Raw genomic sequence first — 55,680 nt, 5'->3', positions numbered from 1 at the left:
CGCAGGGCAGGCAGCCCCAGCTCGGTCTTGGCGGAGATGCGGTAGACGGCGTGGCCTTGCTCCTGGCTCGGTGCCAGATCCTCGCCGGTCAGGTCGGCCTTGTTGCGAATGACGGTGAGGCCGATGTTTTTTGGCAACCGATCAACAAATTCCGGCCAAATTTCCCGCGGGTCAACCGCGTCTGTGGTGGTGCCATCCACCATAAACAGCACCCGATCGGCCTGTTCGATCTCTGCCCAGGCGCGTTCGATACCGATTTGTTCCACCTTATCCTGGGTGTCGCGCAGACCGGCGGTATCGATGATGTGTAGCGGCATGCCATCGAGATGGATATGCTCGCGCAGCACATCGCGGGTGGTGCCAGCGATCTCGGTGACGATGGCCGACTCACGGCCCGCCAGGGCATTTAGCAGGCTCGATTTGCCGGCGTTGGGACGACCGGCGATCACCACCTTCATCCCTTCCCGTAGCAGGGCGCCCTGTTTGGCTTCCCCGCGCACGTCGTCCAGCTCGGACATGATGGCGTAGAGGTCGCCCGCCACCTTGCCGTCGGAGAGGAAGTCGATCTCCTCGTCCGGGAAGTCGATGGCCGCTTCCACATAGATGCGCAGCCGGATCAGGCTTTCCACCAGTTGCTGGATTTTGCTGGAGAACTGCCCCTGCAGGGAGTGCATGGCGCTGCGGGCGGCCTGTTCGCTGGAGGCTTCAATAAGGTCAGCGATAGCTTCGGCCTGGGCCAGATCCAGCTTGTCGTTGATGAAGGCGCGCTCGCTGAACTCGCCGGGGCGGGCAGGGCGGATGCCATCGATTTTCAGAATGCGGCGGATCAGCATGTCCATGATGACGGGGCCGCCGTGGCCCTGCAGCTCCAGCACATCCTCGCCGGTGAAGCTGTTGGGGGCTTTGAACAGCAGGGCGATGCCCTGATCCAGTACCTGGCCTTGCTCATCCTTGAACGGCAGATATTCGGCGTAGCGCACCCGCGGGAGCTTGCCGAGCACTATCCCGGCGACCTGTTCGGCGGCGGGGCCTGAGACCCGGACTATGCCGACGCCACCACGGCCTGGCGCGGTGGCCTGGGCCACGATCGTATCTGTTGTCATCTTGCTTGGCTCGTTTGTTCGCTGATAGGAAAACGTAGTGGGAGACATTGTAATAAAAAAGGCGGCCCGAAGGCCGCCTCTTTTGTCATCACGGGAAGATTAGCTGCGTGAATGCAGTCCTTTCTTCTCCAGCTGACGATAGATGATGGTCTGCTGGATGATGGAGATGACGTTGCTCACCAGCCAGTAGAGAGTCAGACCAGCCGGGAACCAGAGGAACATGAAAGTGAAGATGATCGGCATGAACTGCATCACTTTCTGCTGCATCGGATCGGTTACGGTGGTCGGGCTCATCTTCTGCAGATACCACATGGAAGCACCCATGAGGATTGGCAGCACGAAGAAGGGGTCCTTCACTGACAGGTCAGAGATCCACAAGGCAAACGGCGCGTGACGCAGTTCGACGGACTCCATCAATGCCCAGTACAGGGCGATGAAGATCGGCATCTGCACCAGGATCGGCAGACAGCCACCCAGCGGGTTGACCTTCTCCTTCTTGTACAGCTCCATCATGCCCTGAGACATCTTCTGGCGGTCATCGCCAAAGCGCTCACGCAGGGCCGCAATCTTGGGTTGCAGCATGCGCATCTTGGCCATGGAGGTGTACTGGGCCTTGGTCAGCGGGAACATGATGCCGCGAACCAGCAGGGTCAGCATGATGATGGCCATACCCCAGTTCTGGACGAAACCGTGGAACACGGTCAGCAGCCAGTGCAGCGGTTGGGCGATGAACCACAGCCAGCCGTAGTCGACGGTCAGGTCGAGGTGGTTTGCCACCTTGGCCATCTTGTCTTGCAGCTTGGGACCGACCCACAGCTTGCTGGTCATTTCGACCTGCTGGCCAGCGGCGACGTCTACCAGCGGCGCTTTGTAACCGATGATGGCCTGGCCTTTACCAGGGATCACGCGGCTGTAGAAGCTGTTGGTATCGTCGGCATTCGGTGCCCAGGCAGAGACGAAGTAGTGTTGCAGCATGGCGACCCAACCACCCTTGGTGGTTTTATTTAGGTCGGCATCCTTCATCTCGTCGAAGGTGTACTTCTTGTAGCGAGTCTCTTCGCTGGAGAAAGCACCACCACGGTAAGCACTGGCTACCATGGCATGACCTTCCTGATCCTTCGGCGTTGCTACGGTCTGTTTCAGCTGACCATAGAACTGCACCTGAACCGGCTCGGCAGACTTGTTGTCGATCTTGTAATCAACGCCAACGGCATAGTCGCCACGCTTGAGGATGAACTCCTTGGTGAAGACCACACCCTTGCTGTCGGTCCAGGTCATCGGAACGACGACTTGATCCTGACCATCGGCCAGCTGATAGCTGGTCTGGGCGGCGTCATAGGTAGGACGACCCTGAGGCTGGCTGTCCGGACCGTTGCGACCCACCAGACCGCTCTGGGCGATATAGAGGTGCTCAGGCTGGCTGGTCAGCAGCACGAACGGTTGGTCCTTGCCCTCTTCCAGCTTGTGAGACAGCAGTTCGGCAGACACGACGTCACCACCCTGGGTATCCAGGGTCAGCTTGAGCACGTCGGAAGAGACGGTGATCAGCTTGCGTGCGGCAGTCGCGTTGGCTTGCTCGGAAACCTGAGGAATATCACCGGTCTGACCGGCTTCAGGTACGAAATGTTCGGTTTGGGCCACGGTAGTCGGGGCCGGCTTCGGAGCCTTGTCGGACTCCCACTGTTGCCAGAGCAGAAAGCTCACGAACAGCAAACCGATCAGGAGTAGATTGCGTTGTGATTCCATAGTCTTCAGTTTCTTCGCTTTGGTTGCGGAACCGGGTCATAACCACCCTCGGATAAGGGATGGCATTTTAATAGACGTTTGCTAGCTAACCAAACGCCTTTTATGAAACCGTGAAGTCGGATGGCTTCTATCGCAAATTGGGAACAAGTTGGAGTAAAACGGCAGCGCGGCCCGAGCAGAGGGCTAATGATTAGCTGATACAGGCGTATCAGTTTGATAGCTACCCATTGCAACGGCGTGACAGAGTGCGCCATAGCTTTTCCAGTAACTTGAACAGTTCCTCGTTATCCATCTCTTTCACACCGGCCTTGGCGATCACCACGATGTCGATAGCGGGCAGCTGATGTTGTTTGAGGCGGAAACTTTCCCGAACTACCCGTTTGACACGGTTACGCCAGACGGCACGCTTGAGTGCTTTTTTCGGCACAGCGAGACCAAGACGAGAGTGTTCGAGTGAATTGGGACAGGCGAGAAGCGTAATTTGCGGGGAAGCAGCCCGGACAGGCTCGGCGAAAACGCGTTTGAAGTGTTCGGGAGTTAACAGACGTAACTCCCGAGAGAAGGTGTGCTGGGTAGGCATTAGACTACCAGGCGGGCACGACCCTTGGCACGACGAGCGGCCAGAACTTTACGACCGTTGGCAGTTGCCATGCGGGCGCGGAAACCGTGAGAGCGCTTGCGCTTCAGGTTGGACGGTTGAAAAGTACGTTTCATGATTCGATTCCGTATTTCTGTACAGTTTTGATTGTCACACTTAGCCGACGCGCCAGCTATAGCGTGTGACGACTAGCAAAAGAGGCCGAATTCTAAACAGAGTTCGGCTTTTAGTCAATCCGCCGTTCCCTCTCATCCTGCCTTGGTCTTGAAAAGGCCGCGGCCGAGCGTGAGGATCCGAAGGATCAAGGGCTCCGGATTATACTGGCTACCCGGGGTTAAACAAGGGATCCCTCAATAAAAAAGGCGGCCAGGCCGCCAAAGAGAGAGCTATTTAAGCACTTTGCGCAGGAACTCCCGGGTACGGGGATCCTTGGGATCGACCAATATCTGATCCGGTGGGCCCTGTTCGACGATCCGGCCACCCTCCATAAAGATCACCCGATCGGCAACATCACGAGCAAATTCAATCTCATGGGTCACCACCACCATGGTTTGGTGCCGGCGGGCCAATGCTTTCATCAGCCCCAGCACCTCGTCGACCCACTCGGGATCGAGGGCAGAGGTGGGCTCGTCAAACAGGATCACCTTGGAGTGCGCTGCCATGGCGCGGCCAATGCCGACCCGTTGTTGCTGGCCTCCGGAGAGCGACGCCGGATAGGCATCCTGCTTGTCGGCGAGACCAATATCCTTGAGGATGCCGAGCGCGGTGGCTCGGGCCTCCGCTTTTGGTTGCTTCCAGACGGTGATCAGCCCTTCGGCGATGTTGTCGAGCGCCGTCTTGTTGGCAAACAGGGCGTAGTTCTGGAACACGAAGGAGGCCCGTTTGCGCAGCTCGATCGCCTGCTGTTCGCTGGCCTTGGCCAGATTCAGCTCAAGATCGTCGATGGCAAGGGTGCCCGCATCCGGGGTCTCCAGCAGGTTCAGGCAGCGCAACAGGGTCGACTTGCCGGTGCCGGAGGGGCCGATGATGACGACAATTTCCCCCTTTTTGACCTCCAGATCGATGCCGTTGAGCACCTGATTGCCGTGATATGCCTTGGAGAGGCCGGTTAGCTTGATCATGAGAGCCCTCCTTTAATAGGCACGGTTAAGACGGACTTCCAGCAGATGCTGCAAGCGGGTAAAGAAGATCACCACCACCCAATAGACCAGCGCTACCGCCATGAAGCTCTCGAAGAACTTGAAGGAGGAGGAGGCTTCCATCTGCGCCTTGCCCATGATCTCGGCTACCCCCAGGGTGAATGCCAGCGAGGTGCTCTTGATCATGTCGATGAAGTAGTTCATCAGCGATGGGGTAGCGATGCGCGCCGCCTGCGGCAGGATGATCCGCTGCATCGCCTGATAACGGCTCATGCCGATACTGAGCGCGGCTTCCATCTGGCTTTTGTGAATCCCGATGATGGCAGCCCGGATCGACTCGGCCATGTAGGCGGCGAAGTGCAGGGTCAGGCCGACGATGGCTGCGGTAAAAGCGTCCATCCCCACGAAGATTGGGAATAGCTGCGGCAGCCCGTAGTAGAGCAGGAACAGCTGGACAAGCAGGGGTGTACCTCGGAAGAACGAGATATAGAGCATCGCCAGCCAGTGGATCGCGGGGATGCGAAACACCCGTACTATCGCCAGGGCAAGCGACAGTACGAGTGCCAGCACGAATCCCCACAGGGCCATTTCCATCGTGGTGCCCAGATATTTGAGCAGGATGGGAAACAGCCCCAGCGTGTATTCGAGGTCAAATTCCATCATTTATTTGTCGGTGATGTCGGCAGCGAACCATTTCTCGGAGATCTGACGCAGGGAGCCATCCTTGCGCATGGCGGTCAGGGTCTCGTCAACTTTCTTCAGCACGGCCTGTTTTTCCGGGGTCTTCAGGAAGGGCAGGGCGTTCTCGATGGTCTCGAACGGTGCGCCAGCTTGTTGCAGCGGCAGCTTGGACTCCTTGATCAGCTGGGCGGTGGAGACGCGGTCCATCACGAAGGCATCGATGCGACCCAGGGCGACATCCTGCTCGAAGGCGGAGTCATAGGTGCGGATATCGATCTTCTTGGCCGGATCGTTCTTGCGCAGCAGCTCTTCGAAGTTGGATCCCAGGTTCACCGCGACCGTCTTGCCTTCCAGATCCTTGAGGCCGTGGATGGTGCTGTTGCCCTTGCGTACCACGATCTGGGCGCCGTCATAGACATAAGGCTGGGAGAAATCGTACTTCGCCTTGCGCTCGTCGGTGATGGTGATCTGGTTGGAGATGGTGTCGATGCGGCCGGTCTCCAGCATGCCGAACAGGCCGGAGAAGCTGGCCGTCACGAACTCGACCTTGTAGCCGGTGCGCTCGCCGATCTGGTTCCACATATCCACCTCAAAGCCCTGTAGCTTGTCCTGCTTGACGAAGGTGAACGGGAAGTACTTGCCGGACATGCCGACCTTGATGGTCTCCTGGGCGATCGCCTGACTAGACAGGGTGGCAAGCAGGATGGCAGCGCCGGAAATCAGTTTGATGGATGCTTTCATGGTGTTTCTCTCTCTCAATGTCTTGTATTTGTAGTTGTAATAACTGGTTTGGCCTTGATGTTATTGGAATAAAATTTAAAAAATAAATTACATTTAGTTATATGAAATAACAGGAGATAAGCACGGGATCAACCAATCCGGACGGGGGATCAGGCTGTGGGTAACTTTGGGGATGAAATCCGATCCAAAGGCGCTGGATCCTTGAAAGTCAAGGATCTTATTTGCTGGATCCACCGGGCGATGGCTGGAGATCCGGCGGCTAAAAACGTAGAATAGCCGGTCTTTAGTTAATCAATCGACAGGAGTTTAGAGTGACTGCTTCGCTATGGCAGCAGTGCCTTAACCGGCTGCAAGATGAGTTGCCCTCGGCAGAATTCAGCATGTGGATCCGGCCGCTTCAAGCGGAGTTGAGTGACAATACTCTGACCCTGTATGCACCGAATCGCTTTGTTCTGGACTGGGTACGAGACAAGTATCTCATCCGGGTTAACGGCATCATCAACGAACTCTGCGGGGTCGACGGCCCCGCCCTGCGTTTTGATATAGGCAATCGTCCCCATCCTGTTGCTGTCGCCAGAGCGCCGGTACAGGGTGCCGCGCCTGTGAATAACTTGCAGAAGAGCTGGGAAAGCAAGGCTGAAGCCAAGCCCGAGCCGAACCACAAGAGCAACACCAACGTGAACTATACCTTCGAGAATTTCGTCGAGGGTAAGTCCAACCAGTTGGCGCGTGCGGCTGCCCGTCAGGTAGCGGACAATCCGGGTGGTGCTTACAACCCTCTGTTCCTCTATGGCGGCACCGGCCTTGGTAAAACCCACCTGTTGCACGCCGTTGGCAATGCCATCAAGGAGAGTAAAAAAGATGCCAAAGTCATCTATATGCACTCCGAGCGGTTTGTTCAGGACATGGTGAAAGCGCTGCAAAACAACGCCATAGAAGAGTTCAAGCGTTACTACCGCAGCGTCGATGCTCTGCTCATCGATGACATCCAGTTTTTCGCCAACAAGGAGCGCTCCCAGGAGGAGTTCTTCCATACCTTCAATGCCTTGCTGGAAGGTAACCAGCAGATCATCCTGACCTCGGATCGCTATCCGAAGGAGATCAACGGTGTCGAGGATCGCCTCAAGTCCCGCTTCGGCTGGGGCCTGACCGTGGCGATCGAACCGCCGGAGCTGGAGACCCGCGTCGCGATCCTGATGCGCAAGGCAGACGAGAACCAGATCCATCTGCCGGACGAAGTGGCCTTCTTCATTGCCAAACGTCTGCGATCCAACGTCCGTGAACTGGAAGGCGCCCTCAACCGGGTGATCGCCAACGCCAATTTCACCGGTCGTGCCATCAACATCGATTTCGTGCGCGAAGCGCTGCGCGACCTGTTGGCACTGCAGGAGAAGCTGGTCACCATCGACAATATCCAGAAGACAGTGGCGGAGTACTACAAGATCAAGCTGGCGGATCTGCTCTCCAAGCGGCGTTCCCGCTCAGTGGCCCGTCCGCGCCAGCTGGCGATGGCACTGGCCAAGGAGCTGACCAACCACAGTTTGCCGGAGATAGGTGATGCCTTTGGTGGCCGTGACCACACAACCGTTCTTCATGCTTGCCGCAAGATCGAGCAGTTGAAGGAGGAGAGTCACGACATCAAGGAGGACTATTCCAACCTGATCCGTACCCTTTCTTCCTGATAACGGAACCGAGTGGACAGATGCAGCGCGAATATTCCAACCTGATCCGAATCGTTTCCTCCTAATCACAACGGAGAGCACAGATGCAGCTCGAAATTAGCCGTGAGGCCCTGTTACGTCCTCTGCAACTGGTGTCCGGCGCCCTCGGTGGCCGACCGACCCTGCCGATCCTCGGCAATGTGCTGCTTGTTGTCAGCAACGGTCTGCTGTCACTGACCGGTACCGATCTCGAAGTCGAGATGATCGGTCAGGTCTATCTGAACGGGGCCAGTGAAGATGGCCGCACCACAGTACCGGCGCGCAAGCTGCTGGATATCTGCCGTGGTCTGCCGGAAGGCGCCGAGATCCGGCTCAATACCGAAGGAGAGCGCCTGATCATCCGGTCCGGTCGCTCCCGTTTCAACCTCTCGACCCTGCCGGCGACCGAATACCCGAACATTGAGGATTGGGAATCCGTCCTCGAGTTCGATATCAGCCAGCTGGAGCTGAAAAAGCTGATCGATGCGACCCAGTTCTCCATGGCCAGCCAGGATGTGCGTTACTACCTGAACGGCATGCTATTCGAGAGCGAAGGTCACGGTCTGCGCACCGTGGCGACCGACGGTCACCGTCTGGCTACCTGCCGCCGCGAGGTAGTAGGGGAATCGCTGCCCGATCATCAGGTCATCCTGCCGCGCAAAGGGGTGCTGGAGCTGGTGCGTTTGCTGGAAGCGGAAGACAAGCCGGTGCGGCTGCAGATTGGCCGCAGCAACCTGCGCGCCGCCCTCGACGGTTTCATCTTCACCTCCAAGCTGGTGGATGGCCGCTTCCCGGACTGGCGTCGGGTCATTCCGCGCAACAGTGACAAGGCCCTGATCGCCGGTCGTGAGGATCTGCGTCAGGCGTTTGCCCGCGCCGCCATCCTCTCCAACGAGAAATTCCGTGGGGTGCGTCTCAATCTGCAGGAAAACCTGCTGCGCATCACCGCCAACAACCCGGAACAGGAAGAAGCCGAAGAGCTGCTTGACGTACAATATGCCGCTGGCGAGATGGAGATCGGCTTTAACGTCTCTTATGTGCTCGACGTGCTGAATACGTTAAAATGTGACCAAATTCGGATTAGCCTTAGCGATTCCATCAGCAGTGCCATTATTGAGGATTTTGACCATCAGGATGCTCAGTACGTGGTGATGCCGATGCGGATCTAGTCGTGTCCCTGGTCAAGCTTCAGCTCAGCGACTTTCGCAATATCCAGCAAGCCAGTCTCAAGCTGTCGCCCGGCCTCAACATTTTGGTCGGGTGCAATGGCAGCGGCAAGACCAGCGTGCTGGAAGCCATTCACTACCTTGGTCTGGGGCGCTCCTTTCGCACTCATTTGACCGGGCGGGTCATCCGCCAGGGAGAGAAGGCGTTTACCCTGTTTGCCCAGTGTGAACTGGAGGGGCGTCAGGTCCCGATCGGTCTTGCCAAAGAGAAGAGCGGTGAGACCCAGCTCAAGATTGCCGGGGCGCAGGCCCAGCGGCTGGCCGATTTGGCGGAGCTGTTGCCGGTGCAGTTGATCCATCCCGATGGCTTCAACCTGCTGACGGGCGGGCCTCAGGCTCGCCGTGCCTGGCTCGATTGGGGCGTCTTCCATCAGGAGCCGACCTTCTTTGCCCTGTGGGGACGAGTGCGGCGGCTGCTGAAACAGCGCAACGCGCTGCTGCGCCAGAGCACCCAGTATCGCCAGCTGGCGTTCTGGGATCAGGAGTTGGTGCGGCTTGGCGGTGAACTGGCAGAGTTTCGCGCCAGTTATTGTCAGGCCATTACGCCCCTGATCAAGGAGATGACGGCGGATTTTCTGCCGGAATTCGATATCAGTCTCGGCTTTTACCGGGGCTGGGAGAAAGATACTCCCCTCGGCGATCTGCTTGAGGTGGGGTTTGAGCGGGATCGAGCGCTGGGCTATACCGGTGTCGGTCCACAGAAAGCCGATGTGCGCCTCAAGGCGAACGGGGTACCCGCTCAGGATATTTTGTCCCGGGGTCAATTGAAGTTGCTGGTCTGCGCCATGCGACTGGCCCAAGGGCTCTATTTGAATCAACATAGCAGCCGTGGCTGTATTTTTTTAATTGACGATTTTGCCTCTGAACTGGATGTCGACAAGCGCCGCTTGCTGGCCGCAAGGCTGAAGCAGTGTGCGTCCCAGGTGTTTATCACCGCCATCGACACCGGTCAGCTCGCAGACATGATGGATGCGAATGACTGCAAGTTGTTCCACGTGGAACAAGGTAAAATCTCCGAAACGTTAGAGAAGGCAGAGAGTAAGCTATGAGTGAAAATACTTACGACTCCTCGAATATCAAGGTGCTGAAGGGCCTGGATGCGGTCCGCAAGCGCCCGGGGATGTATATCGGCGATACGGATGATGGCTCGGGTCTGCACCACATGGTGTTCGAGGTCGTCGATAACTCCATTGATGAGGCGCTCGCTGGCTACTGCTCCGATATTCTGGTCAAGATCCATTCCGACGGTTCTGTCTCTGTGCGTGACAATGGCCGGGGTATCCCGGTAGACATGCACGAGGAGGAGGGCCGCTCCGCCGCAGAGGTCATCATGACCGTGCTGCACGCAGGCGGTAAGTTTGATGACAACTCCTACAAGGTATCCGGCGGCCTGCACGGCGTGGGTGTCTCTGTCGTTAACGCCCTCTCTGACAAGCTGTTGCTGACCATTCGTCGTCATGGCCACGTCTACGAGCAGACCTATCACCTGGGCGAGCCGCAGGCACCGCTCAAGCAGATCGGTGATGCCACCACGACCGGAACCGAAGTTCGCTTCTGGCCGAGCTCGACCATTTTCAGCGATACCCTGTTCCACTACGAGATCCTGGCCAAGCGCCTGCGCGAGCTCTCCTTCCTCAACTCCGGTGTCTCCATTCGTCTGCTGGACGAGCGGGATGGCCGCGAGGCGCATTTCTGCTACGAGGGTGGTATCAAGGCGTTCGTTGAATACCTGAACCAGAACAAGACCCCGATCCACCCGAAGGTGTTCCATTTCACCACCGAGCACGATGGCATCGGCGTTGAAGTGGCGATGCAGTGGAATGACGCCTATCAGGAAGGGGTCTACTGCTTCACCAACAACATCCCGCAGCGGGATGGGGGTACTCACCTCGTTGGCTTCCGTACCGCGCTGACCCGTACTCTGAACACCTATATGGACAAAGAGGACTACAGCAAGAAGGCCAAGTCTGCCGCCAGTGGCGACGACGTGCGTGAAGGTCTGATTGCCGTTATCTCCGTCAAGGTGCCGGATCCCAAGTTCTCCTCCCAGACCAAGGACAAGCTGGTCTCTTCCGAAGTGAAGACCGCAGTTGAACAGGCGATGGGTGAGAAGTTGGCCGACTTCCTGCTGGAAAACCCGGGCGATGCCAAGATCGTGGTCAACAAGATCATCGATGCGGCCCGCGCCCGTGAAGCGGCCCGCAAGGCCCGCGAACTGACTCGCCGCAAAGGTGCGCTGGATATCGCCGGTCTGCCCGGCAAGCTGGCAGACTGTCAGGAAAAAGACCCGGCTCTTTCTGAACTCTACATAGTGGAAGGGGACTCTGCTGGCGGTTCCGCCAAGCAGGGTCGCAACCGTAAAAACCAAGCCATCCTGCCGCTCAAGGGCAAGATCCTGAACGTGGAAAGGGCCCGTTTTGACAAGATGATCTCCTCGCAAGAGGTGGGCACTCTGATCACCGCGCTGGGCTGTGGTATCGGTCGCGACGAGTACAATCCGGACAAGCTGCGTTACCACAACATCATCATCATGACCGATGCGGACGTCGATGGTGCCCACATCCGTACCCTGTTGCTGACCTTCTTCTATCGTCAGATGCCGGAAATCATTGAGCGGGGCTACGTCTTCATCGCCCAGCCGCCCTTGTTCAAGGTCAAGAAGGGCAAGCAGGAGCAGTATCTGAAAGACGAAGATGCGCTGCTGCAGTACCAGACCGCCATGGCGCTGGATGGTGCAACCCTGCACGTCAACGAGTCTGCCCCGGCTATCGGTGGTGAGGCGCTGGAGCGTCTGGTCAACCAGCACCGCTCGGTGACTCACCTGATCACCCGCATGTCTCGTCGTGCGCCGGAAGCCGTGCTGACCCAGCTGATCTATCAGCCGGAGTTGAACGAAGCGCTGCTGAACAGCGAGAGCGATCTGCTGGCCTGGTGTCAGGGTATGGAAGCCGTGCTCAACGAGAGCAACCACGGTATCCAGTACCAGATCCAGGTTCGTCGTGACGAAGAGCGTAGCCTGTTCGTGCCGCACGCCGTGGTACGTCAGCACGGTGTCGACCGCGAATACCCGCTCAGCTACGACTTCCTGCAGTCTGGTGAATATCGTCAGCTGGTTTCGCTGGGCAAGGAGATCGCCAACCTGATCGAGGAAGGTGGTTACATCAAGCGTGGCGAGAAGGTCAAACCGGTTGCCAACTTCGTGGAGGCCGTCGACTGGCTGATGGGCGAAGGCAAGCGTGGTATCTACATCCAGCGCTATAAAGGGCTGGGTGAGATGAACCCGGACCAGTTGTGGGAAACCACCATGGATCCGGAAGCCCGTCGCATGCTGCGCGTCACCATTGACGACGCCGTCGGTGCTGACCAGCTCTTCTCCACCCTGATGGGTGATGCCGTTGAGCCCCGTCGTGACTTTATCGAGACCAATGCCCTGCGCGTAGCCAACCTCGACGTCTAATCGACGCAGTCAGCTCGATATAAAATGCCGCTCCCTGTGAGCGGCTTTTTTCGTTTTCAGGGGCGGGGAAATGGCACGTTCCACGTGAAACATCGAATATGGGCATCAGAAGTTCTGGTCACGAAAAGATCGTCGCCACTCGCTGGGGGAGATGGCAAAGCGGGCACGGAAGTGATTGCGCAGGGAGGTGGCACTCTTGAAGCCAACCAGCTCGGCGATGCGGTCGATGGAATGACCGCTCACTTCCAGCAACTCCTGACTGCGCCTGAGCCGTTCTGCCAGCAGCCATTCACCCACCGAGAGGCCGGTTGCCTGATGAAAGCGGCGGGTAAAGGTGCGTCGGCTCATCAGGGTGTGGGCCGCCAGAGAATCCAAAGTATGGGGTTCGGCCAGATGGGCACGCAGTTGATCGAGCAACTGGTTCATCCGGACATCGCGGGTGGAGGCGGGCACCGGCTGCTCGATAAACTGGGCCTGACCCCCTTCCCGGTGGGGCGGGATCACCAGCCGCCGCGCCACCTTGTTGGCGATGGCCGAGCCGTGGTACTGGCGCACCAGATAGAGGCAGCAGTCCAACCCGGCGGCGGTGCCTGCCGAGGTGACCAGCCCTTCGTCATCCACATAGAGGGCGTTGGTATCGAGCTGCACGCAGGGAAAGCGGCGGCAGAAATCCTGTTCGTACTCCCAGTGGGTCGATGCCTTGCGACCATTGAGCAGGCCGGCGTAGGCGAGCACATAGGTACCGAGACAGAGCCCGACCAGTCGGGCACCTCTGGCACTGGCGGCAATCAGGGCATCGAGCAGCTGTGCTGGTGGTCGTGCAGCCGGATCGTGCCAGAAGGGAATAACGATGATCTCCACCTCGGCCAGCACCTCCAGCCCATGGGGAGCCTGAATGGTGAAGCCTTGCGCCGAGTGTGAATGATGGTTGCCATCACCGCAGCAGATCTTGAGCTCGAACAGCGGCTGGCCCGGCAGGATGTCGCCGAAGATGAGGCAGGGGACGGCGCAGTGAAAAGGGCTGAAGTGATCGAAGGTCACCACGGCAACGATCGGGGTGGGCATTATGTTGGCTCCTCTCTGCGCGCAGACCACTCATCATAAACGTCAGGCTGTGAAAGCCGAAGGGCCATGTCTGGCTTGGCCCTCCTGCGGATCACAGCGATATCACCTCGCCATCTTGCGGCACCCGTACCCGATCCGTCATGCCCCGTTCCGCCAGATAGTCGCGCAGCTCCTGGCGCGACAGCACGGCGTGGTTGACCGCCTCCATATGGCTAGCGATCAGCGTGGCCTGCGGTGCGGCCTGATAAACGGCAGCGACATCTCCCTTGCCCATGATGATGGAACCTAGCCCGGGCACCTGTGCATCGCCGCAGTTGAGGATGATGACCTCGGGCTGATGCTGTTGCAGGGCTTGCTCGACCCGGGGATGCCAGATGGTATCACCGGCCAGATAGAGGCACTGCTCATCGGGGTGGGAGAAGACCACACCGCATACCTCTCCCATTCGCTCGCCCAGTACCGCCATCAGTTGATCGCTGCCGTGCTGGCCACCGGTCTGCTGCAGGCGAATGCCGGCAAACTCGGGCTGGTCGCTCAGCAGGCACACATCCTCAAAGCCACTGGCACGAATGGCATCGGCATCTTTCTGATGTTGTACCAAGAGCGGCAGATGTTTGGGGATTAGCGCTCTGGCGGCGTCATCCCAGTGGTCGGGATGGTCGTGGGTGACGATAACGGCATCCACATCGACCAGCTCATCGATCGGCAGCGGCAGCTCGACCAGCGGATTGCGCAGATGGCTGTTGGCGGTGCCCTCAAAGCCGGGGAAGGCCCCCTTGGCAGAGAGCATGGGGTCGATCAGAAAGCGGGTGCCGGCATAGTCGAGCAGCAGGGTGGCGTTGCGAACCTGGGTAATTTTCATGGGGTGGCTCCATGTTGGCTGGTGGATATGCAACCAATTATGGGGTGCGGAGCGAATTGCCATCAGTGGCCCACGGGTCGATTATCATCACTATCGGGCCAACAGGTTGATGTTCACAGACCGGCGCGGCCATTTAAAAAATTTGAAAAAATCCCCTTGAAAGGAAAACGTGAGCCCCTATATAGGTAACAAGGCCGGAACGCTCGACAGAGGTTTCGACCAGGCGCCTGTCCATCAGGAGGGCAAACAATCCGTTATCGCTCACATGAGGGTAATACTATGCGTTCTATCGACTTTTCTCCGCTCTATCGTTCTGCCATCGGTTTCGATCGTCTGGCCAATCTCATCGAATCTGCGGCCAGCAATGGCAATGCCGGTTATCCCCCCTACAACATCGAGCAGTTGGGTGACAACGACTACCGCATCAGCATGGCGGTGGCGGGCTTTACCCAGGAAGAGCTGGAGCTGAGCTTCCAGGAAAATCTGTTGACGGTGAAGGGCAACAAGCAGGCCGACACCGGGCGCAACTATCTCTATCAGGGGATCGCCGAACGTGGTTTCGAGCGCCGCTTCCAGCTGGCCGACTATGTGCGGGTTAAAGGGGCCGACCTGAAAAACGGCTTGCTGCACATCGAGCTGGTGCGTGAAGTGCCCGAGGCGATGAAGCCGCGCAAGATTGAGATTAACGGCTGATAGCCGAACTCACTGAAATTTTAAAATTTCCCGGGTGCCGATGACGGGCCTGTGGAGAGTTGAACCTGTTGCTTATTAGAAGGATAGGATTATGCGTAACCTCGATTTTTCTCATCTCTATTCCAACGCCGTCGGCTTCGAGCGGATGGCCCGTGAGCTGGAAGGTCTGTTCGAGCAGAAGACCGCCGCTTACCCCCCGTACAACATTGAAAAGCGCGATCAGGATGGCTATCGCATCACGGTCGCCGTGGCTGGCTTCGAGCGCGAAGAGCTGGAGCTGGAGACCGAAAACGGCACCCTCAAGGTGAAGGGGCGCAAAGGGGCTGCGGCCGGTGAGCGTCAGTTCCTCCATCAGGGGATTGCCGAGCGTGACTTCGAGCTCGCCTTCAAGCTGAGCCAGCATGTGGAAGTGCAGGGCGCCAAGCTGGAGCATGGTCTGTTGACCATCGATCTGGCTCGCGAGTTGCCGGAGGTGCTCAAGCCCCGCGCCATCCCCATCGGTAAACCCGAGCAGCTGGCGCTGCCCGGCTAAGCAAACCGGATCGCGATAAACAACAAAGGCCTGCATCTGCAGGCCTTTCTGTTTTTGTATTGCTGGATTGAATTAACCAGCGTAGAGGGTGTTGATCTCGTCGGCCAGAATGGCGATGCCACGGCGTACCAGCTCCTCGCTCTGGGAGTAGTTGAGGCGGATGCACTCCTGACTGTGGCGCCACTCCGGGTCATCGATACCGGGGAAGAAGTAATGCCCCGGTACGATCAGCAGGTTCTTCGCCTTCAGTCGCTCGTACAGCTCCTGACAGTGGATCGGCAAGCCTTCAAACCAGAGCCAGAGGAAGAGGGCGCCTTCTGGCTTGTGAATGTGGAAGCGTGGGTCGGGGATCGCTTCGCGCAGCAGCTGCACCGCCAGCTCCGCCTTTTGCTGATAGAAGGGTTTCACCACCTGTTCGCTGAGGGTGATGATCTCGCCGCTCTCAATCATCGGGATGGTGATGGCGGGACCCAGACTGCCCGGTGCCAGATTGATGATGCCGCTCAGGTTGGTGATGGCCTGGATGATCTTCTCGTCGGCGATGACGATGCCGCAGCGGGTGCCTGGCAGGCCCAGCTTGGAGAGGCTCATGCAGAGGATGGTGTTGGCATTCCAGAACGGTTTGGCCTCGCTGAAGATAATGCCCGGGAAGGGGACGCCGTAGGCATTGTCGATCAGCAGCGGGATTCCCTTGTCGCGGGCGATCTGGTCGAGGTGTTCGATCTCTTCGTCGGTCAGCACGTTGCCGGTGGGGTTGGTCGGGCGGGAGACGCAGATCACTCCGATATCGTCACCTACCTGCAGGCTCTCGAAATCCACATGGTATTTAAACTGGCCATCGGGCAGCTTCTCGATGGTGGGCTTGTAGGCCACGAAGTAGTCGTCGGCGAGCGCCGAGTCGGCATAGCCGATGTATTCGGGGGCGAGCGGGAACAGTACCTTCTTCTTGCGGCCATCGGCAAATTCACCGGCCAGCAGGTTGAACAGATAGAAAAAGGCATTCTGGCTGCCGTTGGTCAGGGCGATATTGCGGGCCGAGATATCCCATCCCAGCTCCTTGCTGAGCAGGGCGGCCAGCGCCTTGGTGAATCTGTCTTTGCCCTGCGGGCCATCGTAGTTGACCATCGCTTTGACCAGCTCGCCGTTGTCGAGCAGGCTCTTGGCCTCGGCCTGAAAGCGTTCCAGCATGGCAGGTATCGGGGCCGGATTGCCGCCACCCAGCATGATGGCGTCCGGATTGGTCAGCCCCTGATTGAGGTCATCCATGAGTTGGGTAATACCGGCATGGCGAGTGAACTTCTCGCCGAAAGAGGAAAATTCCATTCGGTGACAGATCCAGAGTCAGTTACGAAGAGGTAGCACCATAGCTCAGTTTAAAAGCGGGTGTCGATCAAAAAGATGAGACGTTTCACGTGGAACATGGTGCAAAAATCAAGTGTGGTTAAAAGCACCAACAGTGCCCTGAGCCTGAACGTGATGGCCAACGAAAACCCGCGGCCCGAGCTGGAGAGTGCCCAGCTGGAGCAGGCTGTGCAGAGCGAGTTGCAACAGGCATCCCACGCCGTGGTGCAGGATGCGCTGCACAATCTCAAGCCGCTGGCGCTGGATACCCTGGTGGTGGAGGCTGTGGCGACTCATCCCGAGAGCTAAGGTAGCGCAGGGGTGTCTGTCCCGTATGTTGTTTGAAGAAGCTGATGAAGGCACTGTCGCTGGCGAACTCCAGTGCAGCGGCAATCCGGCTGATGGACTCGCTTTCTGCCAGCAGCTCCATGGCGCGTAACAGCCGCCACTGCTGACGCCACGACTGATAGCTCATGCCGGTCTCCCGCATGAAGATGCGGCCAATGGTCTTGTCACTGGCACCCACCCGTTCGGCCAGCCGGTTGAGCCGATCGGGCAGGGTATCCCCCCGTTTCAACTGCTGTAGCCAGTCGCCCAGTCTGGTATCGCTCGGTAGCGGCAACTGCCACGACTCCCGCGGCGCTTGCGCCAGCTCCTCCTGCAACAGCGCCAGCGTGCAATGTTGTTCCACCTCCGGCTTGTCCCACGGCCAGAGCACCATCCGCTCGATGATCTCCCGCAGCAGCGGGTTGACCGCCAGCACTGCCATCTCGACCGGCAATCCGGGGGCGGGTTTGAAATAGAGGGAGCGATAAGCCACTACCCCGCGCATCAGCACCCGATGGGGCAGATCTGCCGGCAGCCAGGCGGCCCGCGTCGGCGGAAGCAGGCATACTTGATTGTCCAGCTCAATGGTCATACAGCCGGCCTGGGCGAATAGCAGCTGATGGCGCCTGTGTTGATGGCGGCCAGAGTCGTGCCAGCCGAGGGCGGCGGCGATCCCGATGGCGTTGCCATCGTGCTGGTCCGGGTCAAAAGGGTGATCGGGAAGAATAAAGGCCATATGTCCGATTGTTGATGTTTATAGTCCTGTTTATTGTAATCGGACAATTGGCGACGCTCTAGAATGGCTACCTCTTGTGAAGGAGGTTTGTCATGAATAACAAGTTGCCACCGCTCTGGCTGGTGGTCGGATTGATGATGTTTCCACAGATCGTGGAGACCATCTACAGCCCGGCACTGACCCACATCGCCAGCCAGTTTCAGGTGAGCGAGGGGCAGGCATCCCAGACCCTGTCGGTCTATTTTCTGGCGTTTGCGGTGGGCGTGGTCTGCTGGGGACGGCTCTGCGATCTTATTGGGCGGCGTCCCGCCATGCTGGCGGGCTTGTTTACCTATGGCGTTGGTACCCTGCTAGCGCTGTTGGCCAACCAGTTTGAAATCTTGCTGCTGGCCAGGGTCATATCGGCCTTTGGCGCCGCCGTGGGATCCGTGGTGACCCAGACTATGCTGCGCGACAGTTATCAGGGTAGCGATCTGGCGCGGGTCTTCTCGGTAATGGGGATAGCGCTCTCACTCAGTCCGGTGCTGGGGCTGCTCAGTGGCGGCCAGCTGGCGAACGGGTTCGGCTATCTCGGAGTATTCGGCGGTCTGCTGGTACTGGCGGTAGGTTTGCTGCTGGTGACCTGCTGGCAACTGCCGGAAACCCGTCCGGCCACTACTCAGCGAGCCGCACTCTGGCCGCTGGCATGCCGGATGGTACGTGATACCGATTTGTGGCGCAGTGCCGCTTTAGTGGCGCTGTTCAACACCATGTTGTTTGGTTACTACAGTCTGGCCCCCTTCCTGTTTGCCGGATTAGGATTGAGCACTGGCGAGTTTGGTTACTCGGGGATCTTGCTGGCGCTGGCGACCTTTTTTGGTAGCCTGCTCAACAAACGGCTGCTGGGGTTTGGCTGGTCGCCTGCCTCCCTGATCCGGCTCGCCGCCATGCTGGCGCTGGTTGCCGGATTGTTAGTCTGGGTGAGTCAGGTCAGCCTCTGGTTCCTGCTACCGATGGCGGGGATCGTGGTGGCCTTCGGGCTGGCGATCCCCAACGTGCTGAGTCAGGCGCTGCTGGCCTATCGCGAGGTGGCAGGCAGTGCTGGCGCCCTGTTCGGGCTTGGCTACTACCTGCTGCTCAGTTTGGGATTGGCGGTGGCGGCCGGGTTGCAGGATCTCGGCCTGTTGCTCAGTGGCTGCAGTCTGCTGGCACTGCTTTGCTGCGGGCGCCGTTCCACGTGAAACATCAGTTGCCGTTAAAGCGGTAGCCGATACTTGATTCGGTCTCGATGAGCGCCGGTTGCTGGGGGTTATCCCCCTGCTTCTTGCGCAAGCTGGCGATGACGATGTGCAGATAGTGGGTCTCCTCCTTGTGGCTCGGCCCCAGATGTCGTTGAGCCGCTGGGTCTGCAGCACCAGCAGGCTTTGCTTTGAGGTTGCCTCTGGGTAAAAAGCGGGGGAGGGGTTGGGGGATGAAAAAACCAGCATTGGCCGAATGTCATTCAGATGAGCACTTTTTGATTCATCATTCATACATGTAACTTGAGATGAGTGAGCAAGGCAGTGGTCAGTCAAGCTGACTCCAGCCTTTATCAAGCGCGGCTTGCAGTAGCAAGAGGGAGGCATCATGCCTCCCTCGCTATCACTTATAAATCAGCCATTTTGCCAGAGCTTATCGCATGGTAACGAACTCTTCCGCACTGGTCGGATGGATGGCGACGCAGTTGTCGAAGTCTGCCTTGGTCGCTCCCATCTTCATGGCGACGCCGAAGCCTTGCAGGATCTCGTCCATGGCGAAGCCGATACCGTGCAGGCCGACCACTTTCTCTTCCGGCCCGACGCAGACCAGTTTCATCCGGGTAGGCTGGCGATGCTGGGTCAGCGCCGAGTACATGGCGGTGAACTGGCTGCGGTAGACCTTGACCTGATCTTCACCGTATTCGGCGACGGCTTCCGGCTCGGTCAACCCTATGGTGCCGATGGGCGGGTGGCTGAACACCACGGTCGGCACCAGGTCGTAGTTGAGGTGCTCGCCCGGCTTGTTGTTGAACAGCCGCTCAGAGAGGCGGCGGCCCGCCGCGACAGCCACCGGGGTGAGCTGGATGCGGCCGGTATTGTCACCGACGGCATAGACGTTGGCGACGGCGGTGTTCTGGAACTTGTCGGTCGGGATAAAGCCCTTCTCGTCCAGCTCGATGCCGGCGGCGGCCAGATTGAGGTTGTTGGTGGCCGGGACGCGGCCAATGGCCCAGATCAGGCAGTCGACGGTGAGGTGGCGACCATCTTCCAGCTGCAGGGTCAGGCTCTCATCGGCGTTCTTGACCACAGCTTTCGGAATGGCGTGGGTGTGCAGCTTGGGCCCTTCCTGCGCCATGATCTCCACCAGGGTCTCGTGGATCATGGGATCGAAGTTGCGCAGCGGCGCATGCTTGCGCACCACCAGATGGGTCTCGGAGCCAAGCGCCTGCATCACGCCGGCAATCTCCACCGCGATATAGCCGGCACCCACCACGGCGACCCGCTTGGGCTGCTCTTGCAATTCGAAGAAGCCGTCGGAGTCGATGCCCAGTTTGGCACCCGGAATGGCCGGCACTTCGGGGCGGCCACCAGTGGCGATCAGGATGTGATCGGCCGTGTAGTGCTCGCCATTTACCTCGATGGTGTTGCTGCTGACGAAACGGGCGAAGCCTTTGATCACCGTAATCTGGTTTTTGCCCAGCACGTTCTGATAGGACTGGTGGATGCGGCCGATGTAGGCCTGGCGCGATTCAACCAGCTTGGCCCAGTTGAAGTGGTTGAGGGTTGTGTCAAAGCCGTAGTCGGCGCCATATTTCAGGGCATCGGCGATCTGACCGGCATACCACATAGCCTTCTTCGGCACGCAGCCCACGTTGACGCAGGTTCCACCCAACTCTTTGGCTTCAATTAGGGCAACTTTCTTACCGTACATGGCAGCCCGGTTGGCCGAGGCGATGCCGCCGCTGCCGCCGCCGATGGCGATATAGTCAAAATGCTGTGCCATTGCGAGGTTCTCCGCTCATTAAGAATGCAATCACAGCATGATGGGGATAAAGCGGCTGGCTCACAAGAGCCAGCGCTCAGTTATGTTGGATCGGCAGGCGAATATGGAATTGGGCGCCCTGGCCCGGTTCGCTGGCACAGTTGATGCGACCACGGAGCAGCTGCACCACCAGGTTGTAGATGATGTGGGTGCCCAGACCGCTGCCACCCTGACCCCGTTTGGAGGTGACGAACGGGTCGAAGATGCGCGGCAAGATTTCGGGCGGGATGCCGCGGCCGTTGTCGCTGTAGTCGATCAACAGCTCCTCTCCCTGCTGCTCCACCCTGATGGTGATCTTCTTCGGTTTGTCCCAGTTGTCGAACCCGTGGTTGATGGAGTTGAGGATCAGGTTTGAGTAGATCTGGGTAAAACTGCCCGGGAAGGAGAAGATCGACAGCTTGGAATCGCACTGGATGTCCACTTCACACTGGCTCTTTTTCAGCTTGTGGCCAAGGGAGACCACCACCTGATGGAGGTTGTCGGCGAGGCTGAAGTTGTAACGGGCCTCTGATGATTGGTCGACCGCCACCTGCTTGAAACTGGCGATCAGCTCCGAGGCGCGGCGCAGGTTGCTCTGCAGCAGCTGCATCGACTCATCCAGATTGACGGTGAATTCGTTGAGATAGGATCGCGACAACTGTTTTGAGTCGATATGCAGCTTGAAGTCGGCCACCCGCTCTTGCAGGTAGGAGGAGGCGGTCACGCTGATGCCGATGGGGGTGTTGATCTCGTGTGCCACGCCAGCCACCAGCGAACCGAGGGAGGCCATTTTCTCCGACTCCACCAGGGTCTGCTGGGTCTGTTTCAGATCGTCGTAGGCCTTGCCCAGCTGATCGTTGGCGTCGCTCAGGCTGCGGGTGCGCGCCACCACCTTGCCTTCCAGCTGTTCGTTGAGCTGGATGATCTCCCGCTCGACTTTTTTCAGCTGGGTAATGTCATAACCGAATCCAATCTGGTACTTGAGGTTGAGGCCATCATAGAAGGGGACGAAGGTCCACTGCAGCACCAGCTCATGGTCCTGCTGGTCATGCATGATGACCTCTTTGTCGGCCAGCGAGCCTTCCGCCGCCAGGATATTATTCAGCTCGTCCCGCTGGGCCGGGCTGACAAAGAGATCGAGCCAATTGTGCTGCAGTAGCTCCTGCTGGTGGTAACCGGTCAGCAGGATGGCTGCCGGGTTGATGCTGGCGATGGTGAGATCTGGCTCCATGCAGCAGATGACCATGTTGGCCGAGTTGATCAGGGTGGCAGAGAAGTCTCGTTCCTGTTGCAGCTGTTCGACAGCATGATGGCGGGCAACCAGCTCGTCACGTAGTCGGGTACGCATCTGGTTGAGGGTGGAGACCAACGTATCCAGTTCGTCTTGATGCTTGCGCGGTTGCGAGCGCCCCTCCAGCACCAGCTTCATGTCGAGCCGGTCCAGATTGAATTTCTGGGCGTAGTGGGCGATGCGGTTGATGTGTCTGACCACCAGATAGTAAATGATGATCAGGATACAAAATGAGACCACCAGGGTCTTGATAGTCTGAGTGACCATGATCAGCACCGATTTTTCGATGAGGCGCTGGTAGATTTGGTCGAGGGAGGCGGCAACGAACAGCTTGCCGACGATTTCGCCCTGATAGGTGAGATTGAATTCGCGGGAGATATCGTAGTTCTCCCGCTCCACACCTTGGGCAAGCAGCGGGACTTCCGAGTTGCCGAGCATCTCCTTGACCATCACGAACTGCATATTGGGCAGGTTCATGATCCCTTCTATCTGTACTTTGACCTGCTCTTCATCCAGGTTCCACAGACTGGCGGCGATGGGGTGCAGGAAGGAGGCTTCAATCTGGCCGATGCTGTCTTCGATGACGGCGACATCCTTGCGGTAATCCCAGGCGAGCTGCAGCGCCGTAATGATCATCGCCAATACGGTACTGCACACCAAAATATAGGAGAGCAGGCGATATGATAGCCCGTTTTGGCCCACGGCCTCGGCGGTCTTGGAGAAGAGTCCTGACATGGCGTCCTTGCGGTCTGGATGAGATGTTTTTTTAGTTTAACTGCTTCATGCACTTATGTCGTCTTTCCTGATCCGCATAAAAAGGCCCCGTATCGGGGCCTTCGCGTGTCGTTGATGATCAGTGTCCGCCACTCGCCTTGGGCGGAATAGTTTCGTCGAACACCGGCAACGGTTTGTGCTCGGAAGCCAGATAGGTGTAGATCACCGGCAGCACGAACAGGGTGAACAGGGTACCGATGGCAAGACCCGCCACGATGACGATACCGATACTGAAGCGCTGGGCCGCACCGGCGCCAGCGGCGTAGAGCAGCGGGATCAAACCGGCAATCATGGCGGCAGTGGTCATCAGGATCGGACGCAGACGCACCTTGGCTGCTTGCATCACGGCGTCCATCCGGTTCATGCCGCGCAGCAGCTGCTCTTCCTTCGCCACTTCACAGATCAGGATGCCGTGCTTGGTAATCAGACCCACCAGGGTGATGAGGCCCACCTGGGAGTAGATGTTCATGGTCGCCAGTCCCCATGCCAGGGCAATCAAGGCCCCGCTGATGGCGAGCGGTACAGAGACCATGATAACCAGTGGGTCACGCACCGATTCGAACTGGATCGCCAGCACCAGGAAGATGATGGCCAGTGCCAGCGCGAAGGTGGCATAGAGTGCATTGCCTTCGGTCACGAACTGACGGGCTTCACCCATGAAGTCGTAACGATAGCCTTGCGGCAGCTTCTCGTTGGCGGTGGTCTGGAACCAGTTGATCGCATCACCCATGGCCACGCCCGGCGCCGGTACGGCGCCTATGGTGGCGGAGTTCAGCTGGTTGAAGTGGGGCAGGGCACGGGGCTCGCCAACCACTTCAATGCTGATCAGGCTGCCGAGCGGGATCGACTTGCCGTCTGCGGCCCGCACGTAGTAGCCCTTGATGGACTCCGGATTGAGACGGTACTTGCGCTCGACCTGCGGGATCACCTCGTAGGAGCGGCCATCCAGGTCGATACGGTTGACGTAACCGTCCGCCATCATGGTGCCCATGGTGATGCCGATGTCCTGCATGGTGATGCCGTAGGCCCCCGCCTTGTCCTTGTCGATCCGGATCTTCATGGTGGCCGAATCGTAGTTCAGATCGAGATCCGAATAGACGAACTGACCGTTGCCCTGTGCGGCAGCCAGAATTTCACCGGCCACCAGGAACAGACTTTCGAAGCTGTTCGGGGTGGTGATGACAAACTGGATCGGCAGGCCACTGGACGCTCCCGGCAGCTCAGGGAACTGGAAGGTGGTGATGGCCATGCCCGGGATGTCCTTCACCAGATTGGCGACCCGATCCAGCACCTCTTTCTGGCTCGCTTCACGCTGGCTCCAGGGCACCATGGAGGCGATACCGAACGCCTGGTTGGCGTTGAACACCCCGGAGAAGACCTGGGAGAAGGCGATCTCGGGCTGGTCGTCCAGGATCTTGTTCACATCCGCCATGGTGTTTTCGATGTAGTCCAGGTTGGCGTTGGACGGCGCGGTACCCAGCACCGCCATGACCCCCTTGTCCTCTGACGGTGCCAGCTCGCTCGGGATGAACTTGAACAGCAGCGGCAGGCTGCCGAACACGATGACGGCGAACACCACGATGACGATGCGCTTTTGCATCACCGCATGCAGCATGCTGTCATAGCGATCCGTCATCCGTTCCAGCAGATGGTGGACTGTGCTCTCGAACTTGCCCGGCTGCTCGTTGGCCTTGAGCATCTTGGAGCACATCATCGGCGACAGGGTCAGGGCGATGATGCCCGAGACGAACACGGCGCCGGCCAGCGTCAGGGCAAACTCCTTGAACAGGGAGCCGGTGATACCCCCCATCAGGGCGATAGGGGCGTACACCGCCGCCAGAGTCACCGTCATGGCGATGACGGGCACCGCGATCTCGCGGGTTCCGATAATGGCGGCCCGGAACGGTTCTTCACCCTCCTTGATGTGGCGGTCGACGTTCTCCAGCACCACGATGGCGTCATCCACCACCAGACCGATGGCGAGCACCATGGCCAGCAGGGTCATCAGGTTGATGGAGAAACCGAATATATCCATCATCATCACCACACCGATAAGGCTGAGCGGGATGGTGATGATGGGGATGATGACCGCCCGGAACGAACCGAGGAACAGGGTAATCACCACCAGTACGATGGCGGCGGCCTCCAGGATGGTCTTGATCACCTCCTGGATGGACTCGTTGATGGCGATGGTGGAGTCATACAGGACGTTGGCCTGCATGGTGCTCGGCATGTTGCGCTTGAGATCCGGCAGTAGAGCCAGTACGTCGTGGGCGATGTTGATGGGGTTGGCGGTCGGGGCGGCGTTGATCGCCATGACCACCGCTTCGCGGCCGTTGGCGCTGGCACGATAGATATCGTGGCTCTTCTCGAGGCTGACCTTGGCAATGTCGGAGAGGCGGATCACCTTGCCGTCACGGGTCGCCACCACCAGACGCTTGAGCTCGTCGACATCCTTGACCTGGGTCTCGGCGTTGCCGTTGAACAGGGTGAAGTAACCGGTCGCCTGACCTGTCGCGGACTGATAGTTGTTGCTGTTTAGCACTGTCATCACGTCGCTGGCAGTCAGGTTGAAGGCGGCCATCTTCGCCGGATCCAGCCATACCCGCAGGGCAAACTCGACACCGCCGTACAGATCCACCTTGGAGACCCCGCCGACAGTAAAGAGCTGTGGCTTGATGACCCGCTCCAGATAGTCAGAGATCTGGCTGGAGTTGAGCTCCGGGCTGGTGAAGCCGAGGTAGAGCACTGCCGTGGTAGAGCCGGTGGAGGAGGTGACCGAGGGGTCTTCTGCCTCCTTCGGCAACTGGGAGCGCACCGAGTTGACCTTGGCCAGGATGTCGGACAGCGCAGCGTTAGGGTCGGTGTTGAGTTTCATGAAGGCGGTGATGGTGGAGCTGCCCAGCTGGCTGGAGGAGGTCATGAAGTCGATGTTGTCGGCTTGCGCGACCGCCTGTTCCAGCGGTTGGGTGATGAACCCCTGGATCAGATCGGCACTGGCGCCATAGTAGCTGGTGCTAACGGTGATCACCGTATTGGTCACTTCGGGGTATTCCCGTACCTGCATCTTGAAGATGGCCTGAAAGCCGAGCAAAGCGATCAGGAAGCTGAGCGAGATCGCCAGCACAGGCCGTTTTATAAATATGTCAGTAAATCGCATCGCAGATCTCCGCGCTTACAGCATCGGGGTTTGTGCAGGAACGGCCAACGCATCGTTCTTGACCACGTGCACTTTGGTGTCGTTGCTCAGGCGAACCTGACCCGACAGGACGATCTGGTCACCGGCCTGGATGCCGGAGAGCACATGCACATCGTTACCGCGGCGCTCACCTGCCTTGACCACTACCTGCTTGGCCCGCAGTACTTTCACCTTGTTGCCCTCTTTGTCACTCTCTTCGCTCTCTTTGAGCATGTAGACGTTCTGACCGTAAAGAGTGAAGGAGATGGCGCTTTGCGGGATCACTATCTGATCTTTCACCGTCGGCAGAATGATGCTGGCGCGGGCGAACATACCGGAACGGAGCTGACCGTCGTTGTTCGGAATATCTGCCTGCACCTGGATCAGGCCGCTCTGGTAGTTGACCGCAGGCTCGATGGCGGTGATGTGGCCGTCAAACCGGGTGTGCGGATAGGCATCCACGTTGATCTTGATGGTCTGACCCAGGGTGATATTGGAGATATCGGTCTGAGGCACGGTGAAGCGCAGGCGCATCACACTGGTATCTTCCAGGCGCACGATATCAGTGCCCGGCTGCAGATACTGACCAAGGAAGACGTTGCGCAAGCCGACCACGCCGCTGAACGGGGCGCGTACCTCACGACGGGTAATGGTCGCCTTCAGACTCTCGATATCCGCTTCCAGCGAGCGATAGGCCGCTTCAGCCTCATCCAGCTGCTCTTTGGAGATGGAGTTAGTCTTATAGAGGTTCTGGAAACGATCGAACTTGGCTTTCGCCGCTGGCAGCTTGGCCTGGGAGGCGCGCAGATTGGCCCGCTCCACGGTGGAGTCCAGGCTCAGGAGCAACTGGCCAGCCTTGACCGGTTTGCCCGACTCGAAGGTGATGGAATCAATGGTGCCAGCCAGTTCAGTGGATAGGGTAACCCCTTGATTCGGCTCGATAAAGCCGATTGCTTCGATGGTCGGTACCCAATCCTGCGCCTTGGTCACCATCGCGGTGACAGGGAATTCGGGTTCCGGTCGGTTGGCCATGTACTGGGCAATCATCTTCTGTTTGAATAAATTGAAGCCGATGACGCTGCCAAACAGGGCGATCGCTATCAGCAACATAATGGCCATCCACTTTTTCATGAACAGGCTCCTGAGGTGGAAAGATTGGGGGATAAAATGGCATTCCAGCTGGCCTGGATTGCGGTTTCCAATTGAAGTTCTGTCAGCCTGATGTTGTGTACCCTGCACTGCAGGGCCAGATGCATGACACTGTCCAGGCTCAAAACCTGGAGTGCCCGTATCGGTAAATCAATAAACAGCCCTTGTTCAACGCCAATTTCAAAAAATCGATCCAGAGGGCTCCACGCAGCCAGGATGACTGGGTTGGTCTCCAGTTCGGCCCCTAATGGCGAGCTCTCATACTGTAATTTGCACTTTATTGCGTTGGGTTCATTGACAAAAATGGCATGAATATTGAGCCATAGTTGGCGAAATTGTTGAAATGAAACCTTATCGATCGCTACATCGGCCATGACCATGGGCACACACTGCAAGATAGTGTGCTGATGCAACTGCCGGATCAGATCATCCTTGTCGCCGAAGTAGCGATAGATGGTGCCGGTAGCAACATTGGCCTTCTTGGCAACTTCTGCAATCGACAGACCATGAAAACCCCGTTCACCCAATACATCATGGGCTGCGTTGAAGATACTCTCTTTTTTATCCAGAAGCATCAGCGTACCCCGTGTTTGAATGAACGTTCATTCATTTTAGGTGGGCATGGCATCAAGTCAAGACGACCAGATGGTTTAACGTGGGGATGTGTGCCTTTTTGCCAGGCGACAGGCAGGGAAGTGGAAGATAAACACACAAATTGCATGAAAAACAAACGAACGGCACCTCGGTGACAGAAAAGTGTAGACAAACCAGCAACCATCATTAATAATGCGCCCCGTTCGACAGCGTAGCGCCCGTAGCTCAGCTGGATAGAGCGCTGCCCTCCGGAGGCAGAGGTCACAGGTTCGAATCCTGTCGGGCGCACCATCAAAAGTGCGTCGGTTAAACGGGCGTGTTGTAGAACGAAAACAGCTGTGGTGGCTGTAGCTCAGTTGGTAGAGTCCCGGATTGTGATTCCGGTTGTCGTGGGTTCGAGCCCCATCAGCCACCCCATTTTACAGCTTGTCAGGTACGCGAAGGTGGCGGAATTGGTAGACGCGCTAGCTTCAGGTGTTAGTGCCCCCCGGGTGTGAGGGTTCGAGTCCCTCTCTTCGCACCATACTTGCTGTATGACGAGGATGGCCTGACCGGTCGTCTTTGTTTATTGAAATAAACTATTTTGAAAAAAATAGCCTCGGTGATTAGCGCAGCCCGGTAGCGCATCTGGTTTGGGACCAGAGGGTCAAAGGTTCGAATCCTTTATCACCGACCACATTTAGAAAAACCTCGCTTCGGCGGGGTTTTTTGCTTTATGGCCTCTGTGGTGCCTGTACTCTCTCCCTGTTACGTCTGTTTACACTCTATCCGGGCAGAGCGCCCCGCCTTTCGGTTATGCTTCAGCCTCGAGTCACTGACAACCGGATGTCATCGGCCCATTTCAGGCATTTTCCATGAATAACACCACTTCCTTTGCTTGCGCGCCCATCCTGCTGATCGCCTTGCTGCTGGGAGGTTGTACCATCAAGCCGCCATCAACCGATGAAGTGGTGGACTCAATTGTTTTGCATTCAGCGGAGGAGCGGGTGTTCTCTCCCTTGCTGACCAGCGGCGCTTTTTGTGTCGGAGTGTCCCAACAGCGGTGCTGGCACAGCCCTGCAGCGGAAAAGAGGATCAACTGTTCGAGTGGGATCTGGGGGAGTTGCACCTGCAGGATCTCTGTCTGCAAGCCAAGAGCGACGGCGAGTTGATGCTGGCCCCCCCCCTGTGACGGGCAGCCACAGTGGCAGAAGGATCGATTGTTCAACAGCAAGGTCTCCCGCTGCCTCGATGTGGCCGGGCGCCGCCATACCCCCGGCACGCCACTGCGGCTGGCCGAATGTTACGGCGGGGCGAACCAGAGCTTCAGTTGGAAGCAGCCCACCCCTTGGCTGGAGACCCTGAAAAAACAAAGCCTCACATGGTGAGGCTTTGTTGAATCGGATATCGGGATGAGGAGGCTCAGGCTGCGCTGACGCTCTCCAGCTCGAACAGCTTCTCCAGATAGAGAGCAACGCCATCTTCGTCGGAGGTGAGAGTTTGTTCATACTCCGGCAGCGCCATTTTCAGGCGATCGTGGGCGTTACCCATGACGATGCCGCGACCCACCATGGTCAGCATTTCGAAGTCGTTCATGCCGTCACCGAAGGCGATGGCCTGAGACATCTCCAGCCCGTGTTGCTCCAGCACGGCGCGCACGGCATTGCCCTTGTGAACCCCAGCATGCATCACTTCGAGGCAATCCGGCAGGGAGAAGGTGACGTTGAGCTGGTCACCGTAGCGCTGGTTGAGGTGCGCCTCGATCTTCAGCAGCTTCTCGTGGTCGCCGATGTAGAACACCTTGTTGATCTGCTCTTTCGGTTCCTGCTTCAGGTCATCGACCAGACGGTAGGTGAATCCTGACTCGTCATGGAACTGCAGCAACCAGGGCAGCTCCTCTTCTACTACCCAATCATCACCCTGATAGACGTTGAGATGGATGGATGGGTCACGTTCGAGAGCGATCAGTTCGGCGGCGATGTCAGCTGGCAGCGGCTGGTTGAACACCAGTTTACCCTGTTTGTCATGCACCACGGCACCGTTGGAGGTGATGAGGTAGATATCCAGACCGAGCGCGTCGCGGAAGCTGCGCACATCGACGTGGTGTCGGCCGGTGGCCACCACAAATTTCACGCCCTGCTCCACCAGGCGGCGGACAGTTTCCCGGGTGCGGGAGGATATCTGGTGCTGCTTGTTGAGCAGAGTGCCATCGAGATCGGATACAACAACCTTGAACATCTTTACCTCGGCATCGATTGAAAACAGGGGCAGTTTACCTTAGCCCGCACTGTCACCCCATTTATTTAGGGTTACAAAAAATAGCCAGCTCAGAAGCGGGCGAAAAAGTCGACCATCGCGGTCAGGGCGGGCTGGCGCTTGTCATCGGATTCGATAAACAGCTCGTGCCAGGCCCCCTCGATGCGCAGTGGTTTGCCCCCTTCGCACTTGGCAATCGTGCAGAAGCGATCCTGCGCGGCATTGTCCACCACGCTGTCGTTGCCAGCTTGCAGCACCAGCAGCGGGGTTTTGATGGCGCCCGCATCGGCGATGGCGGCATCGGCACCTGTGATCCCCTGATAAATCCAGTGGGCGGTCGCGCCACCCAGCTTGATCTGCGGCTGCTGTTCGTAGAGCTGGCGGAAGGCCTGATAGCGGGACTGACTGTGAGTCAGCTCGTTGTCGGCAAAGCCGTGATCCTGATAGGCGCCCTGACCGGGGCCGTAGGGAGGTTCGCCAATCCAGCCGCCGACCGTGCCTATCGTGTTCGCCAATCCCTTGGCCAGCCACTTGGGCAGACCGCCGAGATTGATGCCCAGCATGGGGGAGGAGAGCACGGCCGCCTTGATATCATCTGGCCAGCGCTCCAGATAGCGCGCCGAGATGGCACCACCCATGGAGTGGGCCAGCAGGAACAGCTTGGCAGGCTGGTCCACCATGATTATCTGGTCATGAAACTGCTTGAGATCGACCACATAATCGTCGAACTGGTCGACATATCCCTTCTGCGGGTCATCCAGCATCCTGTCGGACATCCCCTGACCGCGATGGTCGATGAGATAGAGGCTGTAGCCCTGACGCCAGAGATCCCACGCCAGCTCCTGATACTTGAGATAGCTCTCTACCCGGCCGTTGACGATGAGGATGGCGCGATCGACCTTGGCTTGCCGTAGGGCAGCATAACGGATGGTCACCCCACCCTTGCCCTTGAACTCTCCTTCAACCGCATGCTGGCGCCAGAAGTCGGGCAGGGTCTGCTGGTAGAGGCTCGGTACATCGGCTTCGCTGGTGAGCGGATAGGTATTGGTCACGGCAAGGGTTCCGGCAGAAAACAGGGTCAGGGCCAACAGGGAAAGAGAGAGAGGTTTCATCAGGCACACTCCTGTAGCCAATGGTGATAAAGGACAGCGATATCCCCCGAGCAGAGCAGCGCCATGCTGGCTTGCAAGCGGGGCAGGGGCCAGTCCCACCACTGCATCTCTTGCAGCATGGTGATCTGCTCATCACTGAAGCGGTGGCGGATCGGCTGGGCCGGGTTGCCGCCGACTATGGTGTAAGGGGCCACATCCTTGGTCACCACGGCGCGGCTGGCGATGACGGCGCCATCACCTATGGTGATGCCGGGCATGATCATCGCTTCCGAGCCGATCCAGACATCGTTGCCAATCCGGGTGTCCCCCTTGCGCAGAAAGCCGCTGCGAGCCCCTTCACCAAAGGTGTCGGGGTTGAACGGGAAAGTGGAGACCCAATCCAGCCGGTGGCCCTGATTGCCCGCCAACATGAAGGTGGCGCCCGAGCCGATGGAGCAGAACTTGCCGATGATCAGCCGATCTACCTCGCCCGAGAGGCCGCTCTCCCAGGTGTCGCGGGTCGAGCCATCGCCGAGCAGGTAGCGGACGCAGTGCTCCTCGAACGGCTTGCCGTGGTAGTAGCCGGAGTAGTAGCTGTAGTCGCCGGCCTCTATGTTCGGATTGGTCAGGTGATCCTTGATGATTTGCGATTCCAGCCAGCTGCCAAAAGGGTTCTCCATCACTCCTCCTGCGGATCGTCCTGCTCGCTCTGCTGCACCCACCCTTTGCGGGTCAGCTGCATCCGCTGCCACCACTCTTCGTCCGCCAAAATTTCACCGGCCGGGCCTAGCTGGGGGTAGGGCATATCTTTCTCTTTGCAGAGCTGGGCATAGATAGGATAACCCCCCTCGAACAGTATGCTGTTCTGCTCTTCCAGCGCGAGCGGGCAGCCACGCTGATAGCAACCGGCCAGCTCGCGCTGGCGCTGGGCCTCGTAGAGAATGGCTGCGGTGGCCACCGAGACGTTGAGAGACTGCACCATGCCTACCATAGGGATGACGATATGGTGATCGGCCAACGCCAGCGCCTCTTCACCGATACCGTGTTTCTCCTGGCCCACCAGAATGGCGGTCGGTTTGGTGTAGTCGATGGTGCGAAAGTCCACCGAGCTCTCCGACAGGTGGGTCGCCACGATTTGCATGCCGGAGGCTTTCAGTTCGGCTACTGCGCTGCCGATGTCCGGGTGCAGCTTTACATCTACCCAGTTCTGGCTGCCGCGGGCGGTGCCCTTGCGCTTGTGGATCCAGGTTTTGGGCCAGACGGCGTGAACCCGGTGGATGCCGATGGCATCGGCGGTGCGCACGATGGCGGCCAGATTGTGAGGTTTATGCACCTCTTCCATACAGACGGTCAGATCGAGCTGACGCTGGGCCAGCATGTCGGTGATGCGCTTGAAGCGTTCGGGAGTCATATCAGTTTCTATGCAGTGAGGTTTGTGCACGCATATCTTGCATACAGACGGTCAAATCGAGCTGGTACTGTACTAACGTGTCGGTGATTCGCTTGAAGCGTTCGGGGGTCATTGCTTGTCTCTATCAAAGCAGCAGGCGGCTTGCGCCGCCTGTGTTCAGTTCTTCTGTCGGCTCACCTTGAGCACGTTGGGCATCACGCGGATCTTGCGCATGATGTTGGCCAGGTGGATGCGGCTCTTGGTGGTGATGAGCAGGCTGACCTGATAGACCCGGCCATCCTTCTCTTCGGTGCTGATGGCGTGAATGTTGGCGCCAGTGGCGGCAATCACGTTGGCCAGCTCGGCCAGCGCACCCTGATGATTGATGATCTCGATGCTGATGCCGGTGCGGAACTCTTGTTCCTGCTCCTTGTCCACTTCCCACTGCACCGGCAGGTACTTGTCCGGCTCCTTGCTGTAGCCCTTGATGTTGCGGCAGGCTTCCTGGTGGATCACCAAACCCTTGCCCGGGCTAATGTGGGCGATGATGGCATCCCCCGGGATCGGGCGGCAGCAGTTGGCGAAGGTGACCAGCATGCCGTCGGCACCCTTGATCGGCATCTTCTTGCTGCTGGATTTGGGTTGTTCTTCCGGCGGCAGTTCATCCCCCAGCATGCGGCGCGCCACCATGACGCTCATGGCGTTGCCGAGGCCCACATCGGCCAGCAGCCCCTGCAGGTTCTCATGCTTGGTGTCGGCCAGCACCTGCTTGATCCGTGGCTCGGGGATATCTTCGATGTTCTTGGCGCCCAGCGCGTGGTTGAGCAGGCGGCGACCCAGCACCACCGACTCTTCGGTGCGCAGGTTCTTGAGGAACTGGCGGATCTTGGAGCGAGCCTTGGTGGTCACTACGAAGTTGAGCCAGGCCGCGTTGGGACGCGCCCCCGGTGCCGTGATGATCTCCACCGTCTGACCCGAGTGCAGCGGGCTGCTGAGCGGGTAGGGATGGCGGTCGACCCGGGAGCCGACGCAGGCGTGACCGATGTCGGTGTGCACCGTATAGGCGAAGTCCACCGGCGTGGCACCTGCGGGCAGCTCCATGATGCGCCCTTCGGGGGTAAAAACGTAGATTTCGTCGGGGAAGAGGTCGGTCTTGACCCCTTCGATAAATTCAAAGGAGCTGCCGGCGCTCTGCTGCAGCTCAAGCAGGCTCTGCATCCAGCGCTGGGCGCGGATCTGGGCGGTAGTGCCCGAGCTGTCGCCATCCTGCTTGTAGGCCCAGTGGGCGGCAACCCCTTTATCGGCCATCTGGTCCATGAATTCGGTGCGGATCTGCACCTCCACCGGTACCCCGTGCGGTCCCACCAGCGAGGTGTGCAGCGACTGGTAGCCGTTGGTCTTGGGGATGGCGATGTAATCCTTGAAGCGGCCGGGGCGGGGTTTGTAGAGGCTGTGCATCTGCCCCAGCACCCGGTAACAGGTATCTATGTCTTTCACCTTGACCCGAAAGGCGTAGACATCCATTACCTCATGAAATTGCAGCTCTTTTTTCTCCATCTTGTTGTAGATAGAGAAGAGATTCTTCTCGCGGCCACTGACCTGGTGCTCGATCCCCGCCTCTTTCAGGCGGCCGCTGATTTCGCTCTGGATAGAGTCGATGATCTCCCGGCGATTGCCACGGGCGCGCCGTACCGATTCGCGCAACACGCGGGATCGCATCGGATAGAGCGCCTCGAAGCCCAGCTCTTCCAGCTCGTTCTTCATGGTGTGAATACCGAGGCGGTTGGCGATGGGGGCGAAGATCTCGAGGGTTTCCCTGGCGATGCGGCGGCGCTTGTCTGGTCGCAGAGAGCCCAGGGTGCGCATATTGTGGGTGCGGTCGGCCAGTTTGATCAGAATGACCCGGATATCCTGGGTCATGGCCATCATCATCTTGCGAAAGTTTTCCGCCTGGGCCTCTTTGCGATCGCGAAACTTGAGCTTGTCGAGCTTGGATACGCCGGAGACCAGTTCGGCGACGGCATCGCCAAACTGTTCGGCCAGGTCGGCCTTGGTGATGGGAGTATCTTCGATGACATCGTGCAGCACGGCGGCCATCAGAGTTTCATGATCGAGGCGCATGTCACCCAGGATTCGGGCCACGGCAACCGGATGGGTGATATAGGGCTCGCCGCTGGAACGCATCTGCCCCTGGTGGGCATCACGGGCCACCACATAGGCTTGCTTGAGCTTCTCAACCTGCTCTGGCTGCAGGTAGGAACTGGCTATTTCTTTAAGGTTTTCAAATAAATACAAGACAGTCCCCGCGGCGGTAAAACGCCTATTCGTGGAATTGAGGGTAGAGCCCTGAGTTTGCGAGGTTTTCGAGCGGTTGTAAATGGGGATGAACAGTCGGCACCCGGGCGGGTACCGACTATGGGAAATGACGGACTTAACCGCGGCCTTCGGCGATGGCAGCGACGGCAGCCAGCTCGGCAGCCTCCTGCTCTTGCTGCTCGTAACGGTCCTGGGTGTCCATCACTTGATTGTTCACCAGACCCAGCTCGATCTCACGCAGGGCGATCACGGTCGGCTTGTCGTTCTCTTCGTCGACCAGGGGATCTTTACCTTGAACCGCGATTTGACGGGCGCGGCGCGCGGCGACCAGCACCAGGTCAAAACGGTTACCTACCTGTTTTACAGCATCTTCTACAGTAACGCGTGCCATGCAGGACTCCAGTTATGTGGGCTTTCTGTATTCAGAAAAGCAGTGTTTAAAAATGACGCAAAAGTTTACTCGTTTTTGACTTACTCTGCCAGTAACTGTTGCAGCAAGTTTTGTTGTGCCTGCTGTTGCTGGCGCATCTCCAGCCGCTGGCACTCGATGATGGCTCTGAGCTGGAACAGGGCCTGCTCGAACTCTTCATTAATAATGACATAATCATATTCGTCGTAGTGCACCATTTCGGCAATGGCTTTCGCCATCCGGCCGGCGATTACCTCGGCGCTGTCCTGACCGCGACCTATCAGACGGCGCTCCAGCTCCTCACGACTGGGGGGCAGGATGAAGATGGATTTGGTTGGCATCTGCGCGCGGATTTGGCGGGCACCCTGCCAGTCGATATCGAGGAACACGTCGATACCTTGTGCCAGAGAGGCTTCGATGGCGGCGCGGGAGGTGCCGTAGTAGTTGCCGAACACTTCGGCCCACTCCAGAAAATCGCCGCGAGCGATCAGCTCCTTGAACTCCTCCACATGCACGAAGTGGTAGTGTACGCCGTTCTCTTCACCCGGACGGGTGGCGCGGGTAGTGTGGGAGACCGACAGTTTCATCATGCCAGCAGCATTATGTTGGGTCAGCAAGGCATTGAGCAGACTGGATTTACCCGCGCCGCTCGGAGAAGAGATGATATAGAGAGTGCCTTGTTGCGCCATATTATTACCTTTAATCGAAACCGCTGTTTTGGTTGTAGCAGAGACCGCCGTCTTGTGCCCGAAAGGGAGACAGCCAAACGCAAAACGCGGAAAATTCTTGAGTCAGGAGGATGTAAAGGCGGCGAATTTTACCAGAATGCGGCGAATAAAAAAACGGCCGGAATCATATTCCAGCCGATCAAAGTATTCGTAGCTTGCTGCGGGAGCGTAACCCACATCAGCCTGCATTGTGCCTTTGGCTGAGGGCAGAGGCTATCAGGTTATCCCTGCCTGATGGCTCGAAATTCCCGAGTTACCACTGTCAGAGTGGTGAATGCGGCAACTGGTGATCGGCGCAGAGCCGGTCAAAGGCGGCGATCACCTGCTCGCGGGTGATCTTGCGCATGGCCTCCGGGTCCTTGAGGCGGGTGCGCCAGCTCAGTTCGGCCAGCGGCTTGCCGGTCTCCTGCTCGACCAGATCCTGATAGACGCTGACCACATAGTCGCGGCACAGATAGGGGCCGGTACGTGCAGGATTGTGGTGGGCATAGAGGCCGATCACCGGCGTACCGACCAGGGTCGCCATGTGAGTGGGGCCGGTATCGGGGGCCAGCACCAGACTCGCTTCGCCAATCAGCGCCAGCAGTTGTTTGAGGTTGGTCTGTCCCACCAGGTCGGCCGGTTTACTCTGGCTCAGCTGCTGGATCTCGGCGGCCAGATCCCGTTCCAGTTTGGCCGGTCCGCCACAGAGATAGACCTGAAAGCCCTTGCTGGCGGCGTGATCTGCCAGCGCAGCATAGCCTGCGGCAGTCCAGTTCTTGAACGCCTTGCTGGCGGCGGCGCAGATCAGCAGGGTCGGTTTGCCGCCAATCTTCTCCTTTGCCCACGTCTGATGTTCGGCGCTGATGGGCAGTTGCCAGTCCGGGGTCAGATCCCTGATGCCGAGCTCTTTGGCGAAGGCGAGGAAACCGTCCAGCACATGGGGGGAGGCGGGAGATGGCACCTTGTGGTTGGTGAACAGCCACTGACCGTCGTTGGCCCGCTCCTTGTCGAAACCGAGTTTGATGTTTGCCCGGATGCCGAGGGTGGCAATGCTGGCCCGCATCGCCGCCTGCAGGTGGAGCAGGGCATCGAATTTGCGGCCCTTGAGGGTCTGCCAGAGATCGCGGTAGCCGCGCCACCCCTTGCTCTTGTCGAAGGGGATCACCTCGACCCCGGGCAGATCGGCAAACAGGGTGGCCTCGATTTTGCCGGTAATCCAAGTGATGCGGGTCTGTGGCCACTCCCGCTGGATAACGCGCACCAGCGCCAGTGCGTGGCAGCAATCCCCGATGGCGGAGAGCCGCAGGATGCAGATGGAGGAGGGGGGCGTTTGAAATAGCGGCATGATGTGGCGCACGGCTGGCAAAAAGGGTGGATGGCATTATGCAAACTCCCCTCTGGATTGTAAAATTGCGCACAATCATCAGCCAGGATCGGCCAGGCCAAGTGCCATGACCAATTTCTGTAAGTCGCTGATAAAAGACACTATTGCGGGCATGCCAGCGCGGCAGCCTCATCGCTAATTGAAAAATTGCGATCCATGACCCACCGAGCGGGATCTCCACAATGCGAGTACAGACCGAACACAACCAGATCTGCTGGTACGCCGAAGGGGCCTTTCGCGACCCCTCTCCCCAGTTATTCGATCCTGCCTGGTGGCAGAACAACCGTCAGGTGGTGGGTACCGCCATCGGGCGGGGGGTGACCTGGTTCGTCAAGGATGAATCCCGCCATCTGGTGCTGCGCCACTACTATCGCGGCGGCATGGTGGGCAAGGTGGTGCGGGATCGCTTCTGGTTCGAAGGGGTCGAGTCGAGCCGCGCCATGGCCGAATACACCTTGCTGGCCAAGCTTTGTGAGCTGGGGCTGCCGGTGCCGAGTCCGTTTGGAGCCCGCATGGTCAAACAGGGCCCTTTCTATCGCGCCGATATCCTGATCGAGCGAATTCGCGGTGCCAAGGATATGGTGGCGCTGCTAAAGCAGGGGCCGGTGGCGACCGAGGTGTGGCACAAGATCGGTCAGACGGTGCGTCAGCTGCACGATGTCGGGGTCTATCACGCCGATCTCAACAGCCACAACCTGCTGCTCGATAAAGAGGGCAAGGTGTGGGTGATCGATTTTGACAAGGGGGCGATCCGCTCCCCCGGCGAATGGCAGAAGGCCAATCTGGAACGCTTGCTCCGTTCATTTAATAAGGAGTCTCAAATGCATACTAGTTTCCACTTCGTACCGGAGAACTGGCAGACCTTGATGAACGGGTATCAGAGAAAAGCGATCTGACCCTGTTGCTCGGCGTGAACGCCAATGTTACTTATTGAGCAGGCATTCAGATCCTGTTTCGAGGCGCCCTATGGAAATGCTCAAGACACCTTCGGTCGATGTGACTGCCCGGCTTGATCCGGGTCTGCTGTCTGATGCCATGACTCTGCTGGAGGCGGGGATCTGGAGCTGGTCAGCCCAACATGGATTACAGCGTGATCCCTCCTGCCTGCGCCTGCTCGGGTTGGGCGAGCACTGGTCGGATGATCTCGGCTGGCTGGATCGGGTTCATCCCGACGATGTCTCCCGGCTGGAAGATGCCCTGCTCGCCTGCCAGAGTGGCTGCAGCAGTGGGCTGCGCCTCGAATACCGCATTCTTCATCATCATGGCCACTACATCCGGCTGGAAGAGCGGATGCGCCGCGATGAACGGGGTCATCTGCTGGGGGTCGTCCGTCACCTCGATCCTGTCGCCGTGCTGGTGGAAGAACGGCATGGCACCGATCCGCTGACCGGCTTGGAGAGCCGTGGCCGCTTCGAACAACTGCTTGAAGAGCGGCTGGCGACCGAGAGCGGCAGTTTCAGCCTGTTGCAGTTCTCGGTCGATCACATGGCCAAAATCCAGCTGCTGTTTGGCGAAGCGGCTTACGATGCCATGCTGGCCAAGTTGGCGCGTATCGTGCGCCACGAGCTGAGACGGGAAGATCCCTTCGCGCGCTGGGATGAGGACGGTTTTATCCTGATGCTCTCCCAGACCGAGCGGATGAGTGCGCTGGAGATCGCCGAGCGGCTGCGCCTCGAAATTGCCGATGCCAGCCTGCTGCCACAGCGGCCGGTCACTGTCAGTATCGGGTTGGTGCAGAGTCAGACTGGCGAGCAGCTCGATCATCTGCTGGCCCGGCTGGCCAGCTGTCACGGTCAGGCCAGACGGGAGCACAACACCGTCGTCGGCTGAGAGGGGTCAGGGCTGGTCCCGCTTGTCACGCTGGCAGACCCAGAGTGAGGCCAGCATCAGCAGGCCACCGATGGTCAGCCGGGTCAGATCGGTATCCTTGCCCCAGAGCAGCAGATTGACCAGCAGGCCGGCCGGAATGAGCGCATTGTTCATGATGGCCAGCACCCCGCTGGTGACCAGCGTTGCCCCCTTGTTCCACAGGAAGTAGCCGAGGCCGGAGGCACCCACCCCCAGCCAGCACAAAATGCCCCACTGCAACCCTGACGTCGGATATTGCGGCTTGCCCAGCAGCCACCAGGCGGGCAGTGCAATCACCAGCGCCCCGAGATAGAAGCAGCCGAACACCGCCAGTTGCGGCGGTTGCTCCGCTTCCCGTGCCAGCAGTACCTTGTAGCCCACCTGACCCAGCGCGAAACAGAGGTTGGCCCCCTGCACCACCAGAAATCCCAGCACATAGCTTTCGGTCAGGCCGTCGAAGCGGATGACGGCAGCCCCGAGCACCGCCAGCAGGGCACCCCACAGATAGGTGGGCTTGAAGCGCCCTTCCAGCAGGTCGTGGAGCAGGGTGACGTAGATGGGGGTGAAGATGGTAAAGACCAGCACTTCCGGCACCGTCAGCAGCAGGAAGGAGTGGTAGTAGAAGAGATACATGATGCCGAGCTGGATGGCGCCGAGGGCCATCAGCTTGGCCACCAGATCGGGGCGCAGCCAGCGGCGGCGCAGGAAGGGGAGAAACACCAGACTGGCGAGGGCGACGCGGGTCAGCACCGAGAAGTAGGCATCCACCTGACCGGCGAGATAGACCCCGATCAGGCTGAAGGAGAATGACCAGAGCAGGGTAACCCCTATCAAGTAGTTCATGTGTTTGATTTATCGTCAGTTGTCAATTTTGAAGGGGGCTATGATGGCCGAGATGGAAGCGGCAATCCAGCGTTTATGGGCGCGATTGCCACAGGTCGGAGCATTTAGTTTTACCGCCAGCAATGGCGAGGGGTCGGCGACCGACTGGAATGGCCGGGGCGAGGGGCATGTGCTGGTGACCGATCATCATGGTGGCTGGCTGTTTAGCGAACTGGGCCGCTACACCACGCCTCACGGAAGGGAACTCGCCATGCACAACCGTTTCTGGTGGCAGCGCGGCGAGCAGGGGATCCGCCTCTCCCATCTGCGCTACGAACAGCCGGTATTGCTGTTCGAGCTGCTGGCGCAAGGAGATGGTCGCTGGCTCACCGCTGAACCCCATCTATGCGGGGCGGATCACTACAGTGCCGAGCTGACCGAGAGCGACGATGGTTTTCTGCTGAGCTGGCTGATTACCGGGCCGCGTAAGAATGAGCGACTCAGCTATCGCTATCTGGTCTGACGCCGGCTGGCAGGCATAAAAAAACCGGCGCAGAGCGCCGGTAGCGGGGGACAAATCGGAGGTTTTTTAAAACAGTCCCAAAACAGGAGAGATAGACTCTCGTCACACATTCAGAGATGGACTTCAGGCATTCAGGGCGTAGCTCAGCATGGCTTGCAGCTTGCTATCGAAGAACCAGGGCAGCAGTACCATCAGCAGGCCCATGATCCCGGCCAGCCGCTGGCGATACTGCCAGCCGGCAATCAGTACCAGACCACCGCACAGTGTGGTCAGGATGCCTGACATAGGGAGACCTCGCGCTGCGTGCGACGCTGTTGCGCCCACTGGTTCATGGCGACCGAGCCGAGGATCAGGGCCAGAGCAACACCGGTGGTTGGGTGGATCTGCTCGCCGAGGAACAGGGCACCCAGCATCACGCCGAACAGCGGCACCAGATAGTTGCTGAAGGAGGCGAACGTCGGGCCAGCCTTCTGGATCAGCGCCATATAGAGGAAGTAGACCAGACCGGTACAGAGGGTACCCAGCACGGTAAGCGCGCTCAGGGCCTGGCTGCTCGGCAGGGTCAGGCTGCTGAGATCAACCATGAAGGGGGCGACCAGCAGCAACTGGGTGGCCGAGGATATCAGGATATTGCGGGCAACCACGACCGGATGGTCCTTGGCGAAGCGCTTGATCATCAGCAGGCCGATGGCGAAACAGCTGGCTCCCAGCAGGATGGCCATGGCACCGAGCAGACCGGCGTTCATGCCCTGGGATAGTTTCGGCCAGAACAGGGTGAGTACACCGGCAAAGCCGATGATCACGGAAAGCAGGCCAGTTTTGGTGATTTTTTCACCAGAAATAAACAGCGGTGCAGCCAGAATGGTTACAAACGGGATGCAACCCATGACCACGGCGGCGATGGCGCTATCCACGTACTGCTGGCCCCAGGCGACCATGATGAAGGGGATGGTGGCATCCAGCAGGGCGATCAGCATGTAGGTGCGCCACGGGGTGTGCTCACTCTTGAGTCGCATAAACAGGCAGAGCAGACCCAGGGTTAGACTGCCGCACAAGGCACGACCGGCAGCCACCAGAATGGGGGGCAACTCGGCAACGGCCTGGTGCATGAAAATGAACTGGGAACCCCACAGCAGGCCAATGGCCAGCAATAACAGATAGCTACGCATTTGAATCTCCGATGTATTAAGCCTGCGCATTCTAGGCAATCTGTTACTATGGTAAAAATGAATTGTTGGCATTTAACTATGGCTAATATCGATGGATAGCTCACTCGCCCGCCTCGACCTCAACCTGCTCGCCGTATTCGACATGCTGATGCAGGAGCGCAACGTCACCCGTGCCGCCGAACGGCTGCATCTCTCCCAATCCACCGTCAGTCACGCGTTGGGGCGGCTGCGAGTGGCGCTAGATGATCCGCTGTTCGTGATGAGTCGGCGCGAGATGATGCCGACCGAGCGGGCCAAGGCGCTGGCCGGGCCGGTTCGCCAGGCGCTGGCGATGCTGGAGCAGGGGTTGCGGCAGGCCAAGGGGTTTGATCCCGCTACCGCACGGCGGATTTTCCGTATAGCCACCCCAGGCTCGGTGGAGCATGGGTTGGTGCCGGTGCTGGTGGAGCGGCTCCATCGGCAGGCCCCTCACTGTCGGCTTGAGGTGTGCGAGCTGGCCGACAGCAACTACGAGCGGGAGCTGGAGAAGGGGGAGCTGGATCTGGTGATCGGTTTCGCCGGGGCGAATCATCTCTCACCTCGCTTGTGGCGGGAGGAGTGGTTCAACAACCCGCTGGTCTGCCTGTCGCCGCTCGGCAGCGAATTGCCCGATGTGCTGACTCCGGTCGAGCTGGTGAGCCGTCCCCACATCCACACCTCCAGCTGGGGTCACAGCCAGGCGATGGTGGAGCTCTGGCTGGCTCGCTTCGGGGTGGAGCGGGAGCTGGGGGTCAGGTTACCGAGCTTTATGGCGGTGCCGCCGCTGATGGCGACCGGCCGCTATCTGGTGGTGGTGCCCGAGATGATCGGGCGCCACTTCTGCCGCTACTACCCGCTGCGGATGCACCAGCTCGACCCCGCCATCCCGATCGTCTACCTGATGGCGGGCCACCCGCTGACCGCCCATGACGAGGCGATCGGCTGGTTCAAGAGCCTGCTGCACCAGCTGGTGTTCGACCTCTACGGCGACGATGCGCTCGGTACTCCCGCTCAGCGGATGCTGGCGAAGTAGTCGAGTCCCATGGCGCCTTTCACCTCCGCCAATACCTCATCGGTGATGATGCGGGCCTGCTCGGTGCCCTGATAGAGCAGTTCCAGCAGCATCTTCTTGTCGGCGATGGCGGCCTGACTGACCGGATAGACCAGAAAACCGGCCGGCAGCGTGCGCTCGAACCCTTTCTGCAGGATCTCCGCCTTGACGGTGGGGTTGCGCTCCAGCCGCGCGACGCTGACCAGATTGAGGTAGTAGCAGGTGAGTTCGGCGAGGGCGGGCAGGGCGCTTTGCAGGCAGAAGGTGGTTTTGGCCGGGTCGAGGCCGACCGCCAGATAGTCGGCCATCACCTCCAGCACGTTATCGGTCACCTTGGCCGGATTGTGGCCGTTGTCGGTCAGCGCCTGCAGGTCGGCGATCATCACGAATTGACGGTAGTGGTGCTGGGCGTCGACGCGCTGGCGCAGGGAACCGACATAGTGGCCGATGTGCAGTTTGCCGGTGGGACGATCGCCAGTCAGGATAACGGGGTTGTGCATGTCACTCTCTCCAGTTGGGTGAGCCGGGAGGCGACAAAGGGATAAAACAGTTGACCGCCTCTCGGCGGTCACGGTGTTTTCTTTGGGAAATTTACAATAGAAACGCGGTGCCGCCTGTTTAGCAGCAGTACCACCAGTAGTTGTGATTGAATGCGGTCATGTTCATAGCAAATCAAACTACGCCGGTTTCATCACTTCTGCAAGGGGACGACCAGCAGATCGCACGGCACCGTATTCATCAGCTGACGGGCGCTCGAGGTGAGCAGGCTCCAGAAGCTCTGGCGATGGCCGCACACCAGCAGGTCGATCTGGTACTCCTTGACCGCCTGATTGACCCGCTCGCTCAGATCGCCGCAGATCACCAGCTTCTTCTCGATGGGATAGTCCACCGAGGCCAGAAATGTCTCCAGCTTCTCTTTCGCTTCGGCGATCACCTGATCCTGCACGTTGTCGATATCGATATCGATCATCTCGGTGTAGAGATCCTTGAGGTCCACATCGACATGGATCACCGACAGCTTGGCGCCGTTGGAGCGGGCTCTGTCCACCGCCTTGTCGATCACCTTGCGGTTATCTTCAGAGAGGTCGATCGCGGCCAGAATATGCTTGTAATAGGTTGTTCCACTCATGGGGGTTCTCCTTACCGATCCTTCACTCCACTATACCAATCTCCGCTGAAACTAAAATGGTGTCTCAGGCACAGTTTCGGGATTTAAATGAGTTTAATTTTGTGTGCCGCAGGATGGGTCACTCAGTTATTGATCATTGTTTGCCTATAAATTGAACAGGAGTTTGAAGCCGGTCACACCCCCTGGCTTGCCCATGAAAGGGGAGAGGCATAGGATGGGCCCGTGCTTCGCAATGAACACAAAACAACAAAAAGCATCTGAATACCGCTTTGGGGAGCCACGTGCTCCCTTTTGTTTTTCTGCCTCATTTCTTGCCGCCTTTCTTGCTGCTTTTCTTAAAGATAGGGTCCGGTATCAAGTTAATCTCCCTCGACTTGGTTATGCTGTATCCAGTTTATTTGGCGGCCTTCTCATGATCACCCGCGAATTCAGGTGTGGTGTTGCCAGCAACGGTCGTCCTTCATATCGCTTCGATGTAGTGGAGATTTATTCATGATCATTCGTCCAGAGATTCAGGGTTGTGTTGCCCGCAACTGTCACCCCATCGGCTGTCGTGCCGCCGTGCAGCAGCAGATCGAACGGATCAAGGCCGCTGGCCCGTTCAACGGGCCCAAACGGGTGCTGGTGCTGGGGGCCTCCTCCGGTTTTGGACTGGCGTCACGTATTGCGCTCGCCTTTGGTGCTGGTGCTGACACCATCGGCATCTCCTTCGAGCGCGGCCCCTCCGACAAGGGGATCGGTAGCGCCGGCTGGTACAACAACATCTGGTTTCGTGAGGCTGCGGAGCAAGAGGGGCGCATCGCCATCAACCTGATCGGGGATGCTTTCTCCGGCGGGATGCGCCAGCAGGCCATCGATACCATCCGCCAGCAGCTGGGGCAGGTGGATCTGGTGATCTATTCGCTCGCGAGCGGCATCCGGGTGCTGCCCGACGGCACGCAGGTGCGCTCGGTGCTCAAGACCACCGGCCAGCCGTTCAGCGGTTGGGGGTTGGATCTGGAACGCGATACCTTGGTGCAGCAGTCGCTGGCACCTGCCACGCCGGAGGAGATCCGCGATACCGTCACCGTGATGGGCGGCGAGGATTGGCAGCTCTGGATGCAGGCGTTGCAGCAGGCCGGTTGTCTCGCTCCCGGCGCGCAAACGGTTGCCTACTCCTACATCGGCCCCGAATCCACCTATCCCCTCTATCGGGATGGCACCATCGGTTATGCCAAGGAGCATCTGCACGCCACCGCCGAGACCATCAACCTGCAGCTGGCCGAGATTGGTGGTCACGCCTGGGTATCGGTCTGCAAGGCGCTGGTGACCAAGGCGAGCGCCTATATTCCGGTGTTGCCGGTTTATCTGGGCCTGCTGATGGGGGTGATGAAGGCGCGCGGCGTCCATGAGGGCTGTATCGAGCAGATGCAGCGACTGTTCGCTGCCAAGATGTATGGGCCCAATGGGGTGGTAGCCGATGGCAACCGGCTGATCCGGATGGATGACCATGAGCTCGACCCGGCCATTCAGGCCGCCGTTTCGGCGCTCTGGCCCAAGGTGACACCGGACAATTTCCACGGGCTGGGGGATTTTGCCGGGCTGCGCCAGGATTTCATGCAGCTCAACGGCTTCGAGCTGCCGGGTGTCGATTATGCTGCGCCGGTGGATGTCGCCTCACTTGGCGAGCTGACCCCCTGAGCGGAAAGAAACGGGATCTCCCTCTCGTTGATGGGTTGATTCGCAGCCGGAGTGTGGCGACAATCGATACCACATCACTGAGGAGAAACAAGATGCTGGCCCAAGCCATGATCGAAAAGTTGAACGAGCAGATTAACCTGGAGTTCTACTCCTCCAATCTCTATCTGCAGATGAGCGCCTGGTGCGAGGATAAGGGCTTTGAAGGGGCGGCGACCTTCCTGCGCCAGCACGCGGTTGAGGAACGCCAGCACATGGAGCGCCTGTTCACCTACGTGAGCGAGACCGGCGCCATGCCCAAGCTGGGTGCCATCGATGCCCCTCCCCACGAGTTCAAGTCGCTGGGCGACGTATTCCGTACCACCCTGGAGCACGAGTACCACATCACCAAGTGCATCAATGGGCTGGCCCACGTGGCCTTCACTACTCAGGACTACTCCACCTTCAACTTCCTGCAGTGGTATGTGGCCGAGCAGCACGAAGAGGAGAAGCTGTTCAAGAGCATCGTCGACCGTCTCGGTCTGGTGGGTGAAGATGGCAAGGGCCTCTACTTCATCGACAAAGAGCTGGCCGAACTGGCCAAGGGCGCACCTGCCAGCATCATGGACAGCAACGCCTGATAGTCGTGGACACTTAGTGTTCAGTCAGTACAATAACGGCCCTTTTAAGGGCCGTTGTTTATTCTGGTGTGCAGTCACCGTTGTTATGTCAGCCAGAGGCAATCACGGTTCTGGCCCCGTGCCGTTTCTATTTTGATAAGTGAGTGATGATGAAGCAGGTCGATGTGGTGGTGATTGGGGCCGGTGCGGCCGGATTGATGTGTGCGGCGCAGGCGGGCTACCGTGGCCGCTCCGTGCTGGTGCTCGACAACGCCAAGAAGCCGGGCCGCAAGATCCTCATCAGTGGCGGTGGCCGCTGCAACTTCACCAACCATCAGGCGGGCGCCCACGCCTACCTCTGCGCCAACCCTCACTTCAGCAAGTCGGCGCTGGCCCGCTACACCCAGCAGGATTTCATCGATCTGGTGGACCGTCACGGGGTCAACTATCACGAGCGCACTTTGGGGCAGCTGTTCTGCCTCGAGAGCGCCAAGGATATCGTCGATGTGCTGCTCACCGAGTGCGACTGGGCCGGTGTGACCCTGCAGTTCCAGACCGAAATTCTCAGCGTCAGCAAACAGGACGAGGGCTTCGTGCTGACCACCAGCAAGGGTGAGATCGGCTGTCACTCGCTGGTGGTGGCGACTGGCGGTCTCTCCATGCCCAAGCTGGGGGCGACCCCCTACGGCTTCAAGCTGGCGGAGCAGTTCGGCCTCAAGGTGCTGCCGACCCGCGCCGGTCTGGTGCCCTTTACCCTCCATCAGGCAGAGAAAGAGGCGTTTGCCGATCTGGCGGGCATCAGCCTGCCGGTAGCGGTGACCGCCGAGGATGGCACCAGCTTCAAGGAGGCGATGCTGTTCACCCACCGTGGCCTCTCCGGCCCCGTCATCCTGCAGATCTCCTCCTACTGGCACGCCGGTGAGAAGATCCACATCAATTTGCTGCCGGAGCTGGATATTCCGGCCGCCCTGCGGGAGTGGGCACTGGCGCACCCCGCCCAGGAGCTGAAAACCGTGCTGGGGCGCGAGCTGCCCAAGCGCTTTGTCGACAAGCTGATGGAGCTGTGTCTGCTGGTCAGCAAGCCGATGCGCCAGTACAACGAGCGTGAGCTGGAGGCGATTGCCGATCTGCTGGTGGACTGGCAGATCCTGCCCAACGGCACCGAGGGATATCGCACCGCCGAAGTGACCCTGGGTGGCGTCGATACCAACGAGCTCTCCTCCAAGACCATGGAGGCGCGCAAGGTGCCCGGACTCTATTTCATCGGCGAGGTGGTGGACGTGACAGGCTGGCTCGGTGGCTACAACTTCCAGTGGGCCTGGTCCTCCGGCTGGGTGGCCGGACAGTTCTGTTGATGTCACCGGGGCTGGTTTATCCGGCGCCAGTAGCGGTGGCCTGATAAGCCGCTTTGCCACAGCAAGCAATAACAAAGACCCGGACCAAGCCCGGGTCTTTGTATATCAGATGGTCGATCAGCGCGGTGCTAGCCCCAGCAGCTGGCGGGCCTGACGGCAGGTCTCCTCCACCGTTGGCCAGTCGTCACCGGTTACCGTGATATGGCCCATCTTGCGGCCGGGGCGGGGTTCGCTCTTGCCGTAGAGGTGCAGATGCAGGCCGGGCAACGCCAGCAGGGCGGCCCAGTCGGGGGTGCCGTTCTGCCAGAGATCCCCCAGCAGGTTGATTAACAGGGCGGGGCGCACGGCGATCTGCTCCGGCAGCGGTAGATCGCACAGGGCCCGTACCTGCAACTCGAACTGGCTGCATGCGGCATTGTCGAGACTGGGGTGGCCCGAGTTGTGGGGGCGGGGGGCCAGCTCGTTGACCAGCAGATGCCCTTCCACCAGAAAGAACTCCACCGTCAGCACCCCGATGTAATCGAGGGCAGCGATCAGCCGCTCGGCAATTGCGTTGGCTTCGCGCTCCAGCACCGGCACATTGGCCGGGGAGCGAGTCTGATCGAGAATGCCGCCGCAGTGCCAGTTCTGCACCAGCGGCAGGGCGCTGATGGCGCCACTCGGACTGCGGGCCAGGGTCAGGGCAAACTCCCCCTCCAGTGCCAGCCGTTTCTCCAGCACGCAAGGTACGCCACAGCCGGTTAGCGCGCTCGCCAGCTCATCCAGATTGCTCACCGGCCACTGCCCCTTACCGTCGTACCCTTCGCGGGCAGTCTTGAGAATGGCGGGGAAGAGCTCGCTGGCCTGTGCGGGGATCGGTTCCCCCGCCTGCAGTGCCAGAGAGGGGGCTACCGGGATGTTGGCTCCGCGCAGAAAGGCTTTCTCCTCGCGGCGATCCTGACAGATGCGCACCGCGCTGGCGGCCGGGCGCACCGGCTGGCGCTGCTCCAGCAGCGCGAGGGTGGCGGCGGGCACGTTCTCGAACTCGCAGCTGATAGCGGCGCAGCGGCTGGTCAGATCGTGCAGGGCGGCGGTGTCGTCATAGGGGGCGACAATATGGTGATCGGCGGCGGCCCCGGCGATGCTGGCGGGATCGGGATCCAGTACCACCACCTTGTAGCCGAGGCGGTGGGCGGCCATCACGAAGTAGCGGCCAAGCTGGCCGCCCCCCAGCATGCCGAGGGTAGCGGGGGGCGCTATCATGCCGGCTCCTCCAGTTGCAGCGCCAGCACCCGGTCGCGCTCACGGGTGCGGAAGTCGTTGAGCTGCTGCCGGTAGCGGGGGGCGTCGTCATCCCGGGCAACGGAGAGCAGGGAGACCGCGAACAGGGCGGCGTTGGCAGCCCCAGCTTCACCGATGGCGAAGGTGGCAACCGGCACCCCCTTGGGCATCTGCACGATGGAAAGCAGGGAGTCCATCCCCTTGAGATGGCGGGAGGGGATGGGTACCCCCAGCACCGGCAGCGTGGTCTTGGCGGCGACCATGCCCGGCAGGTGGGCTGCGCCACCGGCTCCGGCGATGATGGCGCGCAGGCCGCGTTCGCGGGCAGTGGCGGCATACTCGAACAGCAGGTCCGGGGTGCGATGGGCCGAGACCACCTGCGCTTCGTAGGGCACGCCGTGCTCCTTGAGGATGCGGGCGGCAGCCTGCAGCACGTGCCAGTCGGAGTCGGAGCCCATTACCAGGCCGATCAGGGGAGGGGTGTTCATCTTTTCTGGTTCCTTGCTGTTAAACGTTTGCTTTTGGTGGGCAAAAAGAGCCGGCAAGCCGGCTCAGAATTTCTCGGGTCGCACGATGTCGACCGGTTGCAGAAAGGCGATCATGGCGTAGTCGGGGTAGTAGCGACTCTGCAGGTGGGCCAGCAGCCGTTCAGCCTGTTCGCGGCTGCAGATCGCCTCCAGCCGGATGTTGCCGCTCTCGCTCCAGCTGGCGTTGCGCTCACCATGATCGCCACGACCGCGGGCATCTGTGATGGTGTAGCCGCGCAGCCCCTCGCGGGTGAGGGTGCGCAGCAAGGTGGGCTCCAGATTTGCTTCGGTGATGACGGTGAGCAGGGTGCGGGTCTCGGTCTGCATGTGGCTACTCCGTGAAGTGGCGGGCCCAGCTGTGATAGAGCGGGATCCCCAGCATGATGTTGAACGGGAAGGTGATCCCCAGCACGGCGCTGAGGGACAACCCCGGATTGGCCTGGGGCACGGCGATGCGCATGGTGGCTGGCACGGCAATATAGGAGGCGCTGGCTGTCAGAGTGGCCAGCAGGGTCAGGCCACCGAGGGAGAGCCCCATCAGCTGGCCAACTGCTAGCCCCAGTCCCGCTGAAGCGAGCGGCATCAAGAGGGCAAAGCCGAGCAGGAAGAAGCCATGCTTGCGCAAGTCCTGACACTGGCGGGCGACGATGAGACCCATCTCCAGCAGGAACAGCGCCAGCGCTCCCTTGAACAGGTCGACAAACAGCGGCTTGAGCGGGGCAATCCCGTTCGGCCCAGCCAGATAGCCGATGGCCATGCCGCCAATGAGCAGGGTGACCCCTTTGCCGAGGAAGGTCTCGTGGGCCAGCATGCGCCAGTGGGTTTCGCGGCTGACGCCGCGGGCCAGCACTATGCCCACCAGAATGGCCGGGATCTCCATCACCGCCAGGAAGATGGAGAGCTGGGACTCGAAGCTGATGCCCCGTTCGGTGAGCCAGTTTACCCCGACTGCGAAGGTGGCGACGCTGACCGAGCCGTAGTGGGCGGCAGTGGCGGCGGCATCGACCCGGTTCATCTTGAGGCGCAGCACGGCAAAGCCGAGCAGGGTCTGCACCACGCCGAGCAGGATCACCAGTGCCAGCTGTGGCAGCAGGGGTAGCAAGGATTGCTGGGCCAGCCCAACGCCGCCCTTGAGGCCGATGGCCAGCAGCAAAAAGAGGGAGAGGGTGTCGTAGAGGGCGGGCGGCAATTTAAGCTCGGAGCGCACCAGACCGGCCAGCAGACCAAACAGAAAGAAGAGTACAACGACGTCCAGCATGATGGTTCGCAGGGCTGTTCAGATAATGGTTGCATGCTAGAGCCCGCAATGTTTCGATAAAATCAGATTCTCGCTGATAATTGTTCGGTTAAAACTGATAAGGAACGGCATGCTCAACTACAAACAGCTCTACTACTTCTGGCATGTGGCGCGTAGCGGCAGTGTGACGCAGGCCGCCGAACAGCTGCATCTCACGCCGCAGACCATCAGCGGTCAGGTTGCAGAGCTGGAGCAGTCCCTAGGTGTGGCGCTATTCAACCGGGTGGGGCGGCGTCTGGTGCTGACCGCCGCTGGGCGGCAGGCGCAGGAGCAGGCGGGGGCGATTTTCTCGCTCGGCGCTGAGCTGGAGCACACTCTGCGTCACGCCAGTCAGGAGCTGACCATGCAGGTGGGGATCGCCGATTCGGTACCCCGCACCCTGGCGTTCGAGCTGCTGGCCCCCGCCATGGCGCTGGCGACTCCGCTGCGGTTGGTGTGTCACGAGGAGCGGGCCGAGCAGCTGTTCAGCGAGCTGGCCCGCCACAAGCTCGACATGGTGCTGATCGATCGCCCGCTCCCTCCCGACAGCGGCGTGCGCGGCTACAACCACGATCTGGGGCGCAGCCCGCTGGCGCTCTTTGCCAGCCCGGAGCTGGCGGTGCGGGCGCGGGACGGCTTTCCCGCCTCGCTGGAGGGGTTGCCTTTGCTGATCCCCGGAGAGAAGTCGGCTACCCACGATCGGCTGCTGGAGTGGTATCGCCAGCAGGGCATTCATCCCCATCTGGTGGGGCAGTTTGATGACTCCACCCTGATGAAGTCGTTCGGCAAGGCGGGGATGGGGATCTTCCCGGCACCGCTGGCAATGGCTGACGAGATTGGCCGCCTCTACGGGGTGGAGCGGATCGCGACTCTGACCGATGTTACCCTCTCGTACTATCTGGTCTCGGCGGGGCGCCATCTCTCCCATCCCGGGGTACAGGCGGTGATGGAGGGTGCCCAGCAGCGGCTGGCGGCGCTGGTTGGCAACAAATAGAAATCTGGATGGCTATACATCCAGCTTGGCTCTGCCTATAATCCTTCCGCTTTGGCGCATCATGCTTAATAGGGAATCCGGTGAAAATCCGGAGCTGGCGCGCAGCGGTAAGGGGGAACGAAGCGACATCAGGGCACTGCCATCGGGTGGGAAGCCGTCGCTGTAGGCCATCAGCCCCCCAGCCCGAAGACCTGCCAAAGTTCGTATTTCGGGCCGAGAGAAACCGGCCACGAAGTAGATGCTTACGCGAACTTAAGGATCTCTCATGTCGAAGAAATTTCTGGCGGCTGCCCTGTTGCCGACGGCGGCGTTTGCCCAGCAGTTGACCATTCCCGTCAATCCTACCCTGGTGATCACCGCTAATCGGGTGGAACAACCCATCAGCTCGGTACTGGCACCCGTTGTGGTGCTCGATCGCGCCGAGATCGAATCCCGTCAGGTGCAGAGCCTGCCCGCGCTGTTGAAGACGTTGCCAGGTGTGCAGATCACCACGCTAGGTGGGCGAGGGCACATGAGCAGCCTGTTCATCCGCGGTACCAACTCCAACCATTCGCTGGTGCTGATGAATGGACGCCCCATTGCCGCCATGGTGGCCGGCACGCCAGACCTCAGCCAAACTCCGCTTGGCAACATAGAGCGCATCGAGTACATCCGTGGCCCGCGGGCTGCTGTCTATGGCGCAGATGCTATCGGTGGCGTCATCAACCTCATCACCAAAACTTCCGCCAAGAATGGCAACGAGACTCATCTGAGGGGTGGCGTGGGCAGCAATGGTTACGGTCAGGGTCAGATGCGTACCGTGCAGGCCCTGGGTCAGCAGACCGACATGAATATGATGATCGGCTACGAGCGTACCGATGGTTTCGATGTGGTGGCCAATGCCCAGCAGCCGGATCGGGATGGCTTCGACAGTCTGAACGGCCAGTTCGGGCTGAATCATGCGTTCAATGATGCCTGGAGTGCGGACTTCAACACCCAGGGTTATGACAACCAGACCGAGATGGATGATGCCTATCAGTCGGCTGACCAGAGCCGGGTACAGGCCTTCCAGTATGATGGCGGTCTCAAGTTCCAGAGCGAGACGCTGACCAGCCGGCTTGAGGCCAGCTATGGCGAGAACAAGCTGAAGAGCTGGCTGGAGAGCAAGGGGGAATCCAGCGCCCAGCCGATCCACACCGGCTTGACCCGCTTCTCCTGGATCAACAGCTGGAGCGGCGTCGAGGGGCTCAACCTGACCGGTGGTGCCGACTGGCAGCAGGAGCAGTTGAAATCCGACTCGCGCAGCTCTGGTCAGACGTTCAATGCCCCCGACCGAGACAGCACAGGTCTGTTTGCGGTGGGTAGCTACCGCTGGCAGGCCCTGCTGTGGGAGCTTTCTGGCCGTACCGATGACAACAAGCAGTATGGCCGTCACAACACCTGGTCTGCCGCCAGCGGGCTGGACATAGATGACAACCACAATGTACGGCTGAGTTATGGCACCGGCTTCAAGGCGCCGACCTTCCTTGACCTCTACTATCCCGGTTATGAGAATCCGGATCTGAAGCCGGAAGAGAGCAAGAACCTGGAGCTGGGCTTTGCGGGTCGTTATACCGATTGGGACTGGTCGCTTAACCTCTATCGCAACAAGATCAAGAACCTGATTGCCTGTCAGAGTGCGTTCTCCACCTGCAAGCCGGACAACACGGATGCCGAGATCCGTGGCGTGGAAGTGGCGCTGGGTCTGGAAACCGGTCCGCTCCATCATGACCTGAGCTTCGATTACACCCGGGCCGAAGACAAGAACGATGGAGATCAGCAACTGCTGCGCCGCGCCAAGCAGAAAGCCAGCTGGCTGACCCAGGTGCAGCTGGGCCCGGTCGATCTCTCCACCGAGCTGCTCTATGTGGGCAAGCGGGATGACAAGAACTTCAGCAACTTCCCTGCAGAGCGGGTGGAACTGGGTTCCTACACCCTGGTCAATCTGGGGGCCAGCTATGGGGTAACGCCTCAGCTCACTCTGGGTGGCCGCATCGACAACCTGTTTGATCGTGACTATGCCCCGGCCTATGGCTATGCATCGGCGGGTACCGAGTTCAAGTTGACGGCGGATTACCGTCTCTGATCGCCAGCGCTGCTCTATATAGAAGAGAAAAAGCGAGGCCCTGCCATTGTCAGGGCCTTTTCTATTGGCGGCAGGCGGGAGTATGATCGCCGCCTTGCACCAAAGGGGGGCTCAAGTGGCCAATATTCTCGTGTTTGATTCCGGTATGGGTGGCCTGACCATCTACCGCGAGATCCGCCGTGCTCTGCCGGCACACAACTATTTTTACTGCTTCGACAATGCCAACTTCCCTTATGGCGAATTGAGCGAGCCCGCCCTGATTACTGCCTGCTCCCTACTGGTGACCACCATGGTGGCCCGTCATCATATTGATCTGGTGGTGATTGCCTGCAACACGGCCAGCACCATCGCACTGCCGGCCCTGCGTGAGGCACTGGATATTCCCGTGGTGGGGGTTGTGCCAGCCATCAAGCCCGCCGCCGCACAGACTCGCAACGGCTGCATCGGTCTGCTGGCTACACCGGGCACGGTGAGTCGCGACTATACCCACGAACTGATCGCCCAGTTTGCTCCCGGCAAGTGGGTGCTGCTCAAGGGGACCACAGAGCTGGTAATAGAAGCAGAACACAAACTCGCTGGCTTGCCGGTCAACATGGCGCTGTTGCGTGAAGTGCTGGCCGACTGGCTTGAGGGGGAAGTACAGCCGGATACGCTGGTGCTCGGCTGCACCCACTTCCCGCTACTTAATGAAGAGATTGGCCAGCTGATGCCACAATGCCGGCTCATCGACTCGGGCAGCGCTGTCGCCAAACGGGTGAGCTGGTTGCTGGCCAATGGAGGGCATGTCGCCGCGCTGCCTGTTCAGGCTGATGAGGTGATTGCTCGGGCTTACTGTACCCGGCTGGATGGGGAGGCCCAAAAACTGAGAGCCCCCTTGCAAGCATGGGGGCTCTCATCACTGGAAGAGGTAAGGTACTGACGAGCGGTTAGGCCTCCGCTTCGCTACCTTCCCTTTCCTCTTTATCGCGCTTGTCATTCGCTTCACGCACCTTGAGGGTGCGCTGCTGATACTCTTTATCATTCAAAGCCGCAATTGCCTTGGCGGCATCGGCGGCTGGCATCTCCACGAAACCGAAGCCTCTGCGTTTGCCAGTTGCCTTGTCCTTCATCAATCGCACGGAAATGACCTGGCCCTGTTCGGCAAACAACTCGCGCACGGCAATCTCGTTGGCGCGATAGGGCAGGTTGCCTACATATAAGGTGCAGGTCTCCTGATTGGCGATCGACTCGGCGACCGTCGCCGGGGTTCGCTTCAGGAGCAGCGGTACCACGAAACCGCCGATGGCCAGACCTACTGCAAAAATCACTTCCGCTTTCAAAGAGAGCTGCAGGGCCTGGGCAACCAGGTAGCCAACCACTGCCAATACCAAAGCAAGGATTGCGGCCTGCATATATACGGGAAACTTGGATAAATTCATCTTAAAAGACCTTTTGTAAATGAAAGCAAAAAAGGTGCAACACTATATTCACCTCCATGGTAACCAGCTTTCCTGATTAGCGCTACCATGGGCCACTCGGGAGAGGTTATCGGCTCCAGTATGGCATTCCCAAGGCCACTAAAGGCCAGATAAATGACGCTAAAAAGAGAGTGATACAACTGGATTGTGGATAACATTGTATATATACACTGAATAAGCTGTTTCTAATTGAATGATTTGAAGTTTTCGTGATTTTCTTCAAAAAAAGTATTGTCATCCCGGCGCGGCTCCCTATAATGCGCCCCTACCAGCACGGCGGAACACGCCGAACTGATGAGCCAGCCTCCTGATGAGGTGGGCGCCGAAAGAAAAGCGAAAACAATCGCTTGACTCTCGAAGTGAGGAGCGTATTATACGCCACCTC

Annotated in this window: 52 protein-coding genes, 4 tRNA genes, 3 pseudogenes and 1 riboswitch (1 of these 60 only partly in view); of the genes and pseudogenes, 23 read left to right on the top strand and 36 right to left on the bottom strand. The window is 59.2% G+C overall.

All coding sequences use genetic code 11. From position 1 onward, the window contains the following. The 8 genes from mnmE to BN1125_RS15485 form a co-directional block, all read right to left on the bottom strand. Positions 1-1,103 carry the 5' portion of a tRNA uridine-5-carboxymethylaminomethyl(34) synthesis GTPase MnmE gene (gene mnmE / locus BN1125_RS15515; protein ID WP_019445516.1) on the bottom strand. The gene continues 259 nt to the left of window position 1, outside the view, so the window shows 1,103 of its 1,362 coding nt (coding positions 1-1,103); it begins with the start codon at positions 1,101-1,103; its stop codon lies off the left edge, out of view. Between the two features lie 99 nt (positions 1,104-1,202). Next, positions 1,203-2,849: a membrane protein insertase YidC gene (gene yidC, locus BN1125_RS15510; protein ID WP_042013329.1), complete on the bottom strand. Its 1,647-nt coding sequence runs from the start codon at positions 2,847-2,849 to the stop codon at positions 1,203-1,205. A gap of 5 nt (positions 2,850-2,854) precedes the next feature. Continuing rightward, positions 2,855-3,103 (bottom strand): membrane protein insertion efficiency factor YidD, encoded by a 249-nt coding sequence (gene yidD, locus BN1125_RS18710; protein WP_010672280.1) that lies wholly within the window; start codon positions 3,101-3,103, stop codon positions 2,855-2,857. After that, positions 3,070-3,429 (bottom strand): ribonuclease P protein component, encoded by a 360-nt coding sequence (gene rnpA / locus BN1125_RS15505; protein WP_005339313.1) that lies wholly within the window; start codon positions 3,427-3,429, stop codon positions 3,070-3,072. The genes yidD and rnpA overlap by 34 nt, the downstream gene beginning before the upstream one ends. Further along, positions 3,429-3,563, bottom strand: a complete 135-nt coding sequence (rpmH, locus tag BN1125_RS15500; protein WP_005307156.1) for a 50S ribosomal protein L34 — start codon at positions 3,561-3,563, stop codon at positions 3,429-3,431. Before rpmH ends, rnpA begins: the two co-directional genes overlap by 1 nt. 270 nt (positions 3,564-3,833) lie before the next feature. Continuing rightward, complete coding sequence (locus BN1125_RS15495) at positions 3,834-4,568, bottom strand: amino acid ABC transporter ATP-binding protein (RefSeq protein WP_042013327.1); 735 nt, start codon at positions 4,566-4,568, stop codon at positions 3,834-3,836. A 12-nt stretch (positions 4,569-4,580) separates the two neighbouring features. Then, complete coding sequence (locus BN1125_RS15490) at positions 4,581-5,249, bottom strand: amino acid ABC transporter permease (protein ID WP_156993430.1); 669 nt, start codon at positions 5,247-5,249, stop codon at positions 4,581-4,583. Then, positions 5,250-6,008 carry an amino acid ABC transporter substrate-binding protein gene (locus BN1125_RS15485; protein WP_042013325.1) on the bottom strand — a complete coding sequence of 253 codons (759 nt, stop codon included), beginning with the start codon at positions 6,006-6,008 and terminating at the stop codon, positions 5,250-5,252. A gap of 311 nt (positions 6,009-6,319) precedes the next feature. On the opposite strand from BN1125_RS15485, the gene dnaA reads away from it, so the two are divergent. The 4 genes from dnaA (at position 6,320) to gyrB (ending at position 12,391) form a co-directional block, all read left to right on the top strand. Continuing rightward, the gene (gene dnaA, locus BN1125_RS15480) at positions 6,320-7,690 is read left to right on the top strand and encodes a chromosomal replication initiator protein DnaA (RefSeq protein ID WP_005339307.1); all 1,371 of its coding nucleotides are present in this window, start codon (positions 6,320-6,322) and stop codon (positions 7,688-7,690) included. An 83-nt stretch (positions 7,691-7,773) separates the two neighbouring features. Beyond that, a complete protein-coding gene (gene dnaN / locus BN1125_RS15475) occupies positions 7,774-8,877 on the top strand; it encodes a DNA polymerase III subunit beta (RefSeq protein ID WP_042013324.1) in 1,104 nt (367 codons plus the stop codon). 2 nt (positions 8,878-8,879) lie between these two features. Further along, positions 8,880-9,983, top strand: coding sequence for a DNA replication/repair protein RecF (gene recF, locus BN1125_RS15470; RefSeq protein WP_042013323.1), 1,104 nt, complete (start codon positions 8,880-8,882; stop codon positions 9,981-9,983). Beyond that, entirely contained in the window at positions 9,980-12,391 is a 2,412-nt protein-coding gene (gyrB, locus tag BN1125_RS15465; protein WP_042013322.1) for a DNA topoisomerase (ATP-hydrolyzing) subunit B, read from the top strand. Before recF ends, gyrB begins: the two co-directional genes overlap by 4 nt. A 105-nt stretch (positions 12,392-12,496) precedes the next feature. Here the strand turns inward: gyrB and BN1125_RS15460 are convergent, their stop codons facing one another. Together BN1125_RS15460 and BN1125_RS15455 are read right to left on the bottom strand one after the other, a co-directional pair. After that, positions 12,497-13,456, bottom strand: a complete 960-nt coding sequence (locus BN1125_RS15460) for a helix-turn-helix domain-containing protein (RefSeq protein ID WP_042013321.1) — start codon at positions 13,454-13,456, stop codon at positions 12,497-12,499. A 91-nt stretch (positions 13,457-13,547) separates the two neighbouring features. After that, a complete protein-coding gene (locus BN1125_RS15455) occupies positions 13,548-14,318 on the bottom strand; it encodes an MBL fold metallo-hydrolase (protein WP_042013319.1) in 771 nt (256 codons plus the stop codon). Positions 14,319-14,597: 279 nt separating this feature from the next. Between BN1125_RS15455 and BN1125_RS15450 the strand changes: the two genes are divergently transcribed. Together BN1125_RS15450 and BN1125_RS15445 are read left to right on the top strand one after the other, a co-directional pair. Then, on the top strand, positions 14,598-15,011 hold the full coding sequence (locus BN1125_RS15450) for an Hsp20 family protein (protein WP_005339298.1): 414 nt from the start codon (positions 14,598-14,600) through the stop codon (positions 15,009-15,011). A 91-nt stretch (positions 15,012-15,102) separates the two neighbouring features. After that, positions 15,103-15,543, top strand: a complete 441-nt coding sequence (locus BN1125_RS15445) for an Hsp20 family protein (RefSeq protein WP_042013318.1) — start codon at positions 15,103-15,105, stop codon at positions 15,541-15,543. 72 nt (positions 15,544-15,615) lie between these two features. On the opposite strand, the gene BN1125_RS15440 is transcribed toward BN1125_RS15445, so the two are convergent. Beyond that, entirely contained in the window at positions 15,616-16,866 is a 1,251-nt protein-coding gene (locus tag BN1125_RS15440; RefSeq protein ID WP_042013317.1) for a valine--pyruvate transaminase, read from the bottom strand. A gap of 96 nt (positions 16,867-16,962) precedes the next feature. On the opposite strand from BN1125_RS15440, the gene BN1125_RS15435 reads away from it, so the two are divergent. Next, positions 16,963-17,193, top strand: coding sequence for a hypothetical protein (locus BN1125_RS15435; RefSeq protein WP_042013316.1), 231 nt, complete (start codon positions 16,963-16,965; stop codon positions 17,191-17,193). Here the strand turns inward: BN1125_RS15435 and BN1125_RS15430 are convergent. Next, positions 17,132-17,947, bottom strand: coding sequence for an AraC family transcriptional regulator (locus BN1125_RS15430; protein WP_042013315.1), 816 nt, complete (start codon positions 17,945-17,947; stop codon positions 17,132-17,134). The genes BN1125_RS15435 and BN1125_RS15430 overlap by 62 nt on opposite strands. A 92-nt stretch (positions 17,948-18,039) precedes the next feature. Between BN1125_RS15430 and BN1125_RS15425 the strand changes: the two genes are divergently transcribed. Further along, positions 18,040-19,167 (top strand): multidrug effflux MFS transporter, encoded by a 1,128-nt coding sequence (locus tag BN1125_RS15425; RefSeq protein WP_042013314.1) that lies wholly within the window; start codon positions 18,040-18,042, stop codon positions 19,165-19,167. A gap of 4 nt (positions 19,168-19,171) precedes the next feature. Here the strand turns inward: BN1125_RS15425 and BN1125_RS18705 are convergent. From BN1125_RS18705 to BN1125_RS15400, 6 genes and pseudogenes are all read right to left on the bottom strand, one after another. Continuing rightward, positions 19,172-19,344, bottom strand: a pseudogene (locus BN1125_RS18705) (winged helix-turn-helix domain-containing protein); the annotation flags it as partial. 253 nt (positions 19,345-19,597) lie between these two features. After that, a complete protein-coding gene (gene gorA, locus BN1125_RS15420; RefSeq protein ID WP_042013313.1) occupies positions 19,598-20,947 on the bottom strand; it encodes a glutathione-disulfide reductase in 1,350 nt (449 codons plus the stop codon). Between the two features lie 76 nt (positions 20,948-21,023). Next, the gene (locus BN1125_RS15415; RefSeq protein WP_042013312.1) at positions 21,024-22,991 is read right to left on the bottom strand and encodes an ATP-binding protein; all 1,968 of its coding nucleotides are present in this window, start codon (positions 22,989-22,991) and stop codon (positions 21,024-21,026) included. A 118-nt stretch (positions 22,992-23,109) separates the two neighbouring features. Then, complete coding sequence (locus tag BN1125_RS15410) at positions 23,110-26,190, bottom strand: multidrug efflux RND transporter permease subunit (RefSeq protein ID WP_042013311.1); 3,081 nt, start codon at positions 26,188-26,190, stop codon at positions 23,110-23,112. Between the two features lie 15 nt (positions 26,191-26,205). Further along, the gene (locus tag BN1125_RS15405) at positions 26,206-27,339 is read right to left on the bottom strand and encodes an efflux RND transporter periplasmic adaptor subunit (protein ID WP_042013310.1); all 1,134 of its coding nucleotides are present in this window, start codon (positions 27,337-27,339) and stop codon (positions 26,206-26,208) included. Continuing rightward, positions 27,336-27,932 (bottom strand): TetR/AcrR family transcriptional regulator, encoded by a 597-nt coding sequence (locus tag BN1125_RS15400; RefSeq protein ID WP_042013309.1) that lies wholly within the window; start codon positions 27,930-27,932, stop codon positions 27,336-27,338. Before BN1125_RS15400 ends, BN1125_RS15405 begins: the two co-directional genes overlap by 4 nt. A gap of 233 nt (positions 27,933-28,165) precedes the next feature. Between BN1125_RS15400 and BN1125_RS15395 the strand changes: the two genes are divergently transcribed. From BN1125_RS15395 to BN1125_RS15375, 5 genes and pseudogenes are all read left to right on the top strand, one after another. Continuing rightward, positions 28,166-28,242, top strand: a tRNA-Arg gene (locus BN1125_RS15395). Between the two features lie 50 nt (positions 28,243-28,292). Next, positions 28,293-28,368: transfer RNA gene (locus BN1125_RS15390), tRNA-His, on the top strand. Between the two features lie 20 nt (positions 28,369-28,388). Beyond that, positions 28,389-28,474 (top strand) — tRNA-Leu (locus BN1125_RS15385). 76 nt (positions 28,475-28,550) lie between these two features. Then, positions 28,551-28,627: transfer RNA gene (locus BN1125_RS15380), tRNA-Pro, on the top strand. Positions 28,628-28,805: 178 nt separating this feature from the next. Further along, positions 28,806-29,318, top strand: a pseudogene (locus BN1125_RS15375) (ricin-type beta-trefoil lectin domain protein). A 34-nt stretch (positions 29,319-29,352) separates the two neighbouring features. On the opposite strand, the gene BN1125_RS15370 reads toward BN1125_RS15375, so the two are convergent. From BN1125_RS15370 to BN1125_RS15330, 8 genes are all read right to left on the bottom strand, one after another. Next, the gene (locus tag BN1125_RS15370) at positions 29,353-30,168 is read right to left on the bottom strand and encodes a Cof-type HAD-IIB family hydrolase (RefSeq protein WP_042013308.1); all 816 of its coding nucleotides are present in this window, start codon (positions 30,166-30,168) and stop codon (positions 29,353-29,355) included. A gap of 89 nt (positions 30,169-30,257) precedes the next feature. Further along, positions 30,258-31,298 carry an alpha/beta fold hydrolase gene (locus tag BN1125_RS15365; protein ID WP_042013307.1) on the bottom strand — a complete coding sequence of 347 codons (1,041 nt, stop codon included), beginning with the start codon at positions 31,296-31,298 and terminating at the stop codon, positions 30,258-30,260. After that, entirely contained in the window at positions 31,298-31,957 is a 660-nt protein-coding gene (locus BN1125_RS15360) for a CatB-related O-acetyltransferase (protein ID WP_042013306.1), read from the bottom strand. The genes BN1125_RS15365 and BN1125_RS15360 overlap by 1 nt, the downstream gene beginning before the upstream one ends. Continuing rightward, positions 31,957-32,688 (bottom strand): tRNA (guanosine(18)-2'-O)-methyltransferase TrmH, encoded by a 732-nt coding sequence (trmH, locus tag BN1125_RS15355; RefSeq protein WP_042013305.1) that lies wholly within the window; start codon positions 32,686-32,688, stop codon positions 31,957-31,959. Before trmH ends, BN1125_RS15360 begins: the two co-directional genes overlap by 1 nt. 156 nt (positions 32,689-32,844) lie before the next feature. After that, entirely contained in the window at positions 32,845-34,962 is a 2,118-nt protein-coding gene (gene spoT, locus BN1125_RS15350) for a bifunctional GTP diphosphokinase/guanosine-3',5'-bis pyrophosphate 3'-pyrophosphohydrolase (protein WP_042013304.1), read from the bottom strand. A 136-nt stretch (positions 34,963-35,098) separates the two neighbouring features. After that, positions 35,099-35,374 (bottom strand): DNA-directed RNA polymerase subunit omega, encoded by a 276-nt coding sequence (gene rpoZ / locus BN1125_RS15345; RefSeq protein ID WP_005307060.1) that lies wholly within the window; start codon positions 35,372-35,374, stop codon positions 35,099-35,101. Between the two features lie 80 nt (positions 35,375-35,454). Next, complete coding sequence (gene gmk, locus BN1125_RS15340; protein ID WP_042013303.1) at positions 35,455-36,081, bottom strand: guanylate kinase; 627 nt, start codon at positions 36,079-36,081, stop codon at positions 35,455-35,457. Positions 36,082-36,382: 301 nt separating this feature from the next. Next, positions 36,383-37,459 carry a glycosyltransferase family 9 protein gene (locus tag BN1125_RS15330; RefSeq protein ID WP_084202329.1) on the bottom strand — a complete coding sequence of 359 codons (1,077 nt, stop codon included), beginning with the start codon at positions 37,457-37,459 and terminating at the stop codon, positions 36,383-36,385. 209 nt (positions 37,460-37,668) lie between these two features. On the opposite strand from BN1125_RS15330, the gene BN1125_RS15325 reads away from it, so the two are divergent. Then, a complete protein-coding gene (locus BN1125_RS15325) occupies positions 37,669-38,382 on the top strand; it encodes a 3-deoxy-D-manno-octulosonic acid kinase (protein ID WP_042013302.1) in 714 nt (237 codons plus the stop codon). A gap of 70 nt (positions 38,383-38,452) precedes the next feature. Next, entirely contained in the window at positions 38,453-39,316 is an 864-nt protein-coding gene (locus BN1125_RS15320; RefSeq protein ID WP_042013301.1) for a GGDEF domain-containing protein, read from the top strand. A 6-nt stretch (positions 39,317-39,322) separates the two neighbouring features. Here the strand turns inward: BN1125_RS15320 and BN1125_RS15315 are convergent, their stop codons facing one another. Continuing rightward, positions 39,323-40,177 (bottom strand): carboxylate/amino acid/amine transporter, encoded by an 855-nt coding sequence (locus BN1125_RS15315; protein ID WP_042013300.1) that lies wholly within the window; start codon positions 40,175-40,177, stop codon positions 39,323-39,325. A gap of 43 nt (positions 40,178-40,220) precedes the next feature. On the opposite strand from BN1125_RS15315, the gene BN1125_RS15310 reads away from it, so the two are divergent. Then, the gene (locus BN1125_RS15310; RefSeq protein WP_042013298.1) at positions 40,221-40,679 is read left to right on the top strand and encodes a DUF6314 family protein; all 459 of its coding nucleotides are present in this window, start codon (positions 40,221-40,223) and stop codon (positions 40,677-40,679) included. A gap of 123 nt (positions 40,680-40,802) precedes the next feature. Here the strand turns inward: BN1125_RS15310 and BN1125_RS19155 are convergent, their stop codons facing one another. Together BN1125_RS19155 and BN1125_RS15305 are read right to left on the bottom strand one after the other, a co-directional pair. Next, positions 40,803-40,964 carry a hypothetical protein gene (locus BN1125_RS19155; protein ID WP_111808873.1) on the bottom strand — a complete coding sequence of 54 codons (162 nt, stop codon included), beginning with the start codon at positions 40,962-40,964 and terminating at the stop codon, positions 40,803-40,805. Beyond that, positions 40,949-41,848, bottom strand: coding sequence for a DMT family transporter (locus tag BN1125_RS15305; RefSeq protein WP_042013296.1), 900 nt, complete (start codon positions 41,846-41,848; stop codon positions 40,949-40,951). Before BN1125_RS15305 ends, BN1125_RS19155 begins: the two co-directional genes overlap by 16 nt. A gap of 91 nt (positions 41,849-41,939) precedes the next feature. On the opposite strand from BN1125_RS15305, the gene BN1125_RS15300 reads away from it, so the two are divergent. Continuing rightward, a complete protein-coding gene (locus tag BN1125_RS15300) occupies positions 41,940-42,899 on the top strand; it encodes a LysR family transcriptional regulator (protein WP_005339232.1) in 960 nt (319 codons plus the stop codon). Positions 42,900-43,006: 107 nt separating this feature from the next. Here the strand turns inward: BN1125_RS15300 and BN1125_RS15295 are convergent. Together BN1125_RS15295 and BN1125_RS15290 are read right to left on the bottom strand one after the other, a co-directional pair. Beyond that, positions 43,007-43,417, bottom strand: a pseudogene (locus BN1125_RS15295) (tryptophan--tRNA ligase); the annotation flags it as partial. A gap of 191 nt (positions 43,418-43,608) precedes the next feature. Beyond that, positions 43,609-44,046: a universal stress protein gene (locus tag BN1125_RS15290; protein WP_042013294.1), complete on the bottom strand. Its 438-nt coding sequence runs from the start codon at positions 44,044-44,046 to the stop codon at positions 43,609-43,611. 492 nt (positions 44,047-44,538) lie between these two features. On the opposite strand from BN1125_RS15290, the gene fabV reads away from it, so the two are divergent. The 3 genes from fabV to BN1125_RS15275 all read left to right on the top strand — a co-directional run bounded on the left by fabV (position 44,539) and on the right by BN1125_RS15275 (position 47,677). Continuing rightward, complete coding sequence (gene fabV, locus BN1125_RS15285; protein WP_042013292.1) at positions 44,539-45,726, top strand: enoyl-ACP reductase FabV; 1,188 nt, start codon at positions 44,539-44,541, stop codon at positions 45,724-45,726. Between the two features lie 92 nt (positions 45,727-45,818). After that, the gene (gene ftnA / locus BN1125_RS15280) at positions 45,819-46,343 is read left to right on the top strand and encodes a non-heme ferritin (protein ID WP_005339225.1); all 525 of its coding nucleotides are present in this window, start codon (positions 45,819-45,821) and stop codon (positions 46,341-46,343) included. Between the two features lie 149 nt (positions 46,344-46,492). Continuing rightward, complete coding sequence (locus BN1125_RS15275; protein WP_084202327.1) at positions 46,493-47,677, top strand: BaiN/RdsA family NAD(P)/FAD-dependent oxidoreductase; 1,185 nt, start codon at positions 46,493-46,495, stop codon at positions 47,675-47,677. Positions 47,678-47,794: 117 nt separating this feature from the next. On the opposite strand, the gene BN1125_RS15270 is transcribed toward BN1125_RS15275, so the two are convergent. The 4 genes from BN1125_RS15270 to BN1125_RS15255 form a co-directional block, all read right to left on the bottom strand. Beyond that, positions 47,795-48,919 carry a 5-(carboxyamino)imidazole ribonucleotide synthase gene (locus BN1125_RS15270; protein WP_042013290.1) on the bottom strand — a complete coding sequence of 375 codons (1,125 nt, stop codon included), beginning with the start codon at positions 48,917-48,919 and terminating at the stop codon, positions 47,795-47,797. Continuing rightward, a complete protein-coding gene (gene purE / locus BN1125_RS15265) occupies positions 48,916-49,425 on the bottom strand; it encodes a 5-(carboxyamino)imidazole ribonucleotide mutase (protein ID WP_042013289.1) in 510 nt (169 codons plus the stop codon). Before purE ends, BN1125_RS15270 begins: the two co-directional genes overlap by 4 nt. Positions 49,426-49,488: 63 nt before the next feature. Further along, positions 49,489-49,791, bottom strand: coding sequence for a P-II family nitrogen regulator (locus tag BN1125_RS15260; protein ID WP_042013288.1), 303 nt, complete (start codon positions 49,789-49,791; stop codon positions 49,489-49,491). 4 nt (positions 49,792-49,795) lie between these two features. Beyond that, complete coding sequence (locus BN1125_RS15255) at positions 49,796-50,722, bottom strand: sodium-dependent bicarbonate transport family permease (protein WP_042013287.1); 927 nt, start codon at positions 50,720-50,722, stop codon at positions 49,796-49,798. A 109-nt stretch (positions 50,723-50,831) separates the two neighbouring features. Here BN1125_RS15255 and BN1125_RS15250 point away from each other — a divergent pair, with 109 nt between their 5' ends. From BN1125_RS15250 to murI, 3 genes are all read left to right on the top strand, one after another. Then, a complete protein-coding gene (locus BN1125_RS15250; protein ID WP_042013286.1) occupies positions 50,832-51,734 on the top strand; it encodes a LysR family transcriptional regulator in 903 nt (300 codons plus the stop codon). A gap of 35 nt (positions 51,735-51,769) precedes the next feature. Next, positions 51,770-51,947, top strand: a riboswitch (cobalamin riboswitch). A 52-nt stretch (positions 51,948-51,999) separates the two neighbouring features. Continuing rightward, positions 52,000-53,838: a TonB-dependent receptor domain-containing protein gene (locus BN1125_RS15245; RefSeq protein WP_042013285.1), complete on the top strand. Its 1,839-nt coding sequence runs from the start codon at positions 52,000-52,002 to the stop codon at positions 53,836-53,838. 115 nt (positions 53,839-53,953) lie between these two features. Then, the gene (gene murI / locus BN1125_RS15240; RefSeq protein ID WP_042013378.1) at positions 53,954-54,757 is read left to right on the top strand and encodes a glutamate racemase; all 804 of its coding nucleotides are present in this window, start codon (positions 53,954-53,956) and stop codon (positions 54,755-54,757) included. A gap of 7 nt (positions 54,758-54,764) precedes the next feature. Here the strand turns inward: murI and BN1125_RS15235 are convergent, their stop codons facing one another. Beyond that, positions 54,765-55,256, bottom strand: coding sequence for an RNA recognition motif domain-containing protein (locus BN1125_RS15235; protein WP_042013284.1), 492 nt, complete (start codon positions 55,254-55,256; stop codon positions 54,765-54,767). Positions 55,257-55,680: the final 424 nt, after the last annotated feature.

The sequence above is a fragment of the Aeromonas fluvialis genome, from assembly GCF_000819885.1.
Lineage (GTDB): Bacteria > Pseudomonadota > Gammaproteobacteria > Enterobacterales > Aeromonadaceae > Aeromonas > Aeromonas fluvialis.
This window is presented reverse-complemented; position numbering and strand designations above follow the sequence as displayed.

Bases quoted from the DNA above. Each gene is read 5' to 3' on its own strand.
- BN1125_RS15315 (WP_042013300.1), bottom strand. From the start codon at position 40,177: ATGAACTACTTGATAGGGGTTACCCTGCTCTGGTCATTCTCCTTCAGC.
- BN1125_RS15270 (WP_042013290.1), bottom strand. From the start codon at position 48,919: ATGATAGCGCCCCCCGCTACCCTCGGCATGCTGGGGGGCGGCCAGCTT.
- BN1125_RS15415 (WP_042013312.1), bottom strand. From the start codon at position 22,991: ATGTCAGGACTCTTCTCCAAGACCGCCGAGGCCGTGGGCCAAAACGGG.
- fabV (WP_042013292.1), top strand. From the start codon at position 44,539: ATGATCATTCGTCCAGAGATTCAGGGTTGTGTTGCCCGCAACTGTCAC.
- purE (WP_042013289.1), bottom strand. From the start codon at position 49,425: ATGAACACCCCTCCCCTGATCGGCCTGGTAATGGGCTCCGACTCCGAC.
- BN1125_RS15485 (WP_042013325.1), bottom strand. From the start codon at position 6,008: ATGAAAGCATCCATCAAACTGATTTCCGGCGCTGCCATCCTGCTTGCC.
- gyrB (WP_042013322.1), top strand. From the start codon at position 9,980: ATGAGTGAAAATACTTACGACTCCTCGAATATCAAGGTGCTGAAGGGC.
- trmH (WP_042013305.1), bottom strand. From the start codon at position 32,688: ATGACTCCCGAACGCTTCAAGCGCATCACCGACATGCTGGCCCAGCGT.
- BN1125_RS15490 (WP_156993430.1), bottom strand. From the start codon at position 5,249: ATGATGGAATTTGACCTCGAATACACGCTGGGGCTGTTTCCCATCCTG.
- BN1125_RS15430 (WP_042013315.1), bottom strand. From the start codon at position 17,947: ATGGCCTTTATTCTTCCCGATCACCCTTTTGACCCGGACCAGCACGAT.
- BN1125_RS15255 (WP_042013287.1), bottom strand. From the start codon at position 50,722: ATGCTGGACGTCGTTGTACTCTTCTTTCTGTTTGGTCTGCTGGCCGGT.
- BN1125_RS15290 (WP_042013294.1), bottom strand. From the start codon at position 44,046: ATGAGTGGAACAACCTATTACAAGCATATTCTGGCCGCGATCGACCTC.
- BN1125_RS15235 (WP_042013284.1), bottom strand. From the start codon at position 55,256: ATGAATTTATCCAAGTTTCCCGTATATATGCAGGCCGCAATCCTTGCT.
- BN1125_RS15435 (WP_042013316.1), top strand. From the start codon at position 16,963: ATGGTGCAAAAATCAAGTGTGGTTAAAAGCACCAACAGTGCCCTGAGC.
- BN1125_RS15245 (WP_042013285.1), top strand. From the start codon at position 52,000: ATGTCGAAGAAATTTCTGGCGGCTGCCCTGTTGCCGACGGCGGCGTTT.
- BN1125_RS15365 (WP_042013307.1), bottom strand. From the start codon at position 31,298: ATGAAACCTCTCTCTCTTTCCCTGTTGGCCCTGACCCTGTTTTCTGCC.
- BN1125_RS15445 (WP_042013318.1), top strand. From the start codon at position 15,103: ATGCGTAACCTCGATTTTTCTCATCTCTATTCCAACGCCGTCGGCTTC.
- gorA (WP_042013313.1), bottom strand. From the start codon at position 20,947: ATGGCACAGCATTTTGACTATATCGCCATCGGCGGCGGCAGCGGCGGC.
- BN1125_RS15275 (WP_084202327.1), top strand. From the start codon at position 46,493: ATGAAGCAGGTCGATGTGGTGGTGATTGGGGCCGGTGCGGCCGGATTG.
- BN1125_RS15495 (WP_042013327.1), bottom strand. From the start codon at position 4,568: ATGATCAAGCTAACCGGCCTCTCCAAGGCATATCACGGCAATCAGGTG.
- yidD (WP_010672280.1), bottom strand. From the start codon at position 3,103: ATGGCGCACTCTGTCACGCCGTTGCAATGGGTAGCTATCAAACTGATA.
- BN1125_RS15305 (WP_042013296.1), bottom strand. From the start codon at position 41,848: ATGCGTAGCTATCTGTTATTGCTGGCCATTGGCCTGCTGTGGGGTTCC.
- BN1125_RS15300 (WP_005339232.1), top strand. From the start codon at position 41,940: ATGGATAGCTCACTCGCCCGCCTCGACCTCAACCTGCTCGCCGTATTC.
- BN1125_RS15440 (WP_042013317.1), bottom strand. From the start codon at position 16,866: ATGGAATTTTCCTCTTTCGGCGAGAAGTTCACTCGCCATGCCGGTATT.
- BN1125_RS15370 (WP_042013308.1), bottom strand. From the start codon at position 30,168: ATGTTCAAGGTTGTTGTATCCGATCTCGATGGCACTCTGCTCAACAAG.
- BN1125_RS15450 (WP_005339298.1), top strand. From the start codon at position 14,598: ATGCGTTCTATCGACTTTTCTCCGCTCTATCGTTCTGCCATCGGTTTC.
- BN1125_RS15250 (WP_042013286.1), top strand. From the start codon at position 50,832: ATGCTCAACTACAAACAGCTCTACTACTTCTGGCATGTGGCGCGTAGC.
- BN1125_RS15425 (WP_042013314.1), top strand. From the start codon at position 18,040: ATGAATAACAAGTTGCCACCGCTCTGGCTGGTGGTCGGATTGATGATG.
- BN1125_RS15260 (WP_042013288.1), bottom strand. From the start codon at position 49,791: ATGCAGACCGAGACCCGCACCCTGCTCACCGTCATCACCGAAGCAAAT.
- BN1125_RS15320 (WP_042013301.1), top strand. From the start codon at position 38,453: ATGGAAATGCTCAAGACACCTTCGGTCGATGTGACTGCCCGGCTTGAT.
- BN1125_RS15460 (WP_042013321.1), bottom strand. From the start codon at position 13,456: ATGCCCACCCCGATCGTTGCCGTGGTGACCTTCGATCACTTCAGCCCT.
- BN1125_RS15405 (WP_042013310.1), bottom strand. From the start codon at position 27,339: ATGAAAAAGTGGATGGCCATTATGTTGCTGATAGCGATCGCCCTGTTT.
- gmk (WP_042013303.1), bottom strand. From the start codon at position 36,081: ATGGCGCAACAAGGCACTCTCTATATCATCTCTTCTCCGAGCGGCGCG.
- ftnA (WP_005339225.1), top strand. From the start codon at position 45,819: ATGCTGGCCCAAGCCATGATCGAAAAGTTGAACGAGCAGATTAACCTG.
- BN1125_RS15310 (WP_042013298.1), top strand. From the start codon at position 40,221: ATGGCCGAGATGGAAGCGGCAATCCAGCGTTTATGGGCGCGATTGCCA.
- dnaN (WP_042013324.1), top strand. From the start codon at position 7,774: ATGCAGCTCGAAATTAGCCGTGAGGCCCTGTTACGTCCTCTGCAACTG.
- BN1125_RS19155 (WP_111808873.1), bottom strand. From the start codon at position 40,964: ATGTCAGGCATCCTGACCACACTGTGCGGTGGTCTGGTACTGATTGCC.
- yidC (WP_042013329.1), bottom strand. From the start codon at position 2,849: ATGGAATCACAACGCAATCTACTCCTGATCGGTTTGCTGTTCGTGAGC.
- BN1125_RS15410 (WP_042013311.1), bottom strand. From the start codon at position 26,190: ATGCGATTTACTGACATATTTATAAAACGGCCTGTGCTGGCGATCTCG.
- BN1125_RS15400 (WP_042013309.1), bottom strand. From the start codon at position 27,932: ATGCTTCTGGATAAAAAAGAGAGTATCTTCAACGCAGCCCATGATGTA.
- BN1125_RS15325 (WP_042013302.1), top strand. From the start codon at position 37,669: ATGCGAGTACAGACCGAACACAACCAGATCTGCTGGTACGCCGAAGGG.
- BN1125_RS15455 (WP_042013319.1), bottom strand. From the start codon at position 14,318: ATGAAAATTACCCAGGTTCGCAACGCCACCCTGCTGCTCGACTATGCC.
- BN1125_RS15360 (WP_042013306.1), bottom strand. From the start codon at position 31,957: ATGGAGAACCCTTTTGGCAGCTGGCTGGAATCGCAAATCATCAAGGAT.
- rnpA (WP_005339313.1), bottom strand. From the start codon at position 3,429: ATGCCTACCCAGCACACCTTCTCTCGGGAGTTACGTCTGTTAACTCCC.
- rpoZ (WP_005307060.1), bottom strand. From the start codon at position 35,374: ATGGCACGCGTTACTGTAGAAGATGCTGTAAAACAGGTAGGTAACCGT.
- rpmH (WP_005307156.1), bottom strand. From the start codon at position 3,563: ATGAAACGTACTTTTCAACCGTCCAACCTGAAGCGCAAGCGCTCTCAC.